Here is a 57671-nt window from a genome sequence, read left to right on the forward strand (position 1 = left end):
CGGGTAATCCAGGTATTCGCGGATCAACGCGCCGGATTCAAAACGATAACCCACCCGTTGCAGCGTCGATCGCGCCAGTTGTCCGCCGGGATTGAGCCAGCCCGCGTGGGTAAACACGATGCTGTCATTCCCGCTGCGCCCCTCGCTCACGCGCGGCGAAGCCCCCGCCAGCCTGCCCGGCGTTCGTACCGGGCGCGGCACCATCGCGGAAAAATCCCGCTCCATCAGCGTGAAAGCATGTTGGATCTGCGCCAGCCGCTGGGCATGACGGGCGGAAAACCGCTCCAGCGCCATACCCTGTTGCAGCAGACGATTCGCCATCACGCCCAGCAGGGCGAAAATCGCCAGCGCCAGCACCATTTCCAGCAGGGTAAACCCCGCGATGCGCCGCTTCACCGGCGCACCACATAGGTGCGCAGCACGGTTACGGGCGCGCCTTCACGCCGCCGCGCCACTTCGATCTCCAGCATCCGCACGCCCGGGCGGGTGCTTTCCACCCCGCGCCAACGCCAATACCAGCGCTCCCCGGCCTGCTCGCTTTCGCCTGATGTCCAGGTCAGCGGCGGCCAAACGTTTTGCAGCGTCAGCTCCGCCATCTGATTCTCCGCTACCCAGTCAGCCCAGGTTTTGTCCGCCAGCCGCCCCGTACCGAGCGAGAGCTGCCCCAGGCTTTGCAACAATGCCAGCGCCGCCAGGGAAAAAATCGCCAGCGCGACCAGCACTTCCAGCAGCGTCATGCCGCTAAGGCGTTTCATCCTGCCCGTCCGTCGCATGGATAACCCCGTCTTCGTCCGGCGCGATTTCCGCCATCAGCCGATCGTTGTAAACATAGCGCAGCCGGAACGGCGTTATCTCGCCGCCCGGCAACAGCAACACCTGCGGCGCATTACCCGCAGCCTCCGCGCCGGGCGCGATCAGCCGCAGACGCCAGCCGTCAGGCAGCGTCTGCCCGGCACCGGCGCCGGGCAGCGTTAAGTCCTGCCACCCCTGCGCCCGCCACACCTTTAGCTGCCAGCGATCGGCGCCGACCCGCAGCCCGTAAGCGTTACCGCTGAGCGCGGCCTGCCGGTTAAGCCCGTTCAGGCGTTCCGCCAGCCGCTGCCCCTCCTGACCGGCGCGATACTGCGCGCCCGGCCAGTTCGCCACGACCATCATGGCGCCGAGGCTCAGCAGCAACAGCACCAGCATCATTTCCAGCAGGGTGAAGCCGTACGTCTCAGCCGTTTTGATCCCAGTTGCCAATATCGTCATCCGTTCCGTTTTCACCGTCGGCGCCCGCCGAGAAAATATCTACCGCGCTATGCTCGCCCGGCTGACGCATCTGATAGGCATTCCCCCAGGGATCTTTCGGCAGGCGGCGGATATATCCGCCTTCCGGATAGCTGCGCGGCTGCGGCGCGACAACCGGCTTCGTCACCAGCGCCTCCAGCCCCTGCTCGGTGGTGGGATAACGGCTGTTATCCAGCCGGTACATATCCATCGCGCTTTCCAGCGCCGCGATATCGCTGACGACTTTCTGGCGATCCGCCTTGTCTTTGTTGCCCATCAGATTCGGCACCACCAGGCTCGCCAAAATGCCGAGTATCACAATCACCACCATCACTTCCAGCAGGGTAAACCCCGCCTGGGACGGCGCTTTGGCCGCAGTACGTTGCATGATCTTCACCTCCGTGCGCTCACAGCGTCATCATGTTATTGAGTTGCAAAATGGGTTGCAGAATCGCCAGTACGATAAACAGCACCACCGCGGCCATCGCCACCACCAGCAGCGGCTCGAACAGGCTGAAAAACAGGGTGATACGCGCGCCGAAGGCGCTTTCCTGATTGTCCGCCGCGCGCAGCAGCATATCGCCCAGTTCGCCGCTACGTTCACCTGAAGCGATCATGTGGCGCATCATCGGCGGAAACAGCGCGGTCCGCTCCAGCGCCTGTTGCAGGCTGACGCCCTCACGTACGCGCTCTTCCGCCTCACGCAGCAACTGCGCGATACGCATGTTGCTGAGCACCTGCGCGCCGATGTGCATCGCCTGCAACAACGGCACGCCGCTGTTATAGAGAATGCTGAGCGCGCGGGCGTAACGGGCGGTGTTCAGCTCGCGGATCAAACGACCGCCCAGCGGCAGCCGCAGCAGATGACGGTGCCAGGCCAACCGCCGCGCCGGATCGCGCAGCAGCCGCAGCGCCGCCAGCGTCAGGCACAACAGCGCCAGCAACACCCACGGCCCCGCGCCGCGCACGCCGTCGCTCAGGGCCATCAGCAAACGCGTGCTCCACGGCAGCGTCTGCTTCATATGAATGAACTGCTCCACCACCTTGGGCACCACGGCGCTGAGCAGGGTGGAGATTACGCCGATGGCGACCAGCGTCAGCAACAGCGGATACACCAGCGCCTGCGTCAGCTTGCTTTTCATCTGCTGGCGCTGCTCCGCGTAGTCCGCCAGCCGCAGCAGTACCCCGTCGAGCTGGCCGGAAGCCTCTCCCGCCTCCACCAACGCGCAGTAAAGATCGCCGAACGCGCGCGGATGTTCGCGCAGCGCGTCCGCCAGGGAAAACCCCTCCACCACCCGCGCCCGCACGGCCTGTAAGATGGCCCTGACCCGTTTTTCTTCGCTTTGCTGCGCCGCAACGAGCAGCGATTCGTCGAGCGGCAACCCGGCGCCCGTCAGCGTCGCCAACTGACGCATCATCAACGCAAGCGACGCGCCGGAAATAGCGCGTGCCGGGAAACGTACGGCGCGGGGAGCGACCGGCGACAACGCCGTCACCAGCAGCCCCTGCTCCCGCAGGGCCAGCCCGGCCATCCGTTCGCCGTCCGCCGTAACGCGTCCGCGCCGGGTTTTCCCCTTCATGTCCCTGGCCTGGTAGCGGAATTCAGCCATGTCAGGCGCTCCGGGTGACGCGGGTGACTTCCTCCAGCGACGTCACGCCCGCCAGCACGCGCTCCAGGCCGCTCTGGTACAGGGTTACGCCGCGCAGGCGCTGCGTCAGTTCAGCCTCATCGCCGCCGCGCTGGATAATGCTGCGCAGAACATCATCAACCGGCAGCAATTCATGGATCGCGGTACGCCCGCGGTAGCCGGTAAAGTTACAGGCCGGGCAGCCAACCGCGCGGAAAACCCGGCTGCCGGCGGGCAGCGGCCCGTCTTCACCGGCGTTGTATGGGCGGCGGCATTCCGGGCACAGCACCCGCACCAAGCGTTGCGCCATCACGCCCAGCAGCGACGTCGCCAGCAAAAACGGCTCGACGCCCATGTCACGCAGACGCGTCACCGCGCCCGCCGCGCTGTTGGTATGCAGGGTGGAAAGCACCAGATGGCCGGTCAGCGAAGCCTGTACCGCAATCGAGGCGGTTTCGCCGTCGCGGATTTCCCCCACCATCACCACGTCAGGGTCCTGACGTAAAATAGCGCGCAGGCCGCGCGCAAAGGTCATGTCGACCTTGCCGTTCACCTGGGTCTGCCCGATGCCGGGCAGATCGTATTCGACCGGATCTTCGACCGTCAGAATGTTGCGCTCTTTGCTGTTGAGCTGGCTCAGTGCCGCATACAACGTGGTACTTTTCCCCGAACCGGTCGGCCCGGTGACCAGAATGATGCCGTGCGGCTGCGCCAGCAGCACCTCGGTTTGTTCACGCAGCGCCGGCGTCATTCCCAGTGCGGCCAGATCCAGCCGCACGCTGTTCTTGTCCAGCAGACGCAGCACCACCCGTTCGCCATGATTGGCGGGCAGCGTGGACACGCGCACATCAATGGCGCGCCCGCCGATACGCAGGGCGATGCGGCCGTCCTGCGGGATGCGTTTTTCCGCGATATCCAGCCGGGCCATGACCTTAATGCGCGAAACCAGCAGCGCAGCCAGGCGGCGCTGCGGTTGCAGAATTTCGCGCAGCACGCCGTCAATGCGGAAACGAATGCTGAGATGGCGCTCGAATGTTTCGATATGGACATCGGACGCCCCTTCTTTGATCGCCTCGCCCAGCATGGCGTTGATCAGGCGGATAATCGGCGCGCCGTCATCGCTCTCCAGCAGGTCATTCTGCTCCGGCAACTCTTCCGCCAGCGCGTAGAAATCCATTTCATTGCCCAGCTCCGCCATTACGCGCCGTACCTGGCCATTTCCCGCCTGATAGCCGTCAACCAGATGCCGCTCAAAGTCGTCGTTTTCCACCACCTGAACCCGCAACGGCGCGGCGGCCACGCGCCGGGCCTCCTGCAACGCCGCCGCCGTAACGCCGGCGCGGCACAGCAACAGTGCGCCGCCCTCTTCGTTTTGCGTCAGCAACACGCCGTGGCGACGGGCGAAGGCGGCGCTCAGCAACGGTTCCGTCATCGCTTCGCCCCCGTCTGCGTGGCGTAAAACAGGGCGATGGCGCTGCGCACGTTATTGAACCCCTGGCCCGTGCCCAGTTCCGGCAGATCAAGACGCTCCCCGCCATTGCTGCGCCACAGTGCATCTTCCGGCGTGTTTACATCATCACGCTGAAACTGCTGATATTTTCCGGATGAGGCGCGATCGTAGTGTTGCTGATCGCGGATGATAGTCGGCCGGATGAACAGCATCAGGTTGCGCTTTTCCCGGCTTTTGCTTTTGGAGCGGAACAGGTTGCCCACCACCGGAATATCGCCCAGCAGCGGCACCTTGCTGGTGGTTTCCCGGCTGCTGTGATCCAGCAAACCGCCCACCACCACCGTAGCGCCGCTGGACACCAGCACCGCGTTGCTCACGCTGCGCGTGTTGAACGTCGCGCCCAGATCGCTGGTACTGCTGCTGACGCCTTCCGCCACGCTGGACACCTCTTGTTCAATCTCCAGCAACACCGAGTCGCCTTCGTTGATCTGCGGTTTCACCCGCAGCTTGATCCCTACCGTTTTGCGCTCCACGGTGTTGAAAATGTTATCGCCGGAGGTGGTCTGAGAGCCGCTCAGTACCGGCACTTCCTGCCCGACGTTGAACGTGGCTTCTTTGTTGTCGAGCGTCACCACGCTGGGCGTCGCCAGGATGTCGTTCTGGCTGTCGCTGGACAGCGCGGTTAGCAGCATCGCCCAATTGCCGGAATAAAATCCGGCGGCGATGCCGTTGAACGCCGCCAGCGCCCCCGCCAGCGTGGTCGGCACCGTGCCGTCTTTACGGTATTGATCGACGCCGGGCACCACGGAACTGATCGGCAGCCCGGTATTGGTGAACTGCGTCATGCCCGCGTATTTATGGCCCCACTGAATGCCCAGGTTCAGGCCATCGGCGTTCTGTACTTCAGCGATAATCGCCTCCACCAGCACCTGAGGACGGCGGATATCCACGCTGGCGATCACCTGCTCCAGCTCGTTCATGATGTCCGGCGTGGCGTTGATAATCAGGGAGTTCGTTTGCGGATCGGCTTTAACCACCGTGTCTTTGGTCAGTGCGACGCCGCTTTTGGCGCCCTGCGAATCGCTTTCCAGGCTGCCGCTGAGGCCGGTGAGCACTTCAACCAGCTTTTCCGCGTTCGCGTATTTCAGATAGATCACCCGCGTATTGCCACGGCTGACCTGCGGTTTATCTAACTGGCGCACCATCGTGGCCAGCCTGGCGCGCGCCTGATCGTCGCCACTGATCATCACCGTATTTGTGCGCTCATCGGCCACGATACGACCCGGCGGCGCGGCGTTTTTGTTGCCGTCCTGCGCCATTTGCGTCACCAGGCGCGCCACCTCCGCCGCCGACGCATGCTTCAGCGGCAACGTCTGCACCGTTTGCCCGCCGGCGCGATCGACACGTTCAATAATCTGCATCAGCCGGTTGATGACCGCCGCCCGCCCGGTGAGCAACAGCACGTTGGAGGGATCGTAATGCACCACGTTACCGACGCCGGCGTTGTCGTTCAACTGGCGCAGCAGCGGGGCCAGGTCGCGCGCGGTAACGTTATGCAGCGGCGCTACGCGCGTCACCACCTCGTCGCCGCGCGCCGCGCTGCTGTCGTCCACCACCGGCACCGACGCGCTTTTGGCGTCTTTGGCTTTAACCACTTTCAGCACGCCGTTCTCCATCGGCACTACCGCAAAGCCGTACACGTCCAGCACGCTGAGGAAAAACTGGTAATACTGCTCCTCGTTGAGCATGTCGTAGCTGCGCACGGTAATGGTGCCGCGCACGCCGGGATCGATAATCACCGTTTTGTTGAGATTCTTGCTGACGGTGTTGATGAATTCATGCACATCAACGCCCTTGAAGCTGGCGGAAAACTCCGCGGCGCGCAGAGGCAGCGCCAGGCAAAGCCCAAGTATCAACCAACGGCAAAATCGTCCCATCACGATCCCTCGTCCAGTGAAACTGAAATGTCATAACGTTGCCCATCGCGTTCCACGGAAACGGTAAGCGTCCGTAGCTGGGGCAACTGCAACAAAATTTGCTGGGCCTGTTGGTTATCGCTCAGATCCGCACCGTTGATCGACACGGCCAAATCCCCCGGCTCAAAACCCAGCTTGCTGAACAGATCCGGCTTACGTCCCGGATTGATGCGATAACCCCGCAGTTCGCCGCCTTCACGCACCGGCGCCACGGTCAGGTAGTCGGCGATCTCGGCAGGGCGCTGCGTCAGCTGGCGCTTGAGATCGCCCGGAACCGGTTTCCCCTGCTGCGCCGCAGCGCGGGAATAGCGCAACATCGTGGTTCCCGCGCCCTCCGTCAGCACTACGCCCTCAGGCGTAATCTGCCGTATACGCGCGCCTCCTGCGGGCAGCGTATCTCCCGTCGCATAGCTGGCCTGCTTCCCCTGATACTGAATCACAGCCAGCGCCAGCCGCGCATCGCTGCTGGCAACCAGCCCGGTCAACGTCAGCGGCAGCGTCGTCGGCGACAGCGCCGGGGAAACCGGCGTTTCTTCCGTCGTTGCGGCGGCGCCAAACAGCCCGCGGGAAAGCGCCGGCGGCGGCGCCGTCTTTCCGGCAGGGGACGGAACCGCTACGCTCTCCGGCGGAAAAATCAGTTGCCAGCTAATCTGGGCCGACAGCCATGCTGCCCACGCCAGTAAAACCCCGGTTAATACCCTGAGCAGCGGCGGAATAAGCGCAGATAATTCCTGTTTCAACGTTATCGCGTCATTAGGAAATGATAAATAAGGTTTATTTTACGATTAAAAATTATTGAATTCATTTATCCCCCGACATTTCAATCCTGAGATCCAATATTCTTAGAACTCAATCAGTTCCATTATTTCGCAGGTTATCTTTTACCGAGTTCTATTTGAAAAATATAATAATAAATGATCAATGTGTGAATATAGTCACAAATCGTCAATGCATTTATTTCATAGATCGAAAAAAAAGTGACATAATTGAAAAAAACACAAGAAAACACATAATTATTTGTTTTTACTATAAAAATCATAGACACCTGTTTTTATACAACACCATTTAACATCGCAATAATTGCCTTAGCTTTCTATTTCCCTCTGTAAAAATGGAGATGTCATATGATATTTAAAAGGAAATCGGTCCTTATATTCAGTGGCCTTTTGATTTCAGGTTTAACGGGGTGCGATGACGGCCGCGAGTTTTATCCTGACAACAGCACGAAACAGGCTGACCTGGAGGTCCGTAATATTTCGCTGTTAACCGTCGACGGGCTCAAATTCAAGGATCTGAATAAGAATGGTCAGCTTGAACCGTATGAAGACTGGCGTCTCGACAGCGTAACCCGCGCGAAAGATCTCACCTCACGCATGACCGTGGAAGAAAAAGCCGGGGCGATGATGCATGGCACCATCACGCTGGACAGCGCCGGGCGCGTCGATTTCACCGCCACGGACGAAGACATCAATCAGCGCCTCGCCAACACGTTCATCACGCGCATGGCGGGCAACCCTCAGCATATTTCTGCGGATAACAACAAGTTACAGGAAATGGCAGAGAATACCCGTCTGGGCATTCCCATCACCATCAGTACCGACCCGCGCAACCATTTCGTCAACGATCCCAACGCCACCAGCGTAGCGGCAGGCAGCTTCTCCCAGTGGCCGGAAACCCTGGGCATGGCGGCAATTGACGACGCGGCGCTGGTGAAAACCTTCGGCGATATCGCACGCCAGGAGTACCGCGCGGTCGGCATCCACATGGCGTTGTCGCCGCAGGCGGACCTTGCCACCGAACCCCGCTGGGGCCGGATCAACGGCACCTTCGGCGAGGACAATCAGGTCGCCAAGCGGCTGGTACAGGCCTACATCGAAGGCTTCCAGAACGGCGCGGGCGGGCTGAACACGGACAGCGTGATCACCGTGGTGAAACACTTCGCCGGCGGCGGGCCGCAGATGAAAGGACTGGATGCGCATAACGCCTACGGTAAAGAGCAGGTCTATCCCGGCGAGAATCTGGAATACCATCTGGTGCCGTTTGAAGGCGCTTTCGCCGCCAACGTAGCGTCAGTGATGCCCTACTATGGCCAGCCCATCAACCTGTGGTACAAAGATCAGTTGATTGAGGAAGTCGGTTTCGGCTTCAGCAAGCAGGTGCTGACCGACATGCTGCGCGGTCGCTTCGCGTTCAAAGGCGTGATCCTGAGCGACTGGGGGATCCTGGAAACCTGCGTCGGGAAATGCGCCAACGGCCTGAGCGATGAAGAAGTCGCCGCAGGCGTTTCTCCGTGGACAGCCGGCATCGGCATGCCGTGGGGCGTGGAAAACCTGACCCGCCAGGAACGCGTGGTTAAGGCGGTTGAAGCAGGGATCGATCAATTCGGCGGCACCACTGACTCCAGCGACCTGATCGCTGCCATCAATCAGCAGCAGCTTGCCACCGGGCTTATCGATGCTTCCGTCACGCGCATTTTACAGCAGAAATTCGAGCTGGGATTGTTTGAAAAACCGTTCGTGGATGAAACCAAAGCGGTGAGCATCGTCGGCAACAGCACTTTCCAGCAGAAAGCCGACGACGCGCAGCGCCGTTCGCAGGTTCTGCTGCAAAACAACAACGGATTGCTGCCGTTGGCGCTGAGCGGCAAGAAAGTCTTCCTGCATAACGTGAACGCCATCGTCGCCGCACGCTACGGCCTGCAGGTGGTAGACAGCCCGGATCAGGCGGAAATCGCCATCCTGCGCGTAGACACCCCGCACCAGAATGAGCCGCACTACCCCTTCGGTATGGTGAACTTCGGCCAGCTCGGCTTCGCTGATGCCGCCGACGTGGTGCTGGATGAAAAATCCGGAACTTACACCGGCAGCGAAGATTATCAGCTTATCAAGCAGGTGAAGGCGCTGAACATTCCTACCGTGATTTCGGTTTACGTCGATCGCCCGGTCATCCTGACCAATATCGTAGACAAAACCGATGTTCTGCTGGCTAACTTCGGCGCTTCCGACGAAGCAGTGCTGGACGTGATCACCGGTAAGAGCAAGGCGCAGGGTAAAATGCCCTTCGAACTGCCCTCCAGCTGGCAGGCGGTGCTGGATCAGAAAGAGGACGTACCGCACGACTCCGTTGATCCGCTGTTCCCGATCGGCGCGGGAATTCTGTAAGCTTTTGAGCGGGTCCGTCCGGACCCGCTTTCCCCGGAATGCATTGTTCCACCCCTGATGGCGGGTTTCATCCAGGTCGATAATATCGGCGTGAGCATCAACATCCACGGAGTTAATCATGGTGCTAATGACGTGGGACAATCCGGCCCGGGTTCCGTCATAAACGCCCTGAATGACGCCAACACCGGAATGCTTAATTAATAAACCCGATACAGCTCATAAAACATAAGTGCATTGATATCCAGTTTGTTCACCGTCACCCACTCCTGCGCAATATGTTCATCAACGACGCTAAGCGTCGGTACTGTATTGCGGTTAATCGTCTCGACGATTTCATCGTCCCACCAGTAGCAGGTCGACGTTTGCTCCAACTGCCAGAAAAGCGCCCCATGCTGTTGGTCGAACTGCCAGCGTTTTATACGGTAGAGGCCAGGCTGAAAGTTCATAACTTTTAGCGTAATTTGCTTCTTAAAACAGCTAAACAGATCTTCTTCCGCCGTTAGCTGCGGATCGAACGTGATGGTGTTACTCAAGACCAACTGATAGCCGAAGTCTGTCATGGTAACGAGATAATTACTGCCGCAGGTCAATACCTCTCCCTTTAAGCGCTCACGCAGCCGGATCGCGTGGAACACCGGACGCGGTATATTAAAGACGTGAAACAGCGCCAGGCTGCCTATCTCGCTGGGGATATCCTGTAAAGCCCAACGCTGGCTTTCCAAATTCAGCCACACGTTTACGGCGCAGACCTGCGCGGGCAACGTCATCAGCGTATTAAATATCAGCGCGCCGCGAAAAAAACTGCCGTTAGTTCGATAGGAGCTTCCCGTAAGGGTATTCCACTCCACTAAACAAAGCGGCGTCAACAGGCCCAGGGTTCTCAACTCCCGGCTCAGCGCTTCGGTCACCCGGCTGATATGCATTTCGCTTTGGGTGAACACGTAGTGAGAAGCCAGGCGCCGCTCGTTGGGCAGGTTGGCATTCGCGCAATAACCGATGAAATCGGCCTGTTTCAGGCTGTCGTGCCGGTGTGTCAGGTATGCTGAAAAATCCGTTATCTCATCCGGCAGTGAAAGAAACACGCCCAACTTCGCAGCCCCCAGCCAACGGTTAATCAATTGGCTGATGTGCCGAAAATGCTCTGCATCGTCTTGCGGTTTGGCGCAGGCGGCCGGATAAACGATAAAACGCCACCTTTGCAGCCACTCCCGGCTAAACGCATTGACGCAATAACGCAAAAAACCGTCGAGAACCGCGAGCGTCACATCCTGTCCGATACGCACGACCAGGGGGATATCCATAGTGTTCAAATAGGCCAGCGCCCGTTCGGTTTCACTATAACAAACGGTGTGAAAGGTCTTGGGGGGTAAAGCGTAGATATCCGGCACCGGCCGGCTAAAAATCGAATCGTAGCAGTCCAGATAGTATGCGCCAATCTGTTCCTTAACGGAGCGCAACTGCCGCTGTATGCTATCTTTCAGCACCTCCTCCAGTCCGCCTATCGTGACGATATAAGCCAGCGGTTCCTTCGGTGCATGGCCTTTCCCCCTGGCCGGCACGATCACCCGCTGTTCTTCATTGTGCATATAGGGCGCAAGCGTATCGCGGCACTGCGGGTTGGTGCCGGCCGTTAATAAGGGAAACGCGTCTACCAAATCGACCGGCCCGAAGCGATTTCCCTTTGCAGGCGGTACATGGGCTGTCTGTGCCGAAGGCAGTGCCGCTACGCCAGTCTTGTAGTCGCGTCGTATCTGTACCGGCGTTTTTCCATAATGCCGTTTACACAACAACGTCAGCTGGCGCACGTTGGTGAACCCCTGCTGCAGAGCGATCCGGCTGATTGTGTCGTTTCCCGTCGCAATCTCATGCAGGCAATGCTGAAAACGCAGTTGGCGCAAATAGTCGGAAAAATTAATACCCACTTCTTTGATAAACAGACGTGAAAGATAAGAGAAAGAGACAAACGCCCGGTCTGCCGCTTCGGTAAGACTAATAGGGCGCCGATAATTATCCGTCATCCAGGCAATAACCTGCTCGATTCGCTTGCTGTAACGCACCGAAAACGGCGCGCACTCCTTTCTTGGGGAGTTAAAATAACGCACCAGAGTCAGCATAATCTCCGACAGGCAGCGGCTCATTTCCAACACATGGCCGTTTTGCCCGGTCCGGATGCTGGCTATCGCCATGCTGGCAAGCTTAACCCGCATTTGTTCAATCATTACCCGCGCATAGTTGGAGCACTCTTCGTCTGGCAGAGTAAATTTTGTCGAATAAAAGTCGCGATACTGCTGAAAAAAGTAGTCGCACGCGATTTCCAGCACGACAGCCATATTTTTCTCTTCATGCCAAAAGCGGGCCTGGTCGCCTTTATTAATGACAACCACCCGCCCCGCATGCAGTTCGCTCTGTTTTCCATTCAGCGTCAGGCGCACGCTACCCGCGAGCAGATACACCAGGGTCACAAATTTTTCCGAATCGGGATAAAACTCAATGAAATTAACCAGCTTAATCTGACTATCCATATAACTGACATTTCTCATATTTTATCCCTGGGTTCGGTATTCGTTACCCGATACGCCATATGTGACGAATACATACATCAAAAAAATGACGCTTTTTTTTGTTTTCTGCCGATATATCAATGGCAGAACGGTCAATTAAAACCCCTCTTTGCCGGACAACCAGCATACTGCCCTTTGAGTATTTCTTTTACAGTTTTCGCATCGATTCCTAAACAGAGAAGGTGATGACGATGACAAGTAAAATACTTGACGAACTCAATAAAAACAAAGATGTATGGATAGCTTTGCGCCAAAAGCTGCATCAGTACCCTGAGTTAGGTTTTGAAGAGCATCACACCAGCGACATCGTCGCAGAAAAGCTAAAGTCCTGGGGCTATGACGTACACCGTGGGTTTGCCAAAACCGGCGTAGTGGGCACGCTTAAAGTCGGCGACGGTCAGTTGCGTATGGGAATACGGGCAGATATGGATGCCCTGCCGATTCAGGAGCAAAACGATAAAAGCTGGATCAGCACCATTCCGGGTAAATTTCACGGCTGCGGCCACGACGGTCATACCACCATCCTGCTGTGCGCTGCGGAATATCTGGCCCGGACCAAAAACTTCAACGGCACGCTGCACGTTATTTTCCAACCGGCGGAAGAGCTGCTTTACGGCGGCAAAGTGATGATGGACGACGGCCTCTTTACCCACTTTCCGTGCGATATTATTTTCGCCCTGCACAATATGCCCGGGATGAAAACGGGTGAATTCTACTTTCGTAAAGGCGCAATGATGGCGTCTTCCGATACGGTACATATCGAGATCCGGGGCGTCGGCGGCCACGGCGCCATTCCTGAAAAAACCATCGATGCCGGGCTTGTTGCCTGTTACATCGCCATTGCGCTGCAAAGCATCGTTTCGCGCAATGTGTCGCCACAGCAGGCTGCCGTGATTACCGTCGGATGCATTCAGTCCGGCAGCGCGCCCAACGTCATCAATGATTTCGCTCTGCTGAAACTGACGGTACGCGCCCTGAACCCCGCAGTGCGCCAGCTTTTGCTCAGGCGCATTACCGATCTTGCCCACGCGCAGGCCGCCAGCTTTGGCGCAACCGCCGAGATAAAGCATGTGAACGGCAGCCCGGTGCTCATCAACGATGCAACTGCAACCGATTTCGCCATCTCCGTGGCCAACAAGTTCTTCGGCTCCGAGCGGGTGCATACCGATACGGCTCCGCTGATGGGCAGCGAAGACTTTGCCTTTATGCTGGAACAACACCCCCGCGGGTGCTACCTGATCGTCGGCGATGGCGACAAGCCCGATTGCAGCATGGTACACAGCCCCGACTATATCTTTGACGACAGCATCATCGCCCCTGCTGCGGCCTATTGGTGCCATCTGACCGAAAGCTATCTCAAATAACCGCATTCAACGACTTACTCGCTTTCCCGGATAGTGCTCCCCCTTAAGCTATCCGGGCTTTTTATTCGCATCGCGATCTGACTACTGTCGAAGAGAAAATTCTATGTCTGCGCAACAAAATGCTATCACTCAACCGTCATACCACGGCAACGCCCGCCTGACGCTCGGTATTGTGCTGGGGGTATTAACCTTCTGGCTGTTTGCCCAGTCGATGGTCAATATCGTGCCGGCGATTCGCTCCGATGTCGATATTCCGTCCAGCGCGTTAAATTTCGCCATTAGCCTCACTGCGCTGCTTTCCGGCTGCTTTATCGTCGTCGCAGGCGGCCTGGCAGATAAATTTGGCCGGGTCCGGGTCACCTATATAGGCTTTATTCTCAGCATTATCGGCTGCCTGCTGGTGATAGCCGCCAAAGAAGAAATACTGTTTTCCCTTGGACGGGCGGTTCAGGGAATTTCGGCCGCGTGTATCATGCCGTCGACCCTGGCGCTGATGAAAACCTATTACCAGGACAAAGAGCGGCAAAAGGCGCTGAGCTTTTGGTCTATCGGCTCATGGGGAGGCTCAGGACTCTGTTCGCTGGTTAGCGGAACCATCGCCACATGGGCCAACTGGCGCTGGATTTTTGTTCTTTCTATCGTTTTAGCGCTGATCGGTATGCTGTTGCTCAAAGGCACGCCGGAAAGCAAAAGCAGTGATAAAACATCCCACCGCTTTGACGTCAGCGGCCTGATCACCTTTATCATCGCCCTGATTTCTCTTAATCTGCTGATCACCAAAGGCAGCGCCTGGGGATGGCAAAGCCTGCCGACCACCGGCTCGCTGATTATCTTCGTGCTGTTTTTCTGGCTATTTGTTAAAACCGAGCGGCAAAAAAAGAGCAAAGGCTTTATCGACTTTTCACTGTTTGCAAATCGGTTATACAGCACGGCGTCATTTTCCAACTTTATGCTCAACGCCGCCGGCGGAACGCTCATCATCTCCAGCCTTTACGTACAACAAGGACGCGGATTTACCGCCTTTCAGGCCGGCGCGCTGACCCTCGGCTATCTTGTCGCGGTGCTGTTAAGCATCCGTGTCGGAGAAAAGCTTCAGCAAAGAATCGGCGCCAAGAAACCGATGATGTTTGGTGCCCTGACCGCCGGCATCGGCATCGCGCTAATGAGTTTGACCTTCTTGCCGAATCAGGGTTATACCATCAGCGTTTTCATCGGCTACATTTTATTCGGCATCGGACTGGGTATTTACGCCACACCGTCCACCGATACCGCGGTAGATAGCGCGCCAGCAGATAAAGCAGGGGTCGCCTCCGGCATTTACAAAATGGCCAGTTCGCTGGGCGCCGCCTTCGGTCTGGCTATTTCCGGGTCGGTCTATAGCCTGCTCCAGCCTTACGACCCTGCCATAGCGGCCACGTCGGGACTGCTGGTTAATGTGTTGCTATGCCTCATTTCATTGTTGTCCATTGCCGTAATGTTGCCTGGCGCCCGTGACAATCCACAACCAGCCCTATAGCTGGCCGGTTAATCAAGCAGGCAGGGCCAGCCCATTCAGCTCAGTTGCGGGGCTGCGCCCTTTATTCCTGACTGACCCCACCGCCTGCAACTTCACCCGGTCCGTTGCACGTGCATTTTGCGAAAAGCTCCCAGATTTTACCTGTGTCAGTTTTCCGGCTGCTGGGCTAGTATAACGACGGATAAGGTCTTACCCCGTGGTATCCTGTATAGCCGGCCATTTCCTGCCGATCGGCATATCGGTTATACATGCGCCATTCTCATGACCAACCAACTGATTTACTTGATGCTTTACTCCAGGGAATGTAGGTTGTGTGCGTTGCCGTGCCGCCCTGAATGGCAACCCGCGTTTCAACCTACGCCAACGCGTCGGATTCGATGCATTCATTAATGACTATGTGGCGCATAACGAGAACAACAGAGATCACAACTCACTTATATTCAATGGATTAAAAGACTAAGCGCATGACCAACAACGCCAACCTTGACGCCCACACCCCGATGATGCAGCAGTACCTTCGCCTTAAGGCGCAACATCCGGAAATCTTACTGTTTTACCGCATGGGCGACTTCTACGAGCTGTTTTACGACGACGCCAAGCGCGCTTCACAGTTGCTGGATATTTCGCTGACCAAGCGCGGCGCCTCAGCCGGGGAGCCGATTCCCATGGCCGGCGTTCCCCACCACGCGGTGGAAAACTATCTGGCGAAGCTGGTGCAGCTCGGCGAATCCGTCGCGATTTGCGAACAGATCGGCGACCCGGCGACCAGCAAGGGGCCGGTGGAGCGTAAGGTGGTGCGCATCGTCACGCCGGGTACGGTCAGCGATGAAGCGCTGTTGCAGGAGCGTCAGGATAACCTGCTGGCGGCAATCTGGCAGGATGCGCGCGGCTTCGGCTATGCCACGCTCGACATCAGCTCCGGTCGTTTTCGCGTGACCCAACCAGAAGATGCGGAAGGCATGTCCGCCGAATTACAGCGAACCAATCCGGCGGAGCTGCTGTATCCGGAAGATTTCACCGCGATGAACCTGATTGAACAGCGTCATGGCCTGCGTCGCCGCCCCCTGTGGGAGTTTGAGCTGGAAACCGCCCGTCAGCAATTGAATATGCAGTTCGGCACCCGCGACCTCAACGGGTTCGGCGTCGAGCAGGCCACACAGGCGCTGCGCGCGGCAGGGTGCCTGCTGCAATACGTGAAAGACACTCAGCGCACAGCCCTGCCCCACATTCGCGGCATTACCATCGACCGGCAACAGGACGGCATCGTCATGGACGCCGCCACCCGCCGTAATCTTGAGCTGACGCAGAACCTGGCGGGCGGCGTGGAAAATACTCTCGCCGCGGTCCTCGACCATACCGTTACCCCGATGGGCAGCCGGATGCTTAAACGCTGGCTGCACATGCCGGTACGCGATTTCACCCTGTTGCGTAACCGCCAGCAGGCCATTACGACGTTGCAGCCCTTAACGCCGGAGTTACAGCCCCTGCTGCGCCATATCGGCGATCTTGAGCGCATATTAGCGCGTCTGGCGCTGCGTACCGCCCGCCCGCGCGACCTGGCCCGCATGCGCTTTGCCTTCCAGCAACTGCCGGATATTCAGGCGCTGCTGGCCGGAAGCCACTGCGAATATATCACCCGTCTGGCGGAACAAAGCGGTGAGTTTGACGAACTGCGCGACCTGCTGGAGCGGGCTATCATCGAAACCCCGCCGGTGCTGGTGCGCGATGGCGGCGTTATCGCCCCCGGCTACAACGCCGAGCTGGATGAATGGCGTTCACTGGCCGACGGCGCGACCGACTACCTGGATCGGCTGGAAATCCGCGAGCGGGAAAAGCTGGGTATCGACACCCTGAAAGTGGGTTTCAACGCGGTGCACGGCTACTACATTCAGGTCAGCCGCGGCCAGAGTCATATGGTGCCGATTCACTATGTGCGCCGTCAGACGCTGAAAAATGCCGAACGTTACATTATTCCGGAGCTGAAAGAGTACGAAGACAAAGTGCTGACCTCCAAAGGGAAAGCGCTGGCGCTGGAAAAGGCGCTGTATGACGAACTGTTTGACCTGCTGCTGCCGCACCTGGCGGCGTTGCAGATCAGCGCAGCGTCCCTGGCGGAGCTTGACGTTCTGAGCAATCTGGCCGAGCGGGCCGAAACCCTGAACTATGTTTGCCCTGAACTCAGCGAACGCCCGGGGATCCAAATCAGCGGCGGCCGTCACCCGGTCGTGGAACAGGTATTGAAAGAACCGTTTATCGCCAACCCGCTCTCCCTCTCTCCGCAGCGGCGGATGCTGATCGTCACCGGGCCGAACATGGGCGGGAAAAGTACCTATATGCGACAGGCGGCGCTGATCGTGCTGCTGGCGCACATCGGCAGCTTCGTTCCGGCAGAGAAGGCGGTAATCGGTCCGGTTGACCGCATATTTACCCGTATCGGCGCCTCGGACGACCTGGCCTCCGGGCGCTCCACCTTCATGGTAGAGATGACGGAAACCGCCAACATCCTGCACAACGCGACGGAGCACAGCCTGGTGCTGATGGACGAAATCGGGCGCGGAACCTCCACCTATGACGGCCTTTCGCTGGCATGGGCCTGTGCGGAAAACCTCGCCACCCGAATCAAAGCGATGACTCTGTTCGCCACCCACTATTTCGAGCTGACGACCTTGCCGGAGCAGTTGGAAGGGGTATACAACATTCACCTGGACGCGATGGAGCACGGCGACACCATCGCCTTCATGCACAGCGTTCAGGATGGCGCGGCCAGCAAAAGCTACGGGCTGGCCGTCGCGTCCCTGGCCGGCGTTCCGCGTGAGGTGATCAAACGCGCGCGGCAGAAACTGAAAGAGCTGGAAGCTATCTCCAGCCAAACCAGCGGCAGCCAGATCGACGGCTCCCAGCTGCAGTTGCTAGCTCAGGATGAGCCCTCTCCGGCAGTGGAAGCGCTGGAAGCGCTCAACCCGGATACCCTCACCCCGCGTCAGGCGCTGGACTGGATTTACCGGCTGAAAGGCATGGTGTCCTGACGCCCGTTACCGCCTGCGCGATGCGGGCCGGGAACGCCGGAGATGCCCTCCGGCATTTCCGGCGGCGCGAAAAGCACGCAAACAAAAACGGTAAGGCTCATCACCTTACCGTTTTTTATTCAACGTCTGTCAGCCCTGAAACCTTATTCGCGGAACAAAGCCTCAATGCTCAGCCCCTGAGACTGCAGAATCTCACGCAGACGACGCAGACCTTCAACCTGAATCTGACGCACGCGTTCACGCGTCAAACCGATTTCCCGGCCCACATCTTCCAGCGTTGCCGCTTCGTAGCCTAACAGCCCGAAACGACGTGCCAGAACTTCACGCTGCTTGGCATTCAGCTCAAACAACCACTTAACGATACTGTGCTTCATATCGTCATTTTGCGTGGTATCTTCCGGGCCAGATTCATTTTCATCGGTCAGGATGTCCAACAGCGCCTTCTCTGAATCACCACCCAGCGGCGTATCCACCGAGGTGATCCGCTCATTCAGGCGCAGCATGCGGCTGACGTCATGCACCGGGCGATCCAGCTGCTCGGCGATCTCTTCAGCGCTCGGCTCGTGATCCAGCTTATGCGACAGCTCACGCGCGGTGCGCAGATAAACGTTCAGTTCCTTTACGATATGAATCGGCAAGCGAATCGTCCGGGTTTGGTTCATAATTGCCCGCTCAATGGTCTGCCGGATCCACCAGGTTGCGTAGGTGGAAAAACGGAATCCGCGCTCCGGATCGAATTTTTCCACTGCGCGAATCAGACCAAGATTACCCTCTTCAATTAAATCCAGCAGAGCCAATCCGCGGTTTCCGTAGCGCCGGGCGATTTTCACCACCAGCCGCAGGTTACTTTCGATCATCCTGCGGCGCGACGCCTCGTCTCCGCGCAAAGCCCGGCGGGCAAAAAAGACTTCTTCCTCTGCGGTCAGAAGCGGCGAAAATCCAATTTCTCCCAGGTAGAGCTGGGTTGCATCCAAAACGCGCTGTGACACGCTGCCCTGAGACAAAACCTCATCATCCAGAGCTTCTGTGTCCACGGGCTCCTCAACGAGTACCTTCTCGTCAAACGCTTCTTCTCCGCCTTCGTCGAAGTCGACATCCTCATTTAACTCGTTAACTTTCAGCGTATTCTGGCTCATAGCTGTATCCTACCCGTGTTTTTGTGAGAGCAGGATTCACGTCCCGCTCAGACTATCGCTGCGGCAAATAACGCAGCGGGTTTACGGATTTCCCCTTATAACGAATTTCAAAGTGCAAGCGAACTGAACTGGTACCGGTGCTTCCCATGGTTGCGATTTTCTGTCCCGCCTTCACTTCTTGTTGTTCCCGGACCAGCATTGTGTCGTTGTGGGCGTAGGCGCTCAGGTAATCGTCATTGTGCTTGATGATGATCAGATTACCGTAACCACGCAGCGCGTTACCGGCATAAACCACACGGCCGTTAGCCGTAGCCTGGACCGCCTGCCCGCGTGAGCCCGCGATATCGATACCTTTATTGCCGCCTTCCGCTGACGAGAAGTTGTCGATGATCTTGCCATCAGTGGGCCAACGCCACGTTCCCACGGGGGCCTCACTGCCTGACGAGCTAGGTGTTGTCGCTGCCGCAGTGGCGGTGGTCGCCGTCGCTGCCGTAGCGCCAGATGAAGGCAACATTTTGCCAACATTCTGTTTACCCGAATTATCAGAATACGCGCTGGTTGGCTGAGAAGCAACACTCGTCGTTTGAATCTGATTTCCTGAAGGCGGTCTCGGCACGCCGTTGGTTCCGTCACTGGCGGCCAACATACCGCCGCTGGCCGCGCCGTTGCCGCCCAGCTTGATGACCTGGCCCACGTTCAGGCTGTAAGGCGCAGGAATATCGTTTTTGGCCGCCAGATCGCGGAAGTCATTACCGGTAATCCAGGCGACGTAAAACAGCGTATCGCCACGTTTGACCGTGTACGTGTCGCCGTTGTAACTCCCTTTCGGGATATTCTGGTAAGCGCGGTTATAAACGATGCGCCCGTCGGCGTCGGTTTGTACCCCACCGCCGCCGCTGCTGCTGGCAGGCAGCATTTTTCCGCCGCCGCCGTCTGCGCCGCCTCCGTTCACCGAACTGATCGGCGCAGAAGTATTCTCGCCCCCTGTACATCCTGCCAGCCATAATGTAACCAAGGTGCACGCCGCCATCCGGCGCCACTTAATCATCGGGCTTCCCGCGTTCATGCTTCCCCCATGATAGCAATATCAATCAGCGATAAATCCAGACCGGTTCCCGTGTCGCCTTATGGCGATCCGGAGCCGGAATAACATAACCGGCAAAACAGCGGAGGCTCTCCGCCGTATCGGCACACGGCCTAACGTAATGAATTGGACACCAAAAAGATATAGTGGGTCAAATAAGAATAATTCAGCAATATACATTCCCTCACTTTAGGCCAATTCTCCCTTAATGAGGGGCACGAAGCGTACCGGTTCGACGTTTTCCACGAATATGTCCTGCCCGCGGCGCTGTACGCATTGTAAATACTGGGTTTTTTCCTGTTCGCCAACCGGCAGAACCAGGCGCCCCCCGTCCGCCAGCTGGCTCAGCAACGCGGCGGGAATTTCCGGCGCCGCCGCGGTGACGATGATGGCGTCAAACGGCCCGCGTGATGCCCAACCCTGCCAGCCGTCGCCGTGGCGCGTCGAAACGTTGTGTAAATCCAGCTGCTTCAGGCGGCGTTTCGCCTGCCATTGCAGGCTTTTAATCCGCTCCACGGAGCAAACGTGACCAACCAGATACGCCAGCACCGCCGTTTGATAACCGGATCCCGTACCGATCTCCAGCACGCGGGAGTCGGCACGCAGCTTCAGCAGCTCCGTCATCCTGGCCACCATATAAGGCTGGGAAATCGTCTGGCCGGAACCGATAGGCAGCGCGGTATTGTCATAGGCCTTATGCGACATCGCCTCGTCGATGAAACGGTCGCGCGGCACTCTGGACAAGGCCTCCAGTACCCTTTCGTCCTGAATGCCCAGCTGGTGCAGAGAGTGCAACAAAGTCTGTATACGCTTGTCTACCATATTTCGCTGATCTCCGCCTGGTCCAGCCACGCAGAAAGCCGCTCCTGCGCGCCGTACGCCGTCAGGTCTACCTGCAACGGCGTCACGGAAACATAACCCTGTTCAATCGCGGCAAAGTCGGTGTCCGGCCCGGCGTCCTGTTTTTCGCCGGGCGGGCCGATCCAGTAAAGCTGCCGGCCACGGGGATCCTGCTGCGCGATAACCTGCTCCGCCGGATGGCGGCTGCCGCAGCGCGTCACCCGGATGCCTTTGATTTCTCCGGGCGGAAGATCCGGAACGTTGACGTTCAGAATCCGTCCGGTTCGCAGAGGATATTGGCTTAACGCCTTGAGTAAACGGCAGGCCACCGACGCCGCCGTGGCGAAATGGCGGGTACCGTTAAGGGAGATCGCCAGCGCGGGAAAACCGAGATGCCGCCCCTCCATTGCCGCCGCCACCGTCCCGGAATAAATAACGTCGTCACCCAGATTAGGGCCGGCGTTGATGCCGGACACCACGATGTCCGGACGCGGGCGCATCAGGGCGTTAACGCCGAGATAAACGCAGTCTGTCGGCGTACCGTCAATCACGCTGATATCTCCGTTCTCCAGCGTTTGCGTACGCAGCGGGGTTTCCAGCGTCAGCGCGTTGGATGACCCGCTGCGGTTGCGATCGGGCGCCACCACCTGAACCTGGGCAAACTGACGCAGCGCGTCGCCCAGCACGCGAATGCCGGGTGCGTTTACGCCATCATCGTTACTCAGCAATATGCGCATCGCTATCGTCCCGTAAAAGCAACTCACGCACCACGCTGGTAGCGAAACTGCCGGCCGGCAGCGCAAACTCCAGCTCCAGCGTCGCATCGTCCCACCACGACCAGCGCATTGCCTGCGGCAGCAACAGGCAGGCGCGCCGCGCCGGCTCAACGCGTTCACGCCGCAGCAGCGTTAACAGATCGTCCGCGCCATTGAGAGCCTGTAACTCAAACGCCAACCCTTGATCGCGGGTGCCCGGTTCACCATCGCCGGGCAGAGGCGCGGTAATATGCAGCTCGCCGCGCTCAAGGCGCTGCTGCGCATCGGCCAGTTCTTCGTCGCTGACGACGAACCAGCTGCCGCGCCCGGCCAGTTGCAGGGCGTCGCCGGGCAACGCCGTGGCTTGCAACCCCTGTTTCAGGCGCTCGCTGACGATGTGGTTAAACAGGGCGCTGCGGGCGGCGGAAAGATAAAAGCCGCGCTTGGCGCGCTCTTTCACCCTGATTTCATCGCGCGCCCAGCGCAATGCCTGAACGACGTTGTTGCCGCCGTGGCCGAAACGTTGCTCGCCGAAATAGTTCGGCACCCCGCCGGCGCTCACGGCCTGCAGACGTTGCTCTACGTCATCACGCTCGCTGATATGGCGCAACACCAGGCGGAAATGGTTCCCCTTCAGCGTACCAATCCGCAGCTTGCGGCGATGGCGCGCGTAACGCAGCACTTCACAGCCTTCCAGCAGGAAGCGGCTGAAGTCGGGATCGTCTTTCCCCGGCATATGCAGGCAGAACCACTGCTCGGTAACCGCATGACGATCTTTCAGCCCGGCATAACTCACCGCGCGGGCGGGAATATGGCAAAAACGGGCCAGATTGTCCGCGACAAACTGAGTGTTACATCCCTCTTTGCGGATTCTGACCAGAAGATGTTCGCCGTCGCCGTCCGGTTCAAATCCCAAATCTTCGGAAACAAAGAAATCTTCGGGAAACGCTTTCACCACGCCGTGCGCGCAAGGCTGCCCGTGCAGAAAGGTAAGCTGATTCAACTCCGTCGCGTCAAACCCCATCCGCTTACTCCTTAATCAACAGCGCGACTGCTTCGCAGGCAATGCCTTCGCCGCGGCCGGTGAAACCCAGTTTTTCCGTAGTCGTGGCTTTGACGTTAACATCGTCCATGTGGCACAGCAGGTCTTCAGCCAGGTTTACCCGCATTTGCGGGATATGCGGCGCCATTTTCGGCGCCTGCGCAATAATCGTGACGTCCAGGTTGCCCAGGCGATAGCCTTTTTCACGGATGCGCCGCCAGGCTTCGCGCAGCAGCTCCCGGCTGTCGGCGCCGCGAAAGGCGGGATCGGTGTCCGGAAACAGTTTACCGATATCCCCCAGCGCCGCCGCGCCCAACAACGCATCAGTCACCGCGTGCAGGGCGACATCGCCGTCGGAATGCGCAATCAATCCCATGTCATAAGGAATGCGCACGCCGCCGATGATCAAAGGGCCTTCTCCGCCCAGTTTATGCACGTCGAAACCGTGACCGATTCGCATCAGGCATTCTCCTGTGAATAACGTTGCCATTGTGTGAATTGAGACAGATAAAACCCGGCCAGGGCCAGATCTTCCGGACGGGTAACCTTAATATTATCAGAACGTCCGTGAACCAACAGGGGGTGATAACCGCAATGCTCCAGCGCCGATGCTTCGTCGGTCACGATGGCGTTTTCCCGCAGGGCACGCTCCAGGCACAAGGCGAGCAGTTCGGCTGGGAAAAATTGCGGCGTCAGGGCATGCCACAAATCTTCGCGGTCAACGGTATGCGAGATCGCCGTTTCCCCGGCTTCGGCGCGTTTCATGGTGTCGCGCACCGGCGCAGCCAGAATGCCGCCGACCCGCGAATGCGCGCGGATCGCCAGCAGGCGCTCTAAATCGTCGCGGTGCAGGCACGGACGCGCCGCGTCGTGCACCAGCACCCAATGCGTCCCCGGCGCGGCGCGCAAGGCCGCCATGACGGAATCGGCACGCTGCGCGCCGCCCACCACCCGCTGAACGCGCGGATCGCGCGCCAGAGGCAGCGCGTCAAAATGTTGGTCACGGGGATTCAGCGCCACGACGACGCGGGAAACCGCCGGGTGGGAAAGCAATGCGCCGACGGCATGCTCCAGTATCGTTTTCCCTGCAATAGACAAATATTGCTTAGGAAGTTCGCTCTGCATACGGCTGCCCGTACCGGCGGCGGGAACGATGGCGACAATGTCGGAAACGGGGGAGATCGCTGGATTTATCATGCGTTATCGGCTTTTTATTTCAGGATCGCTTCTTTATAGGATCAACATTAAGTCAATGAACGCCGTATTCAACAACGAAACGGGGATACCCGAACGGGAAAACGGCGAAATATCATCAGTTACGGGCGGAATTCGAAGAGTATAGCCGGTTGTTCGCCGCCGGTTGCGGAGCGCTGCTGCGCCGGCTCTGCTCCGGCACCAGGCGATAAAAAGTCTCGCCGGGCTTAATCATGCCCAGTTCATTGCGTGCGCGTTCCTCGATAGCCTCCTGGCCACCGTTAAGATCGTCTATTTCAGCAAAAAGCTGATCGTTGCGCGCTTTCAGCTTGGCGTTATTGCCTTGTTGGGCCGTCACGTCTTCTTTAACGCGCACGTAATCATGAATGCCGTTTTTACCCAGCCAAAGCGAATACTGAAGCCACCCTAACAGCGCCAACAGCAACAGCGTTAATTTACCCATCCACGCCCCCTGAAAATCCGAGCAATCATCCCATAACTTTTAGCCGGACTCCACACCGTGGGCCAAATTCACCGCCTTTTCGCCCCGCTCCGGATAACTTTCAGCCAATTCTTTTTGTTATGCCGGAAAAATGTATCGGTATTGACTACTTTCCGCCCCGGATCAGGCCGCCCAGACCGCGTCGTTCCATAAAAGCCGCCGTCAAATGGCGCACCTCGGTCGACATCTGGGTTTCCAGCACCCGCTCTGCCAGCGAGCGGGCCTCATCCAGCGTGATATTACGCAACAGGTATTTGATGCGCGGAATACTGTGACCGTTCATGCTCAGGTTGCAGTAGCCCATGCCCACCAGCAGCAACGCGCACATGGGGATCCCCGCCATCTCGCCGCAAATACTGACCGGTAACTCCAGGCGCCGGCACTCGGTGGCGATATAGTGCAGCACGCGCAGCATGGCCGGATGCAGGCTGTCGTAGAGCGACGCCACGCGCGTGTTGTTGCGATCGACGGCCAGCAGGTACTGGGTTAAATCATTGGTGCCGACGGAGATAAAATCCACCCGCCCGGCCAGATACGGCAGCAGAAACGCCAGCGCAGGCACTTCCAGCATCACGCCGATGCGCGGCTTGGGCAGCGCGTAGCCAATCATCTCCTCCACCTCGCGGCCGGCGCGTTCTATCAGGCGCCGGGCTTCATCGACTTCGTCCAGCGTGGTGATCATCGGCAGCAGGATATTAAGATTGCCGCTGGCGGCGTTGGCGCGCAGCATCGCCCGCACCTGCACCAGAAAAATTTCCGGCTGATCGAGGGTGACGCGGATGCCGCGCCAGCCGAGACTGGGGTTCTCTTCGTTAATCGGCAGATAAGGCAGTTGTTTATCCGCCCCGATGTCCAGCGTACGCAACGTTACCGGCTTTTGCGGATTCAGCTGCAGCATGCCCTGGTACTGCGCCACCTGCTCCTCTTCCGAGGGAAAACCGCTTTGCAGCATGAAGGGAATTTCCGTGCGGTACAGGCCGACGCCGTCGATGCGTTTGTCCAGGCGCTGTTCGTGCTCCGCGCTCAGGCCGGCATTGAGCATCACCAGAATGCGTTCGCCGCTTTTCAGGTAAGCCGGGCTTTCTACATCATCTTCCGCACGTTTGCTCAGCTCGCTTTCTTCGCTCAGCAGGCGCTGATACTCCTGAATCAGCACCGGTTCAGGATCGACTACCACCTCACCACGGTAACCGTCCACAATCAGCAAACGCTGATGCAGCAGGGAGGTCTGAATGTCCGCCCCCATCACCGTCGGCACGCCCATCGCACGCACCAGGATCGCCGCGTGGGAGTTAGCCGCGCCATCGCGCACCACCACCGCGGCCAGCCGTTCCGGCGGCACCTCGGCCAGAATGGTGGCTGTCAGTTCGTCGGCCACCAGCACGAAACGCGGCGGCCACTGATTCGGGCTGGAAATATCGTCATCGAGATGAAACAGCAGGCGCTGACCCAGCGCGCGCAGATCGCCCGCCCGCTCGCGCATGTAGGGGTCCTGCAAACTGGCGAACTGGGCGGCAAAATGTTCGATCACCTGTTTGACCGCCCATTCAGCGACGGCGCCGCCGTCAATCTCCTTCATCAACTCGCCCTTGAGCCGGGCGTCATTCAGCAGGTGGGAATAAAGATCGAAAATCGCCGCGCTCTCTTTTTGGGAGCCGGCGGTAAAACGTTTACTGAAGCGGCGGAATTCATTGCTGGCCTCTTCCAGCGCGATCGTCAAGCGCTCGCGCTCGCTCTCAGGGTCCAGCGAAGAAGCCCGGTACACCTGATCAAGCGAGGGTTGGCTGATATCGACCCAGCCTTCGGCCACCGCGATGCCCGGCGACGCCGCAATGGCCCGGATGCGGCTGTGGCGCAACCGCCCGAACACGCCGTTGAGTTGGGCGGAGGAGAGAATGCCGGCCAACTGCGTCGCCAGCGTCACCAAAAATGACTCTTCGCTCTCATCGAACTGGCGCGGTTCACGCTGCTGCACCGCCAGTACGCCCAGCAACTGGCGGCGATAGATGATTGGCGCGCCAAGAAAAGCGCGGAAACGCTCTTCCTTCACCTGGGGGACGTATTTGAAGCTGGGGTGGCTGGGCGCGTCAGCCAGGTTGATCGGTTCGGCCAGGCGGCCGACCAGGCCGACGATCCCTTCGTCGAACGCCAGCGTAATCACGCGGCCGCGCGGCTTTTTCAGCCCGCGCGTCGCCATCAGGTAGTAGCACTGGCGGTCATTGTCAGCCAGATAGACGGAGCACACCTCCGTATCCATCGCCAGACAGGTTTCATTGATAAGCACTTCCAGTGCCTCATCCAGGCCGGGGGCCGCAGCCACCTTCTCCACGATTTCCCGCAAGCGCGTGAGCATTTTGCCCGTTAACCTCTCCGACGACGATGAGCAGGCGCATTGCGGCCGGACGGCGGCACGCTCTCCTGCAACGGCAGAACCACCGGCGCGAACTCTTTCATCACCCGGCGGTAAACATCTCGTTTAAAAGATACAACCTGTCGCACCGGATACCAAAAACTTACCCAGCGCCACCCGTCAAACTCGGGCGTACTGCTTTGCTGCACGTCAATCGCAGCATCGCCGCTCTGCAATTGCAGCAAGAACCACTTCTGTTTCTGGCCGATGCAAACCGGTTTTGTATCCCAACGCACCAAACGTTTCGGTAATTTATAGCGCAACCAATTGCGGGTTGAGGCCAATACTTTTACGTCCTTGCGCCCCAGCCCCACTTCTTCAAACAGTTCACGGTACATCGCCTGCTCAGCCGTTTCGCCGGGATTTATTCCGCCCTGAGGAAACTGCCAGGAGTGCTGACCGTAACGACGGGCCCATACTACCTGCCCCTGCCGATTACAGATTACGATACCAACATTCGGGCGGTAGCCATCATCATCGATCACCGGACTACCTCAATAACGCAAATCGCAAGATACGATGATTGTTTCACACTCCCCGGTGGCGGTAAACCACTGGTTCACAGGAGTTAGCGCTGGACGACATCTGGATAACTCAGATCGGCCACCCGAGTTATGAACAGCCCGATGGCGGGAAATGCGGTTTTATTCACTTTTTCTGTGGATATATTTGTGCAGAACTTAAGGGAAAAGCCGGTAAAACTTCGGATAACCTTACGGAGGGGAAAAGAATAAAGTTATTTTACTTTTTATTATTCAAATAAATAGTGATTTCCCCACAGCATGGAAACGTATAAAAATGTGATATTCAGCAACTCTATGCATTGCTGTGGCGAAAGATCAATCAACGCCTTTTTTATCCACAGATTGATTGTCAAAGTTGTGTGCAGAGGCGTCAATTTCGCAAAAAACCGCCCCAGTCAAGCCTGTAAATCAAACCAGTGATTGGATAACCTGGCCGTTATCCCAAAAATCTGTGGATAACTTAGTGTAAGATCCTGTTCATTGTCAGTGTCTATCCGTGCACAATAGAAAATCGCCGCTCACTTACGCACACAACGAAAAATAAAACTGTTTGTTAATCATGGTATTATTGATAACTTCGTGGTGATGGCGATAACGCGGCAGTAAAAGCGATTATTTCAGCTCATTTTTTAACCACTCCGCATTCACTCTTTCAACGTTAGGGTTGCCAATGAAGAACGCTCTCCGACAACAATGTTGCAGGATGAAAATCCGCCGATGAACGGCCCTTCGGTTTCTCAGACCCCGCCTTCCAGCCCGGCTCAGCTGTTGGAACGCGCCCGCGCGCTGGCGGGTTACAGCCTGGGTGAGCTTGCCACGCTGGCCGGCGTGGCGATTCCGCGCGATCTGCGGCGTGACAAGGGTTGGGTCGGCATGTTGCTGGAACTGTACCTGGGCGCCAGCGCGGGCAGCAAACCGGAGCAGGACTTCCCCGATCTCGGCATCGAGCTGAAAACGATTCCGATCGACGCGGCGGGAAAACCGCTGGAAACCACCTTCGTCTGCGTCGCGCCGCTGACCGGCAACAGCGGCATTACCTGGGAATCCAGCCACGTACGGCATAAGCTCCAGTGCGTGTTGTGGGTGCCGGTTGAAGGCGAACGGGCCATTCCGCTCGCCGAACGCCGCGTGGGCGCGCCGCTGCTGTGGCGGCCGGATGAGGAAGAAGAGGAGCGCCTGCGCCGCGACTGGGAAGAACTGATGGATATGATCGTGCTCGGTAAGGTGGAACGCATCACCGCCCGTCATGGCGAAGTGATGCAGATCCGCCCCAAAGCGGCCAACAGCCGCGCCCTGACGGAAGCGGTAGGCGAACGGGGCGAGCCGATCATGACGCTGCCGCGCGGCTTTTACCTGAAGAAGAACTTCACCGCCGCCATCCTGGCACGCCACTTCCTGATATAAACCCGACTTTTTCACCCCGTTTGCTACGCTTAATGCTACGGGCGGGTTGCGTCCGTTTATATCAGGAGGATTCCATGCACAAACATCTGTTCACCGCGTTGGCTATCGCCATCGTGCTCAGCGGTTGCTCCAGTGACTACGTGATGTCGACCAAAAGCGGTCAGATGATCGTTACTCAAGGCAAGCCTAAAATCGATAAACAAACGGGCATGACCAGCTATATCGATCAAGACGGCAACGCCCGTCAGATCAATACCGATGAAGTTTCAGAAATGGTTGAGAAATAACGCGGATTACCCCGTCGGCGGGAGCATCTGTGTTGCGAAAACCGGGCAATCCCCTTTATCAAAGACAAAGACGCTCTCCGCCTGCCCCTGATGGTAAACCAGCATCACCTTCATATTGAACTCCTTCACGCCGCGCTCCGCGCAATGAGGAGAAAACGCCTTGCGGGCAAGTACGGACAAATGAGACTCATCCATCATGACATCCCCGGCAATGCGATAGACAAACACCAGCGTTTTGTTCTCCAGACGCACCTTTTTCAGCTCAATCTCTTTGGAACTGAGCCCGGCGTCGGGGCGGTTATCAATGTAGCGCTCAACCATCGTGCGCCGGTATTCCACCCATTGCAGCGGGTTATCCTTCTTCGCCTGCGCCCAGCGTAGCAGATAACCGCTGCTGCACAATGAAAGCAGCACCGCCAGCAGCAGCAGCGTCAGCACCTCGCGGTACCGTTTCCCCGCCAGCCACAACGGCTTTCCGCTGAGCAACCGGCGACTCCCGCTCGCCGCCACGGCGCCAAACAGATAAAAACAGGTGAAAAGGACGGTGATAACCAGGTTAAACAACACCCCCTGGCTGTACAGATACAGTATCCCCCCGGAGAAACTCCCCAGCAGCAACCAGGCACAGACACGCGGAAATTTCACCATTCCCAGCAACAGCAACAGCGTTACCGGGCCGGCGATTATAAAGGCAACGAGCAACGGGGGAGAATCAAAGTCCTCGACATCAAGCAGATAGAGCAGCACCGAAACCAATGCTGAGATGACGGCGGCAATAATGCCGCACAATTGATAAAAACGTAAATGTTCCGGCAAGTCCGTTTGTGCTGGTGATATTTCAGGCTCCGCTGAATATATCGGTTCACGGGGTCTCATTTCAGAAACTGTACAACGTTATAATCGGGATAATATACAGTTAACAAACATATCATTATAATTATAAATAACGTAGTGAAACTTTCTGTCCGCACTTTCCCCTTCACCTGCAGCGAAGAGTCATACTGTCCGGGTCAGCGTTAGCTTCCCCGGCAACAGATTGATCACTCAGCGAATTATTTCAGATTCAATGCATCACGAATGATAAAGAACAGATCGGTTTGATCGAGCAATCCGCTGACGTTCGCCGCGCGCGGGCCGTAAGCGGCTACCCGCAGTTGCGTGCCGGTATGGCCCTGGGAGTCCCCTTCAGCGTTACCGTAACTGATCGCCATCAGCGCTCCGTCGCGGGTTTTCAGCAGCTGCGTCAACCCCGGCGCCTTCGCGTTGGCGGCAATAATCTGGCTGGAGTGGGCGTGGTCTGCCGTAACGATGACCAGCGTATTACCGTCTGCTTCGGCAAACGCCAGCGCTGCCTGTACTGCCTCATCTAAATCGACGGTTTCGCCAAACTGCCCGCAGGGGTTGGCGTCGTGATCCTGCTTGTCAATCGAGGCGCCCTCAACCTGCAGGAAGAAGCCTTTGTCGTTTACCTTCAGCAAATCAATCGCTTTTTCAGTCATCTGCGCCAGCGTCGGCTGACCCGGATTGCGCTTCGGGTTATCGGCGCACACCACGGGCTGATCCGTCAGGTTGCCGTGATAGCTCGCCTTCGGCCCCAGCCAGCGCACCGGCATATTGCCGTCGGCAAACAGTCCGAGCACCGGTTTTTGCTGATTGGCCTGCGTCAGCCCGTTCAGCGCCGTCAGGTTATCCACCAGTTGATAACCGCGTTCCTGCGCCTGCTGAAGCAGGGTTTTGCCCTGCCATTTTCCGGCATTAGCCACTTCGGCGAAGGTTTTCATTCCGCCGCCGAGCGTCACGTCCGCGCGGGCGTTCAGGAGCTGTTCCGTTATCGATCCCAGGCCGCCGTTTTCCAGCGCATCCGTCGGGCAGACTTCGCTGGTGGCCTTCGGGCCGTAGCACTTGCGCGCCGTCACGTGCGCCACTAACGCCGCCGGCGTGGCGTCCTGCAACTCCGCGGTGGAGACATTACCCGTCGCCTTACCTGCCGCCTTCGCCATTTCCAGCAGCGTAGTATGTGCTTTGCCGTACACGTCCACGGCCAGCGCGCCGTTATAGGTTTTCACCCCGGTGCTCCAGGCGGAAGCGGACGCGGCGGAATCCGTCACATAGTCAGGCTTATGGCTTTTCTTATCCAGCGCATAGTGCGTGTACTGTCCGGTCCACGGCAACGCATCAATGCCTTTAAAATAGCCGCCCGCGCCTTCCGCGTAGTTACGCGCGGCGGTGATCTCTGAATCGCCCATGCCGTCGCCGATAAGCAGAATCACGTTTCTGGCCGGGCGATCGTTCAGCAACCCACGCAGCGCCGCGGTTTGATCCCCGCTCAGACGGCGCGCGCCGCCGAAATGGGTGATATCGCCCTGCGCCGCTCTGGCGGCCGGCAGCGCTTCATTCGCCGCTCCGGTTTGCGGAACTGCGGCAAGCAGGCTCAGTGCAGACAGGGAAAGGAAAGCCACTTTTTTCACCGAACTATCTCCTTGTAGAAAAATACGCTTAAATATCAAAATCGGGTGTTATGCAGAACGCATCCTACTGAGCGCGAGTATAGGCAGCTTGAGTGACGTTTTTGTGACACACTGGCAGTACAACGATAATTCAGCAAACACCACCACCCACGAGGAAATCGGCCATGTACTATCACCGTATCCCCCACAGTACGCTGGAAGTCAGCGAGCTGGGTCTCGGTACCATGACGTTCGGAGAGCAAAACAGCGAAGCCGATGCCCACGCACAACTGGATTTGGCTGTCGCCGCCGGCATTAACCTGATTGACGCCGCGGAAATCTATCCGGTGCCGCCACGTCCGGAAACACAAGGCAGAACGGAAGAATTTATCGGCTCCTGGCTGAAGAAGCGCGGTGCGCGCGATAAAGTGGTGCTGGCGACAAAGATCGCCGGCCCCGTGCGCGGCTCGGATGCGGAAGTTCGCCCGCAGCAGGCGCTGGATCGGAAGAACATCCGCGCAGCGCTGGATGCCAGCCTGCAACGCCTTAACACCGACTATATCGATCTCTATCAGTTGCACTGGCCGCAGCGTTCGACCAACTGCTTCGGCCGCCTCGGTTATACCTATAGCGACGCGAAACCCGTGGTAACGCTGCTGGAGACGCTGGAAGCGCTGACCGAGCAGGTACGGGCAGGGAAAATCCGCTACATCGGCGTGTCGAACGAAACGCCGTGGGGCGTGATGCGCTACCTGCAACTGGCGGAAAAGCATGAACTGCCGCGCATCGTTACGATCCAAAACCCGTACAGCCTGCTCAACCGCAGCTTTGAAATCGGGCTGGCGGAAATCAGCCAGCACGAAGGCGTGGAATTGCTGGCGTACTCGGCGCTGGGCTTCGGCACCCTGACCGGCAAGTACCTCAACGGGGCGAAACCGGCGAATGCCCGCAATACCCTGTTCAGCCGTTTTACCCGTTATTCATCGCCGCAAACGGAGCAGGCCGTGGCCGCATACGTCGCTCTGGCGCGCAAACACGGGCTGGACCCGGCCCAGATGGCGCTGGCATTTGTGCGTCAGCAGCCGTTCGTCGCCAGCACGCTGGTGGGCGCAACGACGCTGGAGCAACTGAAGACCAATATCGCCAGCCGGGAACTGGTGCTGGATGAGGACGTGATGCAGGCGTTGGAGGATATTCACCGGCAGTATACGATCCCGGCACCCTGAGCAAACAGATTAACAAAACTTATCATTACCAGGTAAAAACTAAAACATCATCTATAATCTCACTCTGAATCATCAGCGTACCCCGACGGGATTACGCTGATGTTCGCACAGCAAAAGTCATTGTAAAACCCATGAAATTTTCCGGTCAGGAGAACATTCTCTTTCGGCCATACAATGCATATTCTTCTCAGGGCATTTATTATGTCTACATCCACAGCAAGAATTTCCTTCGGTAAAACATTCGCTTTTCTGATTGCCGCCATTGCACCGAATGCCGGTCATGCGGACAGCGCCAAATTTCCCGTAGTAACCGTACCTGCGCAAGCGGGAGCCGTTAACGGCAGGAGCGAAAATTCAGATGCCTTTATGTGGCACGTGTTTACGCAAACCGTGACACCGGCGCCCGGCAACCCAGCCCTGGTGGAGTTTGAAACCTGGGCCTCCGACGAAGACACCTTCACGCTTAAACCGGCCTGGCCGGCGGCCGGCGCAGCGAAAAAGCTGCACCAAAGCCTGCTGCTGACCGTCAATAACCCGCATACCCCGCCGGCGCTCAACTGCAGCCCGCCGGGGAATCCGGGCGTGGGCGGATTTCCGCTGACCGGAACGCCTGCGCCCTGTATTGCGGAGGAAACCCGGCGCAACCGCCCGCAGTTTGACTACATCGTCAAACACGATCTGTATACGCAAAACGGCCTGCTTCAGGCCTACGGCAACAAATTCAAGGTGGATATGCCGGTTTCATCCGTGTCGGTTAAGGCAGACTGGGTCCCCGCACAAACCCTGGTGCAATGGCTTCCGCAACTCAAAAACGCAGATGGCGTGAAAAGCCAGTATTACACAGCGACAGTCGTCGAAAACGGCCAAACCACGACCTACGGCCTGGTTTCGATGCACATCAGCAGCAAGCAAAACCCCAAGTGGGTCTGGGCTACGTTTGAGCATCAGTTGAATCCGGGACGCTGCGACAGTATCGGCTGCTATGACAGCTTCGGCGCGCAGAAACCGGTTGTTCCGCCCGATCGTTCCCAGGCCAATACCCAGTATGGCGCCTGCGCCAAAACGGATGCGCTGACGTCGGAAATGAAAAACGCCAATCTTGCGCCTGTTTGGGCGAATTATTGCCTGAAGTCGACGCAGGTGGATTACACATCTGCAGACGGTACGCCAAACGTACTGGCGAACTCGGTCATTGAGGGGATTACAGCGAATGTGAACGTGGCCTCGGCATCCTGTATTGCCTGCCACGCCTATGCTTCTTTCGGCCCGGGCGGCATCCCCCGCCCGCAGGCCAAGGCCATGATTTCCTACAACCCTAACGGTAAGCCGATTCCCGGAATTTTATCCGGTTCACAGCAGTTCGACTTTATGTGGGGCGTACTGATCGCCCCACTGGGCCCAAGGCAATAACAGAAACCAACGGGTTCCCGCGCTACGCGGGAACCCGTATTATTTCCCGCCGTGCAGCCGCCGCGCGTCAATCACGTCCGGCAACTGATTCAGCTTCGCCAGTACCCGCCCCAGCACCTGCAGGTTATAAATCTCGATCTCCATGTCGATCATCGCCACCTGCTTTTTGGTGTCGCTACGGCTGGCGACCCCAAGTACATTAACCTTCTCGTTCGCCAGGATCGTGGTGATATCGCGCAGCAAACCGCTGCGATCGTTCGCCATTACGCGCACAACCAGCGAATAGCCGCTTGAGTAGCTCTCTCCCCACACCGCGTCCACGATGCGCTCCGGCGCATGATTACGCAGCTCTTCCAGCTGATCGCAGTCCGCCCGGTGAATGGAGATCCCCCTGCCCTGGGTAATAAAACCAACGATTTCATCACCCGGAATCGGCTGGCAGCAACGCGCAATGTGGTGCATCAGGTTACCAACGCCTTCCACCACGATGCGGCCACTCCCCTGATCGGTCCGCGACGCCGACTGCGCCTGACCTTTTTGGGTAAGCTGCTTGAGCGCCTCGCGATCCGCTTCTTCCGCGCTGGGCTTGTTAATTTTCCCTTGCAGGAAGTTCACCATCTGATTGAGGCGGATATCGCCCCCGCCGATCGCCGCCAGCACTTCATCCAGCGAGTTCACGTTATAACGCGGGACCAGCAGTTTTTCCGCTTCTTTCAGGCTGATGCCCAGCCGTTCCAGTTCGTCGTCGAGGATCTGACGCCCGGCGGCGATGTTCTTGTCACGATCCTGCTTGCGGAACCAGTTATGAATCTTGGCGCGCCCGCGGCTGGTCGTGACGTAGCCCAGGTTAGGGTTGAGCCAGTCGCGGCTGGGGTTGGGCTGTTTCTGGGTGATGATCTCTACCTGATCGCCCATCTGGAGCTGGTAGGTGAACGGCACGATGCGCCCGCCGATTTTCGCCCCGATGCAGCGGTGCCCCACGTCGCTGTGGATGTGGTAAGCAAAGTCCAGTGGCGTAGAACCGGCCGGCAAATCGATCACGTCCCCTTTCGGGGTAAAGACGTAAACCCGGTCGTCGAATACCTGGCTGCGTACTTCGTCCAGCATTTCACCGGAGTCCGCCATCTCTTCCTGCCAGGCGACCAGTTTGCGCAGCCAGGCAATGCGCTCTTCATAGCCGGAACGGCCGCCGGACTGCGCGCCTTCCTTATATTTCCAGTGCGCCGCCACGCCCAGTTCGGCGTCTTCATGCATCTGGCGGGTACGAATCTGAATTTCCAGCGTTTTGCCGCGCGGCCCCAGCACCACGGTATGAATCGACTGATAGCCGTTGGGCTTCGGGTTGGCGACATAGTCGTCGAACTCGTTGGGCAGATGGCGGTAATGGGTATGTACGATCCCCAGCGCCGCATAGCAATCCTGCAAACGTTCCACGACAATACGCACCGCGCGTACGTCGTACAGCTCGTCAAACGCCAGTGATTTTTTCTGCATCTTGCGCCAGATGCTGTAAATATGCTTCGGACGTCCGTAGATATCCGCCTTAATGTTCTCTACCGCCATCGCATCGCGCAGCGTCTTCACGAAACTATCAATGTATTGCTCGCGATCGATGCGGCGTTCGTGCAACAGCTTCGCGATGCGCTTGTATTCGTCCGGATGCAGGTAACGGAAGCAGTAATCTTCCAGTTCCCACTTCAGTTGGCCGATGCCCAGGCGGTTAGCCAGCGGCGCATAAATATTGGAACACTCCTTCGCCGCCAGTACGCGCTCATCCTCAGGGGCATCCTTCACTTCACGTAAATGCGCGATGCGCTCCGCCAGCTTAATGACCACGCAGCGGAAGTCTTCCACCATCGCCAGCAGCATACGCCGCACGTTGTCCACCTGCTCCGCGGCCGCAGAGTCATTTTGCGTGGCCTTCAGTTGGCGGATGGCGTCCATCTCCAGCACGCCATGCACCAAATTGGTGATGCCGCTGCCGAAATCCGTCTCGCAGGCTTCGCGATCCATCCGCTTCGCTTCCACCAGCGGAAACAGCAGCGCCGCCTGCAGGCTGTCGATGTCCATACTGAGCGTGGAGAGAATCTCCACCATCTCTACCCCACGCCATAACAACAGCCCGGCGTCATCATGACCCCGCACCTTTTGTTCGCAATAACGCCAGGTTGCAGCTAACTTGTCACACGACTGGGCGGACAGGTTCAGGCTCGCTATCCACTCCTCAAGCGCAAAGTCCTCCGCTTTATTCAAATGTGCACTTCTTACCGCAACCATATACCACCTCTCCCTTGCTCAGTTCGAGAAATCATGAAACCAACGTAAATAACGCCATAGACTCCAGGTGCCCGGTATGGGGAAACATGTCCAGCATCCGCACCCGCTCCAGACGGTATCCTGCCGCCAGCAATACTTTGCTGTCGCGCGCCAGCGTGGTCGGGTTGCAGGACACGTAAACCACGCGTTTCGGCGCCAGCTTGGCAATCTGCGCCATAACGCCGGCCGCGCCGGCGCGCGCGGGGTCCAGCAGAACCTTCTCAAATCCGCGTTGCGCCCAGGGTTGCCGGGTGACGTCCTCTTCCAGATTATGGTGAAAAAATTCCGCGTTATTCAACGTATTACTTTGCGCATTATACTGCCCTTGCGCCACCAGCGAAGCAACGCCTTCCACGCCCGTTACCTGTTTAGCACGCCGGGCCAGCGGCAGGGTGAAATTCCCCATTCCGCAAAACAGATCCAGCACGCGCTCATCCGGCTGAACGTCCAGCCACTCCAGCGCCTGCGCGACCATTTGTCGGTTTACCGCATCGTTTACCTGAATAAAATCCTGCGGACTGAATGCCAAGCGTAGATCATCCACCTGATAATACGGTGCCTCACCGCACAACTTAATCAATCGATCGCTATCGGGTGCAAGATAAATCGTCAAACCTGCTTTTGCACCAAAATTGTGCAAAAGCGCCGTATCGCCCTCATTCAGGGCGTCAAGATGGCGCAACACCAGCACCGGCCCGTTATCGGCCAACACCAACTCCGCATGCCCCAGGCGGCGCACCGCCTTCAGGCTGTTCAGGCAGATACGCAAGGGTTGCAAGAGCGATGCCAGCTCCGGCGCCAGCACCGGGCAAACCTGAATATCGACCAGCTCGGCGGATGCCGCTTTGCGAAACCCCATCGCCAGCTTTTGCTGCCTGGGTAAAAATTGCAGGCCGAGCCGCGCGCGCCGGCGGTATCCGTATTCCGGCCCGGCGATCACCGCCTCAGGCGCTACGTCCTGGCCGGTTTCACGCGCTATCATCCGTTGCAGCGCCGCCGATTTGCTGCGCTGTTGCAGGGCGCCGGAGGCATGCTGCTGCTGGCAGCCGCCGCACACGCCAAAATGGGGGCAACGCGCGTCAACCCGTTCAGGAGACGTCGTCAGCAGGCGCTTCACACGGGCGCGGGAAAACTGTTTTTTCTCCTCCGTGATCTGCACTTCCGCCTGTTCGCCGGGCAGCGCGCCTTCAATAAATATCGCTTTACCGTTATGACGGGCGACGCCCTGACCAAACGGGTCAAGATCGTTAATCGTCACAGTTATGATCTGGCGGGTCGCCACGCGACGGCCGGGAGAGTAGAATAGCGCCATAATGTCGATTGATTTACTCTAATGTATTGAACGGCGCTAATTCTCCCACATTGGAACCCCATGACCAAATACAGCCTGCGCGCGCGCATGATGGTACTGATCCTGGCCCCTACGTTATTGATCGGGTTGTTGCTCAGTACCTTCTTTGTGGTGCACCGTTACAATGAGCTTCAGGAGCAGTTGGTAAATTCAGGAGCCAGCATCATCGAGCCGCTGGCGGTCGCCAGTGAATACGGCATGACGTTCCGCAGCCGGGAAGCGGTACGTCAGCTGATTGGTTTGCTGCACCGGCGGCATTCCGACATCGTTCGCTCCATCGCCGTTTTCGACGCGCAGAACAACCTGTTTGTTACCTCTAACTATCATCACAACTATACCCTGCTGCAGCTGCCCAAAGGCATGGCGATGCCGACCGATTTAATGCTCGCCAAGCGGGGCGATTCGCTGATCCTGCGTACGCCGATCATTTCAGAGAATCATTTTTCAGATAACGACACCAACCCCAACCTGAACCAGCAGTTGGGCTATATCGCCATTGAGCTGGACCTAAGCTCGGTGCGCCTGCAGCAATATAAAGAAGTGTTCGTCGCCACCTTATTGCTGGTGATTTGTCTGTGTATCGCCATGTTGTTCGCCTACCGCCTGATGCGCGACGTGACCGGGCCGATCCGCAACATGGTGAATACCGTAGACCGTATCCGCCGCGGCCAGCTCGACAGCCGGGTGGAGGGCTACATGCTCGGCGAGCTTGATATGCTCAAAAACGGTATCAACTCGATGGCGATGTCGCTGACCGCCTATCATGAAGAGATGCAGCAGAACATCGACCAGGCGACGTCCGACCTGCGCGAAACGCTGGAGCAGATGGAGATTCAGAACGTTGAGCTGGATCTGGCGAAAAAACGCGCGCAGGAAGCGGCGCGCATCAAGTCCGAGTTCCTGGCTAATATGTCGCACGAGCTGCGCACGCCGCTGAACGGGGTAATCGGCTTTACCCGCCAGATGCTGAAAACGCCCCTGACGCCGACCCAGACCGATTACCTGCAAACCATCGAACGCTCGGCCAACAATCTGCTGACCATCATTAACGACGTGCTCGACTTCTCCAAGCTGGAAGCCGGCAAGCTGGTTCTGGAGCATATTCCGTTCCCGCTGCGCGAAACGCTGGACGAAGTGACCATATTACTGGCGCCGAGCGCCCATGAGAAAGGGCTGGAGCTAACGCTCAACATCCGGCGCGATGTGCCCGACTACGTTGTCGGCGACCCGATGCGCATCCAGCAAGTGCTTACCAACCTGCTGGGCAACGCCATCAAATTCACCGAAAAAGGCAACATCGATGTCCGCGTGGAACTGCGCAGCAGCACCTATCAGCATATTGAGCTGGAGGTCCAGGTGCACGATACCGGTATCGGCATCTCCGAACGCCAGCAGTCACAGCTTTTCCAGGCGTTCCGCCAGGCCGACGCCAGTATTTCCCGCCGCCACGGCGGTACGGGGCTGGGGCTGGTCATCACCCAGAAACTGGTTAAGGAGATGGGCGGCGACATCAACTTCCACAGCCAGCCGCATAAAGGTTCTACCTTCTGGTTCCATATTCAGCTGGAGCTGAATCACAACGCGCCGGATCGTCACTATGCGATGGAGCACCTGGCGTCGCTGCGTATGCTTTATATTGAGGGCAACCCGACCGCGGCACAGTGCACCATGGACATGCTGCAAAGCACGCCGCTGGAGGTTGTTTATCACGCCTCGCTGTTGCAGGTGCCGCCGGATGCCCACTACGACATCGTGCTGGGCGGCGTTCCGGTCACTTTTGACATCAACAACCAGGTTGACTACGAGAGAATCAATACCCTGGTGGGTTTCGGAGATCGTACGCTGCTCGCCATGCCCAGCCATATCATGATTGAAATGGACAGAATCAAGGCGCTCGGCGTGGAAAGCTGCATCGCCAAGCCGCTGAGCAGCAACCGCCTGTTCCCGATCCTGGTGGAAAGCCCGGTGCCGCAGGCTAAATCTTTGCCGCAGGCCGCGGAGGAACGGCTCCCGCTGACGGTTATGGCGGTTGACGATAACCCCGCCAACCTCAAACTGATCGGCGCCCTGCTGGAAGAGCTGGTGGAAACCACACTGCTGTGCCACAGCGGCGAAGAGGCCATCGCCAAAGCGCGCGATAACGATCTGGATATTATCCTGATGGACATACAGATGCCGGAAATGGACGGCATCCGCACCAGCGAGTTTATCCGTAAACAGCCGCGCCATGCGGACACGCCCATCATCGCGGTCACCGCCCACGCGCTGAACGGCGAACGCGATCGCCTGCTGCGCGCCGGTATGGATGACTATCTGGCTAAGCCTATTGATGAAAGCATGCTGCGCCAGTTGCTGGCGCGTTATCACCATGACGTGCTGCCGATAGAAACCAGCGCCCCACCCCAGATGACGCACAGCGACAAAAACCTCTCCCTCGACTGGGAGCTGGCGCTGCGTCAGGCGGCGAACAAAGAGGAGCTGGCGCGCGACCTGCTGGAAATGCTGATCGAGTTTTTACCGCAGGTGCGCGAACGGGTACAGAAAATCATTGATGGCGCCGACGATGCGACCATCCTTGATTTGATCCACAAACTGCACGGCAGTTGCAGCTACAGCGGCGTACCGCGCCTGAAACAGCTTTGCCACTACATCGAACAGCAACTGAGGCAGGACATACCGGTGCCGGATCTTGAGCCGGAATGGATGGAGCTGGTGGATGAGATCGATAACGTGGAAGCCGCGGCCACCGCAAAGCTGAAGGGATAAACGCAGGCAGAGATTGAACCTATCTGAACGCGACTAATTAAAAAAGCCGGCAATATCGCCGGCTTTTGTTTTTTATCTGGCTGACGCTTTTTTCATCCGCTTCGTGCGAACGATTTGCCAGGCCCATACGCCGACTATCGCCAGCGCAAAGAGGGCGCCGAACCCCACGCCAATGGCAATAACCGGCGCACCCAGTTTCACCACCAGCGAATAAAGCCCCAGCATCAGCAGCATCGCGGCGTTTTCACCCAGGTTCTGAACCGCAATCGCATTGCCTGCGCCCACGGTTTCCCGGCCGCGCTCCTGCAATAGCGCATTGAGCGGTACGACGAAAAAGCCGCCGAAAATCCCCACCAGCACCAACAGCAGATAGGAGAACGTCATGCTGCTTTGCAGGGCGAAAATAACAACCGTTACGCCAATCAACACGCCCGCCGGCAGGCAGCGCTTCACCGTTTGCAAGGTAATAAAGCGCGCCGCAGCGCCGGCACCGGCGACGATCCCCACCGCCACCATCGCGTTCAGCATGGTCGGCGTGGCGTTATCCGCAATGCCCAATGCCACCGGCACCCACAGCACCAGCAGAAAACGCAGCGTAACCCCGGCGCCCCAAAACAGGCTGGTGCCCACCAGGGAGAAACGGGCATCATCGTTATTCCATAACGTACGGCAGGCGCCGGTAAACGTGCTGAACATCCGCCCCGGACGCCAGGACGCTGCACGGTGCGCTGCCTGAAGACGCGGGATAAACCAGTTAGCCACTACCGCCGCGCCATACACCACCACGCACAGCCCCAGCGCCGCCAGAATGTGCCAGTCAGCCAGCACGCCGCCCGCAACGGAACCGATCAGGATCGCGGCAATGGTCGATGCTTCCATCAATCCGTTAGCTTTCACCAACTGATCGCCACGGGTAATTTCGCCCAGAATGCCGTACTTGGCCGGTGAGTAAGCCGCGGCCCCCACGCCAACCAGGGTATACCCCAGGAACGGATTGAACCCGAAACAGATAACCAGCGCGCCAAGCAGTTTCAGCGAGTTAGCGACCATCATCACCCGCCCCTTGGAGAAGCTGTCGGCGATCTGCCCAACGAACGGCGCCAGCAGAATGTAGGTCGCAACGAACGCCATCTGCAACACCGGCTGGCTCCAGTCCGGATAAAGTTGCTGCTTAATCACCGCCAGCGTGGCGAACAACAGCGCGTTGTCGCCGAACGCGGAAAAAAACTGAGCCAGAATCACCGCCAGCATACTGCGGTTCAGCAGCGGCTCCGCAGTCTGGGTTGAATCATGCATTGGCTTCCTCCGCGGATTGTTCCGCCATCTGACGCAGGGTAACGAAATCAGGTTTGCCGCTGCCCAGCAGCGGTAATGCTTTGATATAGCGGATATCACGCGGAACCGCCAGTTCCGGCGTGCCGGCCGCGCGCGCCTGGGCAAGCAGTGCATCGCGCTTCAGGTTGGTATCTGTGGTAAACAGCACCAGCGCTTCCCCTTTGCTGCTGTCGGCACGGGAAGTCGCGGCATGCTGGGCATCCGGCGAGGCGCGCAGCGCCAGTTGCTCGACGCTTTCCAGCGACACCATTTCTCCGGCCAGCTTGGCGAAGCGTTTTACACGCCCCTGAATGGTGCAATAGTTCATGTCGTCCAGCGTGACGATATCCCCGGTGTCGTACCACCCTTCTTCTTTCACGCCCTGCGCATTCTCCGCCGACGGCGCTTCCAGCACGCCCGGATTCTCCACCCGCAGATAGCCCTTCATGATGTTCGGCCCCCGCAGCTGCAAGCGCCCGCCCTGCGAAATGCCGTTCACCGTGATCAGGCGCGCCTCCATTGAGGGTAAGATACGCCCTACGCTGCCCAGTTTCGTCGCCATCGGCACGTTGATGGACACCACCGGCGCACACTCGGTCACCCCATACCCTTCCAGGATGCGGATACCGAATTTTTCCTGCCAGATTTTCTGCGTCGTGGAGGAAAGTTTCTCTGCGCCCGCCACCACGTAGCGCAGACGGGCGAAGTCGTAAGGATGAGCGAAACGGGCATAGTTGCCGAGGAAGGTCGACGTCCCGAACAGCACCGTGCAGTTCAGGTCATACACCAGCTCCGGCACCACGCGATAGTGCAGCGGGCTGGGATAGAGAAACACCCGGCTGCCGGTCATCAGCGGCGTCAACAGCCCTGCCGTCAGGCCAAAGGCGTGGAACAGCGGCAGAGCGGACATGAAGCGATCGCGCGGCGTGAAATCCGCCACCGTGCGGATCTGTTCGACGTTCGCCATCAAACTGGCATGTGAATGCACCACGCCCTTGGGATACCCTTCCGAGCCGGACGTAAACAGAATGACCGCATTGTCCTGCGGCTGTTGCGGCAGCATGGCGCGCGCCGGGAACAGCAGATGGCGCAGCACCCACAGTTTGTCATCGCGCGTTATCGTGTCTTTCAGATCTTCCAGGTAAACCCAGTTCGCTTCGGTCACCTGCTGCGGCAGGTGAGTCAGGTTGCCTTTCTCCAGAAACTGGCGCGATGTCACGATCGTCTTGATATTCGCCGCCAGCATGGCGTTTTTAATGCCGTTAACGCCGGACGTATAGTTCAGCATCGCGGGCACCCGGTTGCGCATGGTGGCGCCGAAGATGGCCGCGGCCGCGACGGTGGCATTGGGCAGCAGCACGCCGACGTGCTCTTTCTCCGCCGTAAAGCGTTCAAGAATGCGGCTGACGCCGAGGATCTTTTTCAGCAGCGACCGGTAGCTGTCTTCCTTGAAATTGACATCGTCAATGATCGCTTTACCCGCGCCGTAGCGCTTCATCGCCGCCAGCAATGCCTGATACAGCGTATGCTGAGGCTGAGACGCCATACGCGCAGCCATCATTATGTCATGCAGATGTTCGCCGGCCCGCGCCCGGCGCTCACGCGCCCTTGGCGCATCCGGCATAGGGATCTGCGTGGGCGGCAGCACGTTAATGGTGATTTGCGGAAACAGGCGGATGCGAAACAGACCGCGCACCCGGCTAAACGGCGAGAACTCCGCGCCTTCAAGGCGTACGGGGATCACCGTGGCGCCGGTTTTCGCCGCCACGAAGGCCGCGCCGTCATAAATTTTCATCAGGGAGCCGGTCGTTGTAATCCGCCCTTCCGGGAAAATCACGATCGGCCGCCCCATCTCCACCTGACGAATCAGATGCTTGATAGCCATCGGCTTGGTGGGGTCCAGCGGCACTACGTCAATAAAACGACGGACAAACTTCATCGTGCGGGTGTCCGCCACGGAGGTGTACACCGCAAATACCGGACGCACCGGCAGGAACAGCGCAATCAGCGCTCCATCAAGAAAAGAGAGGTGGTTCGGGGTAATGATAATCTTCGGGTAGTCGAAGGAACGTTCAGCGCCAGTCACGCGGATACGGTATAAGAACTGAAATAAGGCACGGAAAAAACGGTAAAACATGCACATCTCCCTATGTTTAGGCGAACGGTCCGGACAGACCTTACCCGATGAGCACAAATACTATAGCAGTCATGGAAAATACGATAGCGTGGGTGAGATAACTGTGTAGAATTCAGGCAAAAAAAAACCTACGCATCCGCGTAGGTTGGTGTAATGTGTTGGTTGCGACAGGCATATCAGAATCAGTTTCCGGCATACCTACCGAACAATCACCAATCAATACCTCTGGGACTTCTTACTTTAGAGAAGGGGACGGTGGATCACTATGCGGAAATGGCAAGATTCGCATTCCAAATGCAACCATCTGTAAAATGTGTGGACCCCCTGCAACAATGCGGTGAAAAAAACAGCTCAAACATTCATCAAAAACATGTACTTTGCTAATTAATTATTTCCCCCTAAGCAAACCGTCAGGCAAAAACGCCCCCCAGAACGTGTAAGCGCTGATGATTTTTCGCCATGAAGATACCTGAAGATAAACAGTGTGACGTGAAAGGTTGCAGCGTCCGGTAATTTCCGCAACACTGGAGCGATGTAACCGTTTACCCTTCTTCATTCCGGATATTCACATGGCTACCATAAAGGATGTTGCCAGGCTTGCGGGCGTATCTGTAGCCACGGTCTCCCGCGTTATTAACAATTCACCGAAAGCCAGCGACAGCTCGCGCACAGCGGTGCTTGACGCCATGGAGCAACTGCAATATCACCCCAATGCCAACGCCAGAGCCCTGGCTCAGCAGTCTACTGAAACGATTGGCCTGATCGTCTCCGACGTCTCCGATCCTTTTTTCGGCGCGATGGTTAAAGCCGTCGAGCAGGTCGCTTACGCAACCGGCAATTTCTTATTGATCGGCAACGGCTATCACGACGATCACAAAGAACGTCAGGCCATTGAACAACTTATCCGCCACCGCTGCGCGGCGCTGGTGGTACATGCCAAAATGATCCCCGATCAGGAACTGACGCAGCTGATGCGGCAGATTCCCGGCATGGTGTTGATTAACCGCACGCTGCCGGAATTCGCCAATCGCTGCGTGGCGCTGGACGATCGCTACGGCGGCTGGCTGGCGACGCGCCACCTGATTCAGCAAGGGCACCGGCGCATTGGCTACATCTGCTCGACCCACCCGATCTCCGACGCCAGCGATCGCCTGCAGGGCTACCTTGACGCCATGAAAGAACACGATATTCCGGTGGATGAGCGGATGATTGCCTACGGCAGCCCGGATGAAGTCGGCGGGGAGCTGGCAATGACCGAGCTGCTCGGACGCGGCAAAAACCTGACCGCCGTCGCCTGCTATAACGACCCGATGGCGGCGGGCGCCCTCTCCGTGCTGAGTGACAACAGCATTGACGTACCGGGGCAGGTTTCCCTGATTGGCTTCGATGACGTATTGATTTCCCGTTACCTGCGCCCGCGCCTGACCACCATCCGTTACCCGGTGGTCGCCATGGCGACGCAGGCTGCCGAGCTGGCGCTGGCATTAGCCGCACAGCAACCGCTGCCGGACATTACCAATATGTTCAGCCCGACGCTGGTCTGCCGGCATTCGGTGACGCCGCCGAGAGGATAATGCAGAAGAAAAAACGCCGGTAAACAGACCGGCGTTTTTTTAAGAGATTGAAGAGACGATCAGCAGATCCGCGGCAACGGCTCGCTGTGCGGTAAATCCAGCAAACGCGAGGTGCCGAAGATCCCGTTCAGCCTTACGGAGGCCCGCTCAGTGACGCTGCCAATCGTGACCGCATCCCGCCCCAGCGGATGAGAATGCAGGCTGTCGAGCACCGCCTGTTCCGCTTCCGGCGCAACGGCAATCACCAGCTTACCTTCATTCGCAAAGTTCAGCGGTTCCAGCCCCAGCAATTCACAGACGCCGCGCACCACCTCTTTCACCGGCAATGATTGCTCTGAAATTTCCACACCAAAACCGCTGCCCTGCGCAAACTCATGCAGAATCGCCGTAACGCCGCCGCGCGTCGCGTCACGCAACGCCCTGACGCCCGGAATGTCTCTCAGCGGCGCGATCAGCGGCGTCAGTACGGCGCAGTCGCTGCTCAGCCCGGCTTCAAGCCCCAGCTGTTCACGCAGGTTGAGGATGGTGGCGCCATGGTCGCCCAGCGTACCGCTGACAATCAGACGATCGCCGGGACGGATCTGGCTGACGCCCCACGCCAGGCCGGCCGGAATAGCGCCAATACCCGCGGTGTTGATGAACACTTTGTCCGCCGCGCCGCGCTGCACCACCTTGGTGTCTCCGGTAACGATCTGCACCCCGGCGGCACGGGCTGTTTCCGCCATGCTGCGCACGATGCGTTCCAAATCGGTCAGCGGCAGCCCCTCTTCCAGAATAAAGCCGCATGACAGGTACAGCGGCTGCGCCCCGCCGACCGCGACGTCGTTCACGGTGCCGCATACCGCCAGTTTGCCGATATCGCCGCCGGGGAAGAAAATGGGATCAATCACGTAGCTGTCAGTGCTGAAAGCCAGGCGATCGCCGGCCCGCGCCAGTGTCTCAACCGGAAGACGCGCCTGATCTTCACGCTCATCCAGCGCCGGGTTGCTGAACAACGGCAGAAACAGCGAATCCAGCAGCTCCTGCATCGCCCTCCCGCCGCTGCCGTGCGCCATGGTAATCACCGCTTCATTCATCGCATTACTCATGCATTCATTCCCCGCCGGTATTGATAGAACGCCGCACAGGCTCCTTCGGATGACACCATCAGGGCGCCGAAGGCATTCTGCGGATTACAGCCCGCATCGAATAAGGGGCAATCCGCCGGTTTGCAGCGGCCGGTCAGTACCTCGCCGCAGCGCGCGCGCGGATCGTCAGCCACTTTTTGCGCCTGCGGGTTAAAACGCAGCTCAGCATCAAACCCGGCGTAAGCCGGAGCCAGCGCCACGCCGGAATGCGCAATCTCTCCCAGCCCCCGCCACTCACTGCTGTCGCGGGTAACGAAAACCTCCGCCAACGCCTTCTGGGCCAGACGGTTGCCTTCATCCGGCACGATGCGCCGGTACTGGTTTTCGACCTCGCAGCGCCCTTCGGCGAGCTGCGCAATCAGCATGTCGAGCGCCAGGAGGATATCCAGCGGTTCGAAACCGGTAATCACCAGCGGCTTATGGAACTCGTCGCAAATAAAGCGGTAGGGTTCAGCGCCAATCACCATGCTGACGTGTCCCGGCGCCAGAAAACCATCGATACGTACATCCGGCTGCTCCAGCAGGCTGCGCAGCGTCGGCGTAATGGTAATGTGCTGGCAGAACACGCTGAAGTTTTCCACGTTCAGCGCCTTGGCCTGCTGAAGCGTCACGGCGGTGCTGGGCATGGTGGTTTCAAACCCCAGGCCAAAAAACACCACCTGTTTATCCGGCGTCTGGCGCGCCAGCGTCAGGGCATCCATCGGCGAATACACGATACGCACGTCCGCGCCCGTGCGTTTGGCATCGAGCAGGGAACCATTGCGACCCGGCACCCGCATGGCGTCGCCGAATGTACAAAAAATGACGTCCTGATGGCGGGCGATTTCAGTACAGGCGTCAATACGGCCCATCGGCAGTACGCATACCGGGCAACCCGGACCGTGTACGAACTCAATTTCCGGCGGCAGCAGTTGATCGATACCGAATTTAAAAATCGCGTGGGTATGCCCGCCACACACTTCCATCAGTTGCAGGGGCAAACGCCGCCCTTCCGGCAGGCTTTTTACTCTGGCATGAATACGTTTAACCAACGCCCTGGCCAGCGCCGGGTCGCGGAACTCATCAACGTACTGCATCACCGTCGCTCCCGCCGCGCAAAAACGCCTGCACGTCTTCTTCAACCTCGCCCATCGCCGTCAGCGCCGCCATCGTTTCCTGCGCCTCCTCCTCGCTCAGGATGCTCATCGCAAAACCGACATGCACCAGAACCCATTTGCCCAGCATGTCTTTGGTTTCGCCCTCGCAGATCAGGGCAATATTCACATCACGCCGTACACCGCAGACGTCAACCTGCGCCATCTGATGAATGTCGTCGCCGACCTGAACCACTTTTCCCGGTACGCCTAAGCACATAATTCCGACTCCAACCACGACAGCCACGCGTCCATGCCTTCGCCGCCGGTAGCGGAAAGACGGATCACCTTGATCTGCGGGTTAATGCGCTGCGCGTTGGCGATACAGGCATCCACGTCAAAATTCAGATAAGGCAGCAAATCAATCTTGTTAATGATCATCAGCGAAGAAGCCGCAAACATATGCGGATACTTCAGGGGCTTATCTTCCCCTTCCGTCACCGACAGTACGGCAATCTTGTGACGTTCGCCCAGGTCAAACCCCGCGGGGCAAACCAGGTTGCCCACGTTTTCGATAAACAGCAGGCTGTTGTCCTGCGGTGCGAGGCGGTGCATGGCATCATGTACCATCTGGGCGTCCAGGTGGCAGCCTTTACCGGTATTCACCTGAATGGCGGGCACGCCGGTCGCGCGGATACGTTCCGCATCGTTGGTGGTTTGCTGGTCGCCTTCAATCACCGCACAGGCATGTTTGGCGGAAATACGTTTCAGCGTTTCGGTCAGCAGCGTGGTTTTGCCCGAACCCGGGCTGGAGACCAGATTCAGCGCCAGAATATGCTGCTTTTCGAAGTGCTCGCGGTTATGCGCCGCAATCTGGTTGTTCTTGCTCAGCACGTCCTGTTCAATCTGCACCATGCGGCGCTGCGTCATACCGGGCGCGTGCCCACCCGCTTCGCCCTGGCCGTAGTCCAGGTCGTTATTCCGGCGCTGCGGCGCAAAAATAACTTTAGGGCGAAATTCGTGCCCGTGCTGATGATCGTGGCTGTGATGATGCCCGTGCTCATGAGAATGCTCATGCCCATGATGATGTGCGTGGGAATGCCCGGCTTCTTCGCGTTCCGCCTCAGGCGCGCCATGATAGTGATGATGATGCACGTCGCCACTGTGGTGGTAGTGGTGATGAACAACGATCGTTTGCGGTTGCCCGTGATGATGTTCATGAGGGTGCGCATGCGGATGATCGTGATGATGAGAATGGGCGTGATCGTGATGATCGTCGCCTTCAATGCGCTGTTCCCCGGCCGCGCAGCCACAGGTTGTACACATAATTCGACTCCCGGGTGAATGGTTACTCTATTTCTATTTGTTTAATCTGCATGTCATCACCGCCATCGACACGCAGATTACGGCTGCCGCAGTTCGGGCAGCCCGCATCATGGCGTTCAACGGAGATCGCCGAGCTGCAATCCCAGCACCAGGCTCTGGCCGGTATCGTGCTGATATGCAACCGGCAACCCTCAGCCAGCGTATCGCGGCAGACAATATCAAAACTGAAGCTCAGTGCATCAGCCTCAATACAGGACAACGCGCCGATTTCCAGCCAGACCGCGGTCACGCGCCGCGCGCGATTCTCACGGGCATAACGCTCGATGATTTCCAGCGCGCTTTGACACAATGAGATTTCATGCATGTTTGGTTTCCTGTGGTAGCGCCGGTCACGGCATTACCCGTAAAAAAAGTGAGCTAACTTGTACCATTATCGGCGCTATCTTGTATCGGCGACGCGCCGTCTTTGCGATCCTTCTCGCACTCAATCCAGCGCGCCGCCGCGATTACCGCCTGCCCCAGCGCCAACCCGCCGTCGCCGGCCGGTAAAGCGCAGGGGAAAAGCAGGGTGAAATCCGCCAATTCCCGCTGCAACCGGCAACGCAGCAAGCGGTTATGCCAGACGCCGCCGGACAACACCACCGTACGCTCATGCGCCGCGGCGTGAAAGCGGATCAGCGCGGCAATGCCCGCCGCCAGCGCGTGATGGAAAGCCCGCGCCCGGCGCGCCGGCGCGGCGCGAAAATCCAGCCATTGCCGCCAGAACATCGCCATTTCCAGCGCCCCTTCCCCGTTCACGCTCATCGTGACGGGAAATTCTTCATCACCGCTTTGCCAGGCCAGCGCCTCCAGGCCGCAGGCGGCCTCGCCTTCCCAGCTTTGCCGCTGCGCGCTGATCCCCAGCGCCGCGGCAACCGCATCGAACAAACGCCCGGCGGAAGAAATCTGCGGGCTGTTAATCCCCCGCTCCACCGCTTTCGCCAGCGGTTGCCACGTATTCTGCAAAATGGAAAATGCCTCCGGGCGCTGCTGCCAGTCAGGTACGAAGCGCAGCATCTGCGCCAACAGGTTGCGCCACGGCTGACGCGCCGCGGCGTCTGCGCCGGGCAGAGCCACAGCCGGTAAACCGCCGAGGCGCCGGACGCTGCGGTAGTCCGCACGCAGGCATTCGCCGCCCCACAGCTCTCCGTTTTCGCCATAGCCGATGCCGTCCAGCGCCATGCCCAGCACGGGCGGCGCATCCAAAGGAATGCCGTACTCCGCCATGCAGGCCGCCAGATGCGCGTGATGGTGCAGGACGGTGTGACAGGGAACGCCTTCGCGGCGCGCACGCTCCTGCGTCAACCGGTGAGTCACATAACCGGGATGCGCATCGCACACCCATTGTTCCGGCGTGAAATCATAAATCTGACGGAACAGCGCCCAGGTGGCGTCGTACTGCCGTAACACCCGTTCATCGGCGACATCGCCCAAATGCTGGCTCAGCACGGCGCGGTTTCCGCGCAGCAGGCAAAACGTATTTTTCAAATCTCCGCCGGCGGCGGCGATAGCCGGCAGGTTGTTAAAACCGGGGGGAAGATCGATGGCGTCCGGAACGTAGCCCCGCGCACGCCGCAACACTTCGGCCCCGTCAGGCAGGCAGCGCACCACGGAATCATCGGCACGCTGCAAGATCTCGCGGTTATGCAGCAGCCAGAGATCGGCAATCTCACGCAGATCCGCCAGCGCCTGCTCGTCGCTGAGCGCCGGCGGCAGTCCGCTGGTGTTGCCCGAGGTCATAACCAGCGGACGTTGCATCTTTTGCACCAGCAAATGATGCAGGGGGTTGGAAGGCAGCATTACGCCGACTTCGTCCAACCCCGGCGCTAACCCGGCCGGCACCTGCTCTGAAGCGGCGATCAGCACCACCGGCGCCGCCGGGCTTTTCAGTAACGCCACGATGTCCGGCGTGACCGGCGCTCTGGCGTAAACGGCAAGCCAGCGCTCATCCGGCAGCAAAACAGCCAGCGGCTTCGCGGGGCGGTGTTTGCGCTCGCGTAAGCGACTTACCGTATCCGGATTCTGGGCATCGCAAACAAGATGAAAACCGCCAATCCCTTTCACCGCAACAATTCCGCCGCCCAGCAACGTTTCAACAATCTGCGCCCAGGCAGCTTCCCCATAGGCTGCGTCTTCTCCGTCCCGCCGGCAGCTCATAATCTGCGGACCACAGTCCGGGCAGGCGACCGGCTGGGCATGGAAGCGACGGTCCGCCGGATCGCGGTACTCCCGCGCACAGCGCTCACACAAGGGAAATACCGACATTGAAGTGAAAGGGCGGTCATAAGGCATAGCGCGAATAATGGTGAAACGCGGCCCACAGTGCGTACAGTTGATAAAAGGATAAGCATAGCGGCGGTCGCTGCGCGTCGCCATTTCTTGCAGGCAGGCCGGACAGGTCGCCGCGTCCGGCACGATTTGGGTGTCCATTTTACCCTGGCCGCTGTGGACGATAAGAAAATCATCCGGCAGTTCACCACCGTGCCAGAGCTGTTCATCAATACTGTCGATCCGGGCCAGCGGCGGGCACTCATGCCGCAGCAATGCGCAAAAGGCGCTTACGTCCGCGGGCAGGCGCAACGCCACCAGCACGCCTTGCGCATCATTGCTGACTTCCCCCTGCAACCCCAGGCGCCGGGCCAATTGCCAGACGAAGGGACGAAACCCTACGCCCTGCACCTTGCCCTTAATCCGCAGTGCAATTGCCTGATGCCCCAAAGATAACTCCTGAACCAAAACGACAGATGGCACCAGCCGGCGCCCGTTATGGTAATTATTATCGGAAATTTTCCGGGCCGTAACTTTGACGTGAGGCAGAATGTCGGTCAAATAACGACAAATGCCCTGAAGCATGCGGATTGATGTGAATCACAAACGACTCACATCAACCGGCAAAAGGATCAGAACAACAGATCCGCGGCGGTGTCCAGCGCGGCGCGGCGGCGTTTCTCCTGAATCATGCTCTGCATCGCGCGCGGGTCAACGCAGCGCAGGGCTTCCGTCGGGCACACCTCGACGCAGGCGGGACCGCCGTCGCGGGTATGGCACAGGTCGCATTTATTGGCCTCCGCTTTGGTGGCCGACACCGCCAGCGCGCCGTCTCCACGGGGCAATGCCCGGTTAACCACTTCCATCGTGCCGTACGGGCAGGCCACCACACAGGTTTTGCAGCCGATGCATTTTTCCTGCGAAACATAAATGAAGTCATCCCGGCGGCTGATGGCGCCGTTAGGGCAGACGTTGGCGCAAGGCGCGTCTTCACACTGCCGGCAAACCACGGCGGTGCTGACGTTGTACCCCTTTATCACATGAATGCGCGGCGAGAAATTGCCCACGTCCAGCGAATCAAGATCGCCGTCGGGATGGTGGGCCATAACGCATGCGACTTCGCAGGTACGGCAGCCTATACATTTCTTCGGATCCGCGATGATGAACCGGTTCATCATTTCACTCCTGATTCTTTATTATTAACAGATCAAGCCAAGCCTGATCTTCGCTCACATTGTTTGGTAATATTGCTTGGTCATTTTCTGGCTATAACGCTGTCTGTAAAACATAAAGCACACTTTGTGCCAGTTTTAGCTGTTCGCTGTAAATCCGGGAGTTCGCCCCTTCCCGTGCCATGCCCGTCTCCGCTGACGCTGCTCATATCGACAGTTTCGACACTAATGACGACACGGATGCCTTGCTTTACGTCGTTAAAATTCTACCCGCCCCCTGCCGGACGCGTTTTGATCGGGACGCGGTTAACTCACATTAACCGCCGGACGTCGCAAAATGATACTGGCGTGATAAAGAAAAACAGGACGTTGCCATAGGGCTTTTGCCCATAAATTGACGTGACAAGAATCGGAAACACCGGTTCAGATCAAATTTCACCAGTTGATTTATATTATCCTGACCAGGATGTATTACTATGCAGGCAAATTTCAGGCCGCAGTACGCTACGATGACGTTACCCAATCTTTCGCCCGATATCAGTAACGAGAATATCAGCCAGGATCTGCTGATACAGGCTGCCGCTTCCCTGCAACGGCAACCCGACATCCCGTCGCTGCTGTCCGCACTTGCCGCCTTTTTCCCCCCGCTTTCTCCGTGCCATAGCATTGAGATGCATCTGCCCGGTCATGGCATATGGCGCTATGACCGCCAAAACGGCCAAAGCCACTTCGGCGACTATGCAGACATCACGCCCGGCAACGGACACGTTGTTTCGCTGACGGCGGTGATTCAGGGGAAGTTGTATTTTATCCATGACCATGGCAGCAGATTCACCGCGTGGGAGCACCATTTTTTAGACGCGATTTCCCAACTGGCCGACGGCGTACTGACGCAACTTCTCCGGCAGCAGGCGCTGCGCCATCAGCGCGATCATTTCCGCATTCTGGTTGATGTCACAAACTCCGTTTTGTCTCATCTGGAAATGGATGCCCTGGTCGCCGAAGTCGCCAAAGAGATTCACCGTTTTTTCGGTATTCATTACATCAGCATGGCCCTACGTAACCGCGGCAAGCAGCCGGATTTCGACGTCTACGCCAGCTACTATGCGCCGGGCGAAGCAGCACGCCATGAGCAGAAAAAACTGCCGCTGAAAGGCTCCGCGGTCGAACAAACGCTCAACGATAATCAGCCCATGCTGCTTAACCTTTCCGGAGATACCGGTGCGCCTGAATTCCTGTGTGGTGAGCTGAAAGATAAAAGCCTGAGCGCCGTCTGCCTGCTGCCGCTGGCGTTCAACCACAAGCCGATCGGCGTCCTGATTCTGGCTCACGAGCGGGATGCGCCCTTTCAGGGCGATAACCTCCCCCTGCTGCGCCAAATCGCGGCACGTATCGGGATTGCGGTGGACAACGCCGATGCTTACGGCCAGATCACCCGCCTGAAAGACAGCCTGAAGCATGAAAATATTTGGTTGAACGCGCAAATCCAGAACAACGGCAACCTCAGCGATATCCTCTGCCAAAGCGAGGCGATGCGCACGGTACTGGAGCAGGTAGAAATGGTCGCCGCCAGCGACAGTACGGTGCTGATCCTCGGTGAAACCGGCACCGGTAAAGAGCTGATCGCCAGGGCGATCCATAAACTCAGCCCACGCGGTAAAGGCCCGATGATCAAAATGAACTGCGCCGCCGTACCTTCGGGCCTGTTGGAAAGCGATCTGTTCGGGCACGACAAAGGCGCATTCACCGGCGCGACCACCGCCCATGCCGGACGTTTCGAAATGGCCGAAGGCGGCTCGTTGTTCCTGGACGAAATCGGCGATATGCCGCTGGAACTGCAACCTAAGCTGCTGCGCGTTTTGCAGGAGCGGGAAATCGAACGTCTGGGCAGCAACACCGTCATCCCGGTAGACGTACGCCTGATCGCCGCCACCAACCGCGATCTGAAGCAAATGGCCGCAGACCGCGAATTCCGCAGCGATCTTTACTACCGGCTGAATGTTTTCCCCATTCTGATCCCGCCGCTGCGCGAGCGGCCGGAAGACATTCCGCTGCTGGCAAAATTCTTCACCCAGAAAATCGCCCGCCGGATGAACCGCACGATCGACAGCATTCCCAGCGCTGCCCTGCGTCAGCTAAGCCAATACCCCTGGCCGGGCAACGTGCGGGAGTTGGAAAACGTCATCGAACGCGCCGTTATTCTGACACGTGGTTCGACGCTGAATATTCAGTTGCATGAGCTGCAATCCGCCGCTCCCGTAGCGGAGCCGGAAATCGTTGCTGAGAAGAAAAGCCATGAACTGCCGCCACCGGAAACCGACGACGAGGAACGGCAGCGTATCATTCAGGCGTTGCGCGAAACGAACGGTATCGTGGCGGGGCCGCGCGGCGCAGCGGTGAAGCTGGGGCTGAAGCGGACGACGCTGTTGTCAAGAATGCAGCGGTTGGGGATTTCTGTCCGGGAGTTGTGAGGGGAAGTTGGCGGGCTGTACCGGGGAGCCGGTTGCTGTGGACGCCAGGCATGAGGGATGGGGGAATATAGAATTACGGGCTGGCTCCTCAGGGAACATTCTCAGTATGGTGGAAGATCTCTAAAAGTGAATGGTTCGGTTTCGTGGGGTACTTACATTTACACATGTCCTGTTTAAAGAGGGGAGGTCAGCCACAACACTGAACAGAAAATATGAAGCTCTATTGGGTGGAGGTCAGTGGCTGAAGGGCTACCCGGCAGACTGGTTGTCACGGAGGGGCGTTATAGAGATAAGCTACCGCCATGATGCGGATTTTCCGGAGCTGAAGTTACGCGGCTCGCAGCTGGCGCAGAACGGCTTTGTGGCAGGAACGCCGGTTAAGATCCAGCTAGCACATCAGATGATTTGGGTAACATCGGTTCCCGATGAGCAGCTATGACTGGAACTTTGCCACAGCGAAGATCTGGCGCTGGCTGTTGACGCAGTTCGTGACGACGGCGCGCTGTATCTGGCCGGCACGTGGCTAGCTGCTGCACCGGGGATGATCCGGGTCCGTTTGGCTGAAGGCTGGCATTAACGGACAGAAGTTCGGTTATTCTGACCGAGCTGTTTAGTTAAGTCCACTCCAGAGAGCCATCCTCAAGCACCCAGACGGCCCCGCCGGGACATTCCTCATCAAAGAACCAGATACCGTCTTCCATCTCGGCTTCCGTTTTGGGGAACGTCTGCCGGAAGCGTTCTAACTGTTCATCCACGCTTCCTTCAAGGAACTTGCCATGTTTGGCGAGTCTGATACGTCCCTCTTTCAAAAGACGTTCAAGCAGCCAAAAAAAGTATTTAGTCCTAGCATCATATTCATTTACGAAAGTCTCTGTTGACCACCAACCAACTTGAAGATTGCGCCCCTCCAAGGCCTCGCATAAATCGTCAAAGTTATCCTCATTCAACATAAGTCACCTAAACTTAATTTCCACGCCAGTCTTATACTTGTTAGCTACATCACCTAATTGATTATTACCTTTGATATCAACAGTCCACCTCGCTCCTGTTTGAACTTCTGAAGTTGAAACACTACGTAATGTCACTGTTGTTCCGTCACCAAGTTTAGCGGTGTAAATACCTGGCCTCACCTGCTGAAGCGGCGTATTACCCGTTAACTCCTGCACATAGTTATAAATCTGCTTGTCAGTTAGGTTCTGGCTCTCAAAGATCTTTGTCGTGCCGTAACGACTGGCACCCTCGCCTTGACGGATTGTCTGCCCATCGATCGTCAATTCCTGAGCTGAATGCCCCTTGTCATAGATCTTTGTCAGTTCATTAAATCGATTCTGCTGCTGATACTCGGCCAGTTCCTTATTTCTGGCGTTTTGTTCATCATCAGGCTCCCAATCCGGCGGCGTTGAGTTTGTTCCGCCATCGCCGGCAATTTCCTTCGCGGTTTCATCCTGACCGAGATTCGGATTATGCGTGTTTTCTTCCCGTGATTTAGTGGGATCCGAACCGTCATCCGTATCCCAGGCTTCATTACCTCCTGCCCCATTTACACCGGTATTAGAACCCGCTACCGGTGGTGGAACAGGAATTGGGATAACAACTGCGTTATTGCTCGCCGCATTATTTCCTGCCTGCGCTCCGGCCACCACATTCGCCGTACTGTTTCCGGCTACCCCCCCGGCCAGCCCGCCAGCTATTGTCGCCAGCCCGACGATCGTCTGCTTCTCCCTCTCCGTCAACATCTCTGCCGTCTTGCCCGGATAGTACGCCTTCATGATCGCCAGTGCGGCCAGCTCACCGCCGACCGCACCTGCGGCTCCGGATGCAGTACGATTGCCCTGCAGTTCGGCGATGATCCCACCGACCACCGCATGCGCCATCGCGCTCGCCGCCGGGTTATCGTTCCCCAGTTGTTTCTTGATTTCCGCCGCCAGATAAGGCGCACTGGCACCGGCCAACACTTTACCAATATCCCCACCGGCAAGGCCCGTCAGGATACCGGTCACCGCCTGCGCCGCCTTTTGTAGATCGCTGCCGGTGCCATACTGCTGCATTACCGTAGCATTAACCTGGTCTGATATTTGCTTCGGCGTTGGGTCTTTAATTCCTTGCGAGACCAGCAGATCTTTCGCGGCCTGTTGCGCTTTCGGATCATTCTGCGCTTTGCTGGCCGCTATCTCACCCTGCGTGCGAATCACATCCCCAACCTGCGCCCCTATCTCCCCGATTAGCTGAATCTCCTTCAGCCGGTTCTGCTCCTTCTCTTTATCAAAGATAGGCGCAATGCTGCCGTTCGCATTCTCCGGGTCTCGGCTCAGGTCCGCGATGTCCTGCTTCTGATTCGCTTCATCACGAATCACCACGCTACCGCCAGACACCGCCGACTGCGTGGTGCCTGAGGCATGCCCTTCATTGTTCCCGCCAATCGACGCCAGGTTGCCCGCGTTGCCAAGCGCACTACCTAAAATACCGCTACCGGTGCTAAAACTGCCGCCCTGGTGCTCCGTCTTGAAGTCCGCCTGGTTATGGAT

Annotated in this window: 46 protein-coding genes (2 of these 46 cut by a window edge); 11 read left to right on the top strand and 35 right to left on the bottom strand. The window is 58.0% G+C overall.

What is annotated here, in order from left to right; genetic code table 11:
- The 8 genes in view from gspJ to gspC are tightly spaced (at most 19 nt apart) and all read right to left on the bottom strand, a layout consistent with a single transcriptional unit that may run on beyond the window.
- Positions 1 to 396 carry the 5' portion of a type II secretion system minor pseudopilin GspJ gene (gspJ, locus tag C8D90_RS20000; protein WP_115460232.1) on the bottom strand. The gene continues 201 nt to the left of window position 1, outside the view, so only the first 396 of its 597 coding nucleotides appear in the window; its start codon is at positions 394 to 396; the stop codon falls past the left edge of the window.
- A complete protein-coding gene (gspI, locus tag C8D90_RS20005; RefSeq protein WP_115460233.1) occupies positions 393 to 755 on the bottom strand; it encodes a type II secretion system minor pseudopilin GspI in 363 nt (120 codons plus the stop codon). Before gspI ends, gspJ begins: the two co-directional genes overlap by 4 nt.
- On the bottom strand, positions 742 to 1242 hold the full coding sequence (gene gspH, locus C8D90_RS20010) for a type II secretion system minor pseudopilin GspH (RefSeq protein WP_162844432.1): 501 nt from the start codon (positions 1240 to 1242) through the stop codon (positions 742 to 744). Before gspH ends, gspI begins: the two co-directional genes overlap by 14 nt.
- Positions 1217 to 1657 carry a type II secretion system major pseudopilin GspG gene (gspG, locus tag C8D90_RS20015; RefSeq protein ID WP_115460235.1) on the bottom strand — a complete coding sequence of 147 codons (441 nt, stop codon included), beginning with the start codon at positions 1655 to 1657 and terminating at the stop codon, positions 1217 to 1219. Before gspG ends, gspH begins: the two co-directional genes overlap by 26 nt.
- Positions 1658 to 1676: 19 nt before the next feature.
- Positions 1677 to 2879, bottom strand: coding sequence for a type II secretion system inner membrane protein GspF (gspF, locus tag C8D90_RS20020; RefSeq protein ID WP_115460236.1), 1203 nt, complete (start codon positions 2877 to 2879; stop codon positions 1677 to 1679).
- Position 2880: 1 nt separating this feature from the next.
- Positions 2881 to 4329, bottom strand: coding sequence for a type II secretion system ATPase GspE (gene gspE, locus C8D90_RS20025; RefSeq protein WP_115460237.1), 1449 nt, complete (start codon positions 4327 to 4329; stop codon positions 2881 to 2883).
- Positions 4326 to 6284: a type II secretion system secretin GspD gene (gspD, locus tag C8D90_RS20030; protein WP_115460238.1), complete on the bottom strand. Its 1959-nt coding sequence runs from the start codon at positions 6282 to 6284 to the stop codon at positions 4326 to 4328. Before gspD ends, gspE begins: the two co-directional genes overlap by 4 nt.
- The gene (gspC, locus tag C8D90_RS20035; protein WP_162844433.1) at positions 6284 to 7063 is read right to left on the bottom strand and encodes a type II secretion system protein GspC; all 780 of its coding nucleotides are present in this window, start codon (positions 7061 to 7063) and stop codon (positions 6284 to 6286) included. Before gspC ends, gspD begins: the two co-directional genes overlap by 1 nt.
- A 426-nt stretch (positions 7064 to 7489) precedes the next feature.
- Here gspC and C8D90_RS20040 point away from each other — a divergent pair, with 426 nt between their 5' ends.
- A complete protein-coding gene (locus C8D90_RS20040) occupies positions 7490 to 9484 on the top strand; it encodes a glycoside hydrolase family 3 protein (RefSeq protein ID WP_230473064.1) in 1995 nt (664 codons plus the stop codon).
- 197 nt (positions 9485 to 9681) lie between these two features.
- Here the strand turns inward: C8D90_RS20040 and C8D90_RS20045 are convergent, their stop codons facing one another.
- Positions 9682 to 12024, bottom strand: a complete 2343-nt coding sequence (locus tag C8D90_RS20045) for a helix-turn-helix domain-containing protein (protein WP_115460241.1) — start codon at positions 12022 to 12024, stop codon at positions 9682 to 9684.
- A 212-nt stretch (positions 12025 to 12236) separates the two neighbouring features.
- Between C8D90_RS20045 and C8D90_RS20050 the strand changes: the two genes are divergently transcribed.
- The 3 genes from C8D90_RS20050 to mutS all read left to right on the top strand — a co-directional run bounded on the left by C8D90_RS20050 (position 12237) and on the right by mutS (position 17951).
- Positions 12237 to 13409: a M20 aminoacylase family protein gene (locus C8D90_RS20050; RefSeq protein ID WP_115460242.1), complete on the top strand. Its 1173-nt coding sequence runs from the start codon at positions 12237 to 12239 to the stop codon at positions 13407 to 13409.
- Between the two features lie 103 nt (positions 13410 to 13512).
- Positions 13513 to 14925, top strand: a complete 1413-nt coding sequence (locus tag C8D90_RS20055) for an MFS transporter (RefSeq protein WP_115460243.1) — start codon at positions 13513 to 13515, stop codon at positions 14923 to 14925.
- 464 nt (positions 14926 to 15389) lie between these two features.
- Positions 15390 to 17951: a DNA mismatch repair protein MutS gene (gene mutS, locus C8D90_RS20060; RefSeq protein WP_115460244.1), complete on the top strand. Its 2562-nt coding sequence runs from the start codon at positions 15390 to 15392 to the stop codon at positions 17949 to 17951.
- Here the strand turns inward: mutS and C8D90_RS22405 are convergent.
- From C8D90_RS22405 to rppH, 11 genes are all read right to left on the bottom strand, one after another.
- Positions 17924 to 18052, bottom strand: a complete 129-nt coding sequence (locus C8D90_RS22405) for a hypothetical protein (RefSeq protein WP_260503196.1) — start codon at positions 18050 to 18052, stop codon at positions 17924 to 17926. The genes mutS and C8D90_RS22405 overlap by 28 nt on opposite strands.
- Positions 18053 to 18094: 42 nt before the next feature.
- Positions 18095 to 19087: an RNA polymerase sigma factor RpoS gene (rpoS, locus tag C8D90_RS20065; RefSeq protein ID WP_115460245.1), complete on the bottom strand. Its 993-nt coding sequence runs from the start codon at positions 19085 to 19087 to the stop codon at positions 18095 to 18097.
- 52 nt (positions 19088 to 19139) lie between these two features.
- Entirely contained in the window at positions 19140 to 20135 is a 996-nt protein-coding gene (gene nlpD, locus C8D90_RS20070) for a murein hydrolase activator NlpD (protein ID WP_162844434.1), read from the bottom strand.
- A gap of 225 nt (positions 20136 to 20360) precedes the next feature.
- Positions 20361 to 20993: a protein-L-isoaspartate(D-aspartate) O-methyltransferase gene (locus C8D90_RS20075; protein WP_115460247.1), complete on the bottom strand. Its 633-nt coding sequence runs from the start codon at positions 20991 to 20993 to the stop codon at positions 20361 to 20363.
- Positions 20987 to 21748 carry a 5'/3'-nucleotidase SurE gene (gene surE, locus C8D90_RS20080; protein WP_115460248.1) on the bottom strand — a complete coding sequence of 254 codons (762 nt, stop codon included), beginning with the start codon at positions 21746 to 21748 and terminating at the stop codon, positions 20987 to 20989. The genes C8D90_RS20075 and surE overlap by 7 nt, the downstream gene beginning before the upstream one ends.
- The gene (gene truD / locus C8D90_RS20085; protein WP_115460249.1) at positions 21729 to 22790 is read right to left on the bottom strand and encodes a tRNA pseudouridine(13) synthase TruD; all 1062 of its coding nucleotides are present in this window, start codon (positions 22788 to 22790) and stop codon (positions 21729 to 21731) included. The genes surE and truD overlap by 20 nt, the downstream gene beginning before the upstream one ends.
- Before the next feature lie 4 nt (positions 22791 to 22794).
- Positions 22795 to 23268 (bottom strand): 2-C-methyl-D-erythritol 2,4-cyclodiphosphate synthase, encoded by a 474-nt coding sequence (gene ispF / locus C8D90_RS20090; RefSeq protein WP_115460250.1) that lies wholly within the window; start codon positions 23266 to 23268, stop codon positions 22795 to 22797.
- The gene (ispD, locus tag C8D90_RS20095; protein WP_115460251.1) at positions 23268 to 24005 is read right to left on the bottom strand and encodes a 2-C-methyl-D-erythritol 4-phosphate cytidylyltransferase; all 738 of its coding nucleotides are present in this window, start codon (positions 24003 to 24005) and stop codon (positions 23268 to 23270) included. The genes ispF and ispD overlap by 1 nt, the downstream gene beginning before the upstream one ends.
- A 115-nt stretch (positions 24006 to 24120) precedes the next feature.
- The gene (ftsB, locus tag C8D90_RS20100; RefSeq protein ID WP_115460252.1) at positions 24121 to 24465 is read right to left on the bottom strand and encodes a cell division protein FtsB; all 345 of its coding nucleotides are present in this window, start codon (positions 24463 to 24465) and stop codon (positions 24121 to 24123) included.
- Between the two features lie 145 nt (positions 24466 to 24610).
- The gene (gene ptsP / locus C8D90_RS20105; RefSeq protein WP_115460253.1) at positions 24611 to 26857 is read right to left on the bottom strand and encodes a phosphoenolpyruvate--protein phosphotransferase; all 2247 of its coding nucleotides are present in this window, start codon (positions 26855 to 26857) and stop codon (positions 24611 to 24613) included.
- A gap of 8 nt (positions 26858 to 26865) precedes the next feature.
- Positions 26866 to 27399, bottom strand: coding sequence for an RNA pyrophosphohydrolase (rppH, locus tag C8D90_RS20110; RefSeq protein ID WP_115460254.1), 534 nt, complete (start codon positions 27397 to 27399; stop codon positions 26866 to 26868).
- Positions 27400 to 28155: 756 nt separating this feature from the next.
- Here rppH and mutH point away from each other — a divergent pair.
- On the top strand, positions 28156 to 28842 hold the full coding sequence (gene mutH, locus C8D90_RS20115; protein WP_115460282.1) for a DNA mismatch repair endonuclease MutH: 687 nt from the start codon (positions 28156 to 28158) through the stop codon (positions 28840 to 28842).
- A 74-nt stretch (positions 28843 to 28916) separates the two neighbouring features.
- Positions 28917 to 29129 carry a YgdI/YgdR family lipoprotein gene (locus C8D90_RS20120; protein ID WP_115460255.1) on the top strand — a complete coding sequence of 71 codons (213 nt, stop codon included), beginning with the start codon at positions 28917 to 28919 and terminating at the stop codon, positions 29127 to 29129.
- A 6-nt stretch (positions 29130 to 29135) separates the two neighbouring features.
- On the opposite strand, the gene C8D90_RS20125 is transcribed toward C8D90_RS20120, so the two are convergent.
- Together C8D90_RS20125 and phoA are read right to left on the bottom strand one after the other, a co-directional pair.
- Positions 29136 to 29945 carry a polysaccharide biosynthesis protein gene (locus C8D90_RS20125; protein WP_115460256.1) on the bottom strand — a complete coding sequence of 270 codons (810 nt, stop codon included), beginning with the start codon at positions 29943 to 29945 and terminating at the stop codon, positions 29136 to 29138.
- 236 nt (positions 29946 to 30181) lie between these two features.
- Positions 30182 to 31597 (bottom strand): alkaline phosphatase, encoded by a 1416-nt coding sequence (phoA, locus tag C8D90_RS20130; protein ID WP_170143783.1) that lies wholly within the window; start codon positions 31595 to 31597, stop codon positions 30182 to 30184.
- 164 nt (positions 31598 to 31761) lie between these two features.
- Between phoA and C8D90_RS20135 the strand changes: the two genes are divergently transcribed.
- Both C8D90_RS20135 and C8D90_RS20145 read left to right on the top strand, forming a co-directional pair.
- Positions 31762 to 32802, top strand: a complete 1041-nt coding sequence (locus tag C8D90_RS20135) for an NADP(H)-dependent aldo-keto reductase (RefSeq protein ID WP_115460258.1) — start codon at positions 31762 to 31764, stop codon at positions 32800 to 32802.
- Positions 32803 to 33003: 201 nt separating this feature from the next.
- Positions 33004 to 34212: a hypothetical protein gene (locus C8D90_RS20145; RefSeq protein ID WP_147291389.1), complete on the top strand. Its 1209-nt coding sequence runs from the start codon at positions 33004 to 33006 to the stop codon at positions 34210 to 34212.
- Between the two features lie 39 nt (positions 34213 to 34251).
- Here the strand turns inward: C8D90_RS20145 and relA are convergent, their stop codons facing one another.
- Both relA and rlmD read right to left on the bottom strand, forming a co-directional pair.
- The gene (gene relA / locus C8D90_RS20150) at positions 34252 to 36489 is read right to left on the bottom strand and encodes a GTP diphosphokinase (RefSeq protein ID WP_115460261.1); all 2238 of its coding nucleotides are present in this window, start codon (positions 36487 to 36489) and stop codon (positions 34252 to 34254) included.
- Between the two features lie 31 nt (positions 36490 to 36520).
- The gene (rlmD, locus tag C8D90_RS20155) at positions 36521 to 37840 is read right to left on the bottom strand and encodes a 23S rRNA (uracil(1939)-C(5))-methyltransferase RlmD (protein ID WP_115460262.1); all 1320 of its coding nucleotides are present in this window, start codon (positions 37838 to 37840) and stop codon (positions 36521 to 36523) included.
- 60 nt (positions 37841 to 37900) lie between these two features.
- Here rlmD and barA point away from each other — a divergent pair, with 60 nt between their 5' ends.
- Positions 37901 to 40645, top strand: a complete 2745-nt coding sequence (gene barA, locus C8D90_RS20160) for a two-component sensor histidine kinase BarA (RefSeq protein WP_115460263.1) — start codon at positions 37901 to 37903, stop codon at positions 40643 to 40645.
- Between the two features lie 72 nt (positions 40646 to 40717).
- On the opposite strand, the gene lplT is transcribed toward barA, so the two are convergent.
- Both lplT and aas read right to left on the bottom strand, forming a co-directional pair.
- A complete protein-coding gene (gene lplT / locus C8D90_RS20165) occupies positions 40718 to 41941 on the bottom strand; it encodes a lysophospholipid transporter LplT (RefSeq protein WP_115460264.1) in 1224 nt (407 codons plus the stop codon).
- On the bottom strand, positions 41934 to 44096 hold the full coding sequence (aas, locus tag C8D90_RS20170; RefSeq protein WP_115460265.1) for a bifunctional acyl-ACP--phospholipid O-acyltransferase/long-chain-fatty-acid--ACP ligase: 2163 nt from the start codon (positions 44094 to 44096) through the stop codon (positions 41934 to 41936). Before aas ends, lplT begins: the two co-directional genes overlap by 8 nt.
- A gap of 569 nt (positions 44097 to 44665) precedes the next feature.
- On the opposite strand from aas, the gene galR reads away from it, so the two are divergent.
- Entirely contained in the window at positions 44666 to 45670 is a 1005-nt protein-coding gene (gene galR, locus C8D90_RS20175) for an HTH-type transcriptional regulator GalR (RefSeq protein ID WP_115460266.1), read from the top strand.
- A gap of 59 nt (positions 45671 to 45729) precedes the next feature.
- On the opposite strand, the gene hypE is transcribed toward galR, so the two are convergent.
- From hypE to hydN, 7 genes are all read right to left on the bottom strand, one after another.
- A complete protein-coding gene (hypE, locus tag C8D90_RS20180; protein ID WP_115460267.1) occupies positions 45730 to 46758 on the bottom strand; it encodes a hydrogenase expression/formation protein HypE in 1029 nt (342 codons plus the stop codon).
- Positions 46755 to 47873 carry a hydrogenase formation protein HypD gene (gene hypD / locus C8D90_RS20185; RefSeq protein ID WP_115460268.1) on the bottom strand — a complete coding sequence of 373 codons (1119 nt, stop codon included), beginning with the start codon at positions 47871 to 47873 and terminating at the stop codon, positions 46755 to 46757. The genes hypE and hypD overlap by 4 nt, the downstream gene beginning before the upstream one ends.
- Positions 47860 to 48150: a hydrogenase maturation factor HybG gene (gene hybG, locus C8D90_RS20190; RefSeq protein WP_115460269.1), complete on the bottom strand. Its 291-nt coding sequence runs from the start codon at positions 48148 to 48150 to the stop codon at positions 47860 to 47862. Before hybG ends, hypD begins: the two co-directional genes overlap by 14 nt.
- On the bottom strand, positions 48141 to 49196 hold the full coding sequence (gene hypB / locus C8D90_RS20195) for a hydrogenase nickel incorporation protein HypB (RefSeq protein WP_115460270.1): 1056 nt from the start codon (positions 49194 to 49196) through the stop codon (positions 48141 to 48143). Before hypB ends, hybG begins: the two co-directional genes overlap by 10 nt.
- A 22-nt stretch (positions 49197 to 49218) precedes the next feature.
- Positions 49219 to 49560: a hydrogenase maturation nickel metallochaperone HypA gene (gene hypA / locus C8D90_RS20200; RefSeq protein ID WP_115460271.1), complete on the bottom strand. Its 342-nt coding sequence runs from the start codon at positions 49558 to 49560 to the stop codon at positions 49219 to 49221.
- Between the two features lie 53 nt (positions 49561 to 49613).
- Entirely contained in the window at positions 49614 to 51953 is a 2340-nt protein-coding gene (gene hypF, locus C8D90_RS20205) for a carbamoyltransferase HypF (RefSeq protein WP_162844435.1), read from the bottom strand.
- Between the two features lie 182 nt (positions 51954 to 52135).
- Complete coding sequence (gene hydN, locus C8D90_RS20210; RefSeq protein WP_115460273.1) at positions 52136 to 52678, bottom strand: electron transport protein HydN; 543 nt, start codon at positions 52676 to 52678, stop codon at positions 52136 to 52138.
- Positions 52679 to 53151: 473 nt separating this feature from the next.
- Between hydN and C8D90_RS20215 the strand changes: the two genes are divergently transcribed.
- Positions 53152 to 55146: a sigma 54-interacting transcriptional regulator gene (locus tag C8D90_RS20215; RefSeq protein WP_115460274.1), complete on the top strand. Its 1995-nt coding sequence runs from the start codon at positions 53152 to 53154 to the stop codon at positions 55144 to 55146.
- Between the two features lie 614 nt (positions 55147 to 55760).
- Here C8D90_RS20215 and C8D90_RS20225 read toward each other — a convergent pair.
- Together C8D90_RS20225 and C8D90_RS20230 are read right to left on the bottom strand one after the other, a co-directional pair.
- A complete protein-coding gene (locus C8D90_RS20225; protein ID WP_115460276.1) occupies positions 55761 to 56096 on the bottom strand; it encodes a DUF596 domain-containing protein in 336 nt (111 codons plus the stop codon).
- 3 nt (positions 56097 to 56099) lie between these two features.
- On the bottom strand, positions 56100 to 57671 hold part of the coding region annotated (locus tag C8D90_RS20230; protein ID WP_196238525.1) for a hemagglutinin repeat-containing protein (this coding region is incomplete at its 5' end). 986 nt of the annotated region lie beyond the right edge of the window; 1572 of 2558 annotated nt are visible.

Source organism: Enterobacillus tribolii, assembly GCF_003363015.1.
GTDB classification, from domain to species: Bacteria; Pseudomonadota; Gammaproteobacteria; order Enterobacterales; family Enterobacteriaceae; genus Enterobacillus; species Enterobacillus tribolii.

Coding starts and splice junctions, on each gene's coding strand:
- gspI (WP_115460233.1), bottom strand. CDS start 755: ATGAAACGCCTTAGCGGCATGACGCTGCTGGAAGTGCTGGTCGCGCTG.
- gspG (WP_115460235.1), bottom strand. CDS start 1,657: ATGCAACGTACTGCGGCCAAAGCGCCGTCCCAGGCGGGGTTTACCCTG.
- gspF (WP_115460236.1), bottom strand. CDS start 2,879: ATGGCTGAATTCCGCTACCAGGCCAGGGACATGAAGGGGAAAACCCGG.
- gspE (WP_115460237.1), bottom strand. CDS start 4,329: ATGACGGAACCGTTGCTGAGCGCCGCCTTCGCCCGTCGCCACGGCGTG.
- gspD (WP_115460238.1), bottom strand. CDS start 6,284: ATGGGACGATTTTGCCGTTGGTTGATACTTGGGCTTTGCCTGGCGCTG.
- C8D90_RS20045 (WP_115460241.1), bottom strand. CDS start 12,024: ATGAGAAATGTCAGTTATATGGATAGTCAGATTAAGCTGGTTAATTTC.
- C8D90_RS20050 (WP_115460242.1), top strand. CDS start 12,237: ATGACAAGTAAAATACTTGACGAACTCAATAAAAACAAAGATGTATGG.
- C8D90_RS20055 (WP_115460243.1), top strand. CDS start 13,513: ATGTCTGCGCAACAAAATGCTATCACTCAACCGTCATACCACGGCAAC.
- mutS (WP_115460244.1), top strand. CDS start 15,390: ATGACCAACAACGCCAACCTTGACGCCCACACCCCGATGATGCAGCAG.
- C8D90_RS22405 (WP_260503196.1), bottom strand. CDS start 18,052: ATGAGCCTTACCGTTTTTGTTTGCGTGCTTTTCGCGCCGCCGGAAATG.
- rpoS (WP_115460245.1), bottom strand. CDS start 19,087: ATGAGCCAGAATACGCTGAAAGTTAACGAGTTAAATGAGGATGTCGAC.
- nlpD (WP_162844434.1), bottom strand. CDS start 20,135: ATGATTAAGTGGCGCCGGATGGCGGCGTGCACCTTGGTTACATTATGG.
- C8D90_RS20075 (WP_115460247.1), bottom strand. CDS start 20,993: ATGGTAGACAAGCGTATACAGACTTTGTTGCACTCTCTGCACCAGCTG.
- surE (WP_115460248.1), bottom strand. CDS start 21,748: ATGCGCATATTGCTGAGTAACGATGATGGCGTAAACGCACCCGGCATT.
- truD (WP_115460249.1), bottom strand. CDS start 22,790: ATGGGGTTTGACGCGACGGAGTTGAATCAGCTTACCTTTCTGCACGGG.
- ispF (WP_115460250.1), bottom strand. CDS start 23,268: ATGCGAATCGGTCACGGTTTCGACGTGCATAAACTGGGCGGAGAAGGC.
- ispD (WP_115460251.1), bottom strand. CDS start 24,005: ATGATAAATCCAGCGATCTCCCCCGTTTCCGACATTGTCGCCATCGTT.
- ftsB (WP_115460252.1), bottom strand. CDS start 24,465: ATGGGTAAATTAACGCTGTTGCTGTTGGCGCTGTTAGGGTGGCTTCAG.
- ptsP (WP_115460253.1), bottom strand. CDS start 26,857: ATGCTCACGCGCTTGCGGGAAATCGTGGAGAAGGTGGCTGCGGCCCCC.
- mutH (WP_115460282.1), top strand. CDS start 28,156: ATGAACGGCCCTTCGGTTTCTCAGACCCCGCCTTCCAGCCCGGCTCAG.
- C8D90_RS20120 (WP_115460255.1), top strand. CDS start 28,917: ATGCACAAACATCTGTTCACCGCGTTGGCTATCGCCATCGTGCTCAGC.
- C8D90_RS20135 (WP_115460258.1), top strand. CDS start 31,762: ATGTACTATCACCGTATCCCCCACAGTACGCTGGAAGTCAGCGAGCTG.
- C8D90_RS20145 (WP_147291389.1), top strand. CDS start 33,004: ATGTCTACATCCACAGCAAGAATTTCCTTCGGTAAAACATTCGCTTTT.
- relA (WP_115460261.1), bottom strand. CDS start 36,489: ATGGTTGCGGTAAGAAGTGCACATTTGAATAAAGCGGAGGACTTTGCG.
- rlmD (WP_115460262.1), bottom strand. CDS start 37,840: ATGGCGCTATTCTACTCTCCCGGCCGTCGCGTGGCGACCCGCCAGATC.
- barA (WP_115460263.1), top strand. CDS start 37,901: ATGACCAAATACAGCCTGCGCGCGCGCATGATGGTACTGATCCTGGCC.
- lplT (WP_115460264.1), bottom strand. CDS start 41,941: ATGCATGATTCAACCCAGACTGCGGAGCCGCTGCTGAACCGCAGTATG.
- aas (WP_115460265.1), bottom strand. CDS start 44,096: ATGTTTTACCGTTTTTTCCGTGCCTTATTTCAGTTCTTATACCGTATC.
- galR (WP_115460266.1), top strand. CDS start 44,666: ATGGCTACCATAAAGGATGTTGCCAGGCTTGCGGGCGTATCTGTAGCC.
- hypE (WP_115460267.1), bottom strand. CDS start 46,758: ATGAGTAATGCGATGAATGAAGCGGTGATTACCATGGCGCACGGCAGC.
- hypD (WP_115460268.1), bottom strand. CDS start 47,873: ATGCAGTACGTTGATGAGTTCCGCGACCCGGCGCTGGCCAGGGCGTTG.
- hybG (WP_115460269.1), bottom strand. CDS start 48,150: ATGTGCTTAGGCGTACCGGGAAAAGTGGTTCAGGTCGGCGACGACATT.
- hypB (WP_115460270.1), bottom strand. CDS start 49,196: ATGTGTACAACCTGTGGCTGCGCGGCCGGGGAACAGCGCATTGAAGGC.
- hypA (WP_115460271.1), bottom strand. CDS start 49,560: ATGCATGAAATCTCATTGTGTCAAAGCGCGCTGGAAATCATCGAGCGT.
- hydN (WP_115460273.1), bottom strand. CDS start 52,678: ATGAACCGGTTCATCATCGCGGATCCGAAGAAATGTATAGGCTGCCGT.
- C8D90_RS20215 (WP_115460274.1), top strand. CDS start 53,152: ATGCAGGCAAATTTCAGGCCGCAGTACGCTACGATGACGTTACCCAAT.
- C8D90_RS20225 (WP_115460276.1), bottom strand. CDS start 56,096: ATGTTGAATGAGGATAACTTTGACGATTTATGCGAGGCCTTGGAGGGG.